Source organism: Pseudoroseomonas sp. WGS1072 (assembly GCF_049340465.1).
GTDB lineage: Bacteria > Pseudomonadota > Alphaproteobacteria > Acetobacterales > Acetobacteraceae > Pseudoroseomonas.
The window spans coordinates 862501-918052 of record NZ_JBMPSU010000001.1 but is presented as its reverse complement, the minus strand read 5'-3'; the positions used below and the strand labels follow the sequence as shown (position 1 = coordinate 918052).

Genomic DNA, 55552 nt, shown 5'->3' with positions numbered 1-55552 from the left:
ATCCGCGCTTCACCCGCACGGCATCGGTCGCGGATTTCTACGCGCCCATCCGGCAGGGCAGCGACATCGCCTTCCTGCTCGGGTTGATCCGCTACTGCATCGAGAACGACAAGGTGCAGTGGGAGTACACCAAGGCCTTCACCAACGCCTCCTTCATCGTCAAGGAAGGCTTCGGCTACGCCGATGGCCTGTTCTCCGGCTATGACGAGGAGAAGCGCGACTACGACCGCACCAGTTGGGACTATGAGATCGGCGAGGACGGCTATGCCAGGGTGGACCCGACCCTGCAGCACCCGCGCTGCGTCTGGAACCTGCTGAGGCAGCACGTCTCGGTCTACACGCCCGAGATGGTGGAGCGGATCTGCGGCACGCCCAAGGCGAAGTTCCTGAAGATCGCGGAGATGGTGGCGGAGTGTTCCTCGCCCACCAGAACCATGACCTCCATGTACGCACTGGGCTGGACGCAGCATTCGCACGGCGCGCAGAACATCCGCGGCATGGCCATGCTCCAGCTCATCCTGGGCAATATCGGCGTCCGGGGCGGCGGCATGAACGCGCTGCGCGGGCATTCCAACATCCAGGGCCTGACCGATCTGGGCCTGATGTCGCATCTCCTCACCGGCTATCTGAACATGCCGACGGAGAAGGAGCCGGATCTGGCTACCTACATGGCCTCGCGGCAGTTCAAGCCGCTGCGGCCCGGGCAGACCAGCTACTGGCAGAACTACAGCAAGTTCTTCGTCAGCTTCATGAAGGCCATGTGGGGCGATGCCGCGCGGGCCGAGAACGGCTGGGCCTACGACTACCTGCCCAAGCTCGACGTGCCCTCCTACGACGTGCTGCGCATGTTCGAGCTGATGAACCACGGCAAGGTCAACGGCTATCTCTGCCAGGGCTTCAACCCGGTGCTGGCCTTCCCCAACCGGGGCAAGGTGGTGGCCGGGCTGTCGAAGCTGAAGTTCCTGGTCACCATGGACCCGCTGGAGACGGAGACCGCGCGCTTCTGGGAGAACCACGGCGCGTTCAACGACGTGAACACCGCCAGCATCCAGACCGAGGTCTTCCAGCTTCCCACGCGGTGCTTCGCGGAGGACCAGGGCTCGCTGACCAATTCCGGGCGCTGGCTGCAGTGGTTCTGGCCGGGCGGCACCGCGCCCGGTGAGGCCAGGCCGGACACCTGGATCATGGCGCAGATCTTCCTCCGCATGCGCGAGCTGTACCGCAAGGAGGGGGGCGCCTTCCCGGATCCGATCCTCAACCTGTCCTGGGAGTACCACGACCCGAACGAGCCGGAGCCGGAGGAGCTGGCGAAGGAGATCAACGGCCGGGCCCTGACCGACCTGACCGATCCGAACGATCCGTCGAAGGTGATCGTGGCGGCCGGCAAGCAGGTGCTGAACTTCACGCAGCTGCGCGATGACGGCTCGACCATGTGTGGCTGCTGGATCTATTCGGGCTGCTTCAACGAGGCCGGCAACAACATGGCCCGGCGCGACAACAGCGATCCGGACCAGACCGGCACGCATCCCAACTGGACCTGGGCCTGGCCGCTGAACCGGCGGACGCTCTACAACCGCGCCTCCGCCGACCTGAACGGCAAGCCCTGGGACCCCAGCCGCAAGATCATCGAATGGGATGGCACGCGCTGGACCGGCTATGACGTCCCCGATATCGGTGTCACCGCCAAGCCGGGCGAGGTCATGCCCTTCATCATGAACCAGGAGGGGGTGTCGCGCCTCTTCACGCGGGGCATGATGCGGGACGGGCCTTTCCCGGCGCATATGGAGCCCTTCGAGAGCCCCATCGCCAACGTGATGAACCCGCGCATGCGGGGCAATCCGGTGGCGCGGCTTTTCGAGAGCGACCTGGCGCAGTTCGGCACCTCGGAGGAGTTCCCCTTCGCGGCGACCTCCTACCGGCTCACCGAGCACTTCCACTACTGGACGAAGCACAACCGGGTGAATGCCGCTCTGCAGCCCGAGTTCTTCGTCGAGATCTCGGAGGAGCTGGCGGCGCTGCGGCAGATCACCCCGGGCGGCTGGGTGCGCGTCTGGTCGAAGCGCGGCTCGGTCAAGGCGAAGGCGGTGGTGACCAAGCGCATCCGGCCGCTGATCTGCGACGGCAAGACCGTCCATGTGGTCGGCATCCCGCTGCACTGGGGCTTCACAGGCTCGGCGAAGAAGGGCTTCGGCCCGAACTCGCTGACGCCCTTCGTGGGCGACGCCAACATCGAGACGCCGGAGTACAAGGCCTTTCTGGTGAACATCGAGCCGTCCTCGGCGCCCGGGGTGACGTCATGAGGCGGTCCGTGAAGGGGATAGCGGCATGAGCGACAGTCCGCGCACCGCGGTCAGCAACCCGCCGACCCAGCCTATGGCCAGCAACTTCGGCGAGCGGGATCTGGTCCGCCGCTCGGCGACGGAGGACCTGCCGCCGCCCGAGCGGCAGCTCACCCCGGTCGCCAAGCTGATCGACGTCTCCAAGTGCATCGGCTGCAAGGCCTGCCAGTCGGCCTGCGTGGAGTGGAACGACACCACGCCGGCGATCGGCGAGAACACGGGCGTCTACGAGAACCCGCACGATCTCACCGAGAACATGTTCACCCTGATGCGGTTCACGGAATGGGTGAACCCGGAGACCGACAATCTGGAGTGGCTCATCCGCAAGGATGGCTGCATGCACTGCGCCGATCCGGGCTGCCTCAAGGCCTGCCCGGCCCCCGGCGCCATCGTGCAGTACACCAACGGCATCGTGGACTTCATCCACGAGAACTGCATCGGCTGCGGCTATTGCATCAAGGGATGTCCCTTCAACATCCCCCGCATCTCCAAGGCCGATCACCGCTCCTACAAGTGCACCCTCTGCTCCGACCGTGTCGCGGTGGGCCAGGGGCCGGCCTGCGCCAAGGCCTGCCCGACCCAGGCCATCGTCTTCGGCACCAAGGAGGACATGAAGCAGCATGCCGCCGGGCGCATCGCCGACCTGAAGTCGCGCGGCTTCGCCAATGCCGGGCTCTACGATCCGCCGGGCGTCGGCGGCACGCATGTCATGTATGTGCTGCACCACGCCGACAAGCCGCAGATCTATGCCAACCTGCCGGAGAATCCGCGCATCTCGCCTCTGGTGCAGAGCTGGAAGGGCGTGACCAAGTATGTCGGCCTCGCCGCGATGGGCATGATGGCGGTCGGCAGCATCGTCCATGGCGTCTTCGCGCGGCCCAACCGCGTTTCGCGGGAGGATGAGGAGAACGCCGAGAAGCTGGTGGAGGGCAAGCCCGTGCCGCCGCCAGGGGAGCATGCGTGATGGTGGAGCGCGTCCAGCCCGGCGATGCGGTGCATCCCGGCAAGCCGGTCACGGTCAACCGCTACGGCGCCGGCGCCCGGCTCAACCACTGGATCACGGCGACCAGCCTGATCCTGCTGGCCCTCTCCGGCCTGGCGCTGTTCACGCCCTCGCTCTACTTCCTGACCGCGCTCTTCGGCGGCGGACAGAACACCCGTGCCTTTCACCCCTGGATCGGCGTGGTGCTCTTCCTCAGCTTCTTCATCTTCTTCTTCCAGCTCTGGAAGGCGAACCTGCCGGAGAAGGTGGATATCGTCTGGCTCAGCCGCATCCGCGACGTGATCGGCGGGCGCGAGGAGCGGCTCCCCGAGCTCGGCAAGTACAATGCCGGCCAGAAGTTCATCTTCTGGGCGATGACCGGGCTGATCCTGCTGCTGATCGTCAGCGGGGTGGCGATCTGGGAGGCCTATTTCGCCGCCTATGTCTCGATCCCGATGCGGCGGGTCGCGGTGCTGGCGCATTCGGTGGCGGCGGTGCTGATCATCTGCGTCTTCATCCTGCACGTCTATGCGGCCTTCTGGACGCGTGGCACGCTGCGCGCCATGACGCGGGGCACCGTCACCGGCGGCTGGGCCTGGCGGCATCACCGCAAGTGGCTGCGCGATCTGGCGGGGCAGCGCAAGACCGGCCCCGCCGAGTAATCCCGAGGCGCATGTGGCCGGTCCGGCCCGCGAGGTGAGATGTCCGCTTTCCATGGGCTGCAGCCCGACCCCTCCGCCATCGGGCGGCTGAGCAAGCCGCCCTTCGCCCTGCTGCCCGATCCCGCGGCGCTGTTCCGGCAGCGCGCCGAGCGGCTGGAGGTCCTGGCGGCGGAGAACCCGCTCGGCCCCTATCTGCGCTTCCTGGCCGGGATCTGCGCGGCCCAGGCGGAGGTCGCCGCCGGCCTGCCGCCGCCCGACCCGCTTCCGGCCGGGCAGGTGGAGCGGGCGCGGGACGGCCGCATGCCGCCGCTCGACCGCCACGCGCTGGCGCGCGACGCCGCCCTGCCGGGCCTGGTCACCCGCTTCCTCGACAGGCTGGCGCCATCGACCATGCCGGAGCCCGCCGCCGCCGCCATCGCCGCCCTGCGCGAGGCCGGGCCGGAGGCGCTGGGCGCGATGCTGGAGGCCGTCGCGGAGGATTCGCTCCCGGTGGAGCAGCTGCCGGAGCATATCCTCCTCGCCGCCGCCCTGCAGGTCGCCATGGCGCGGCGCGCCGCCATCCTGCCGGCGGAGCGGCTGGTGCCGATCGAGACCGGCGTCTGCCCGGCCTGCGGCGGCCCGCCCGCCGCCTCCCTGGTGACCGGGCGGCCGGGCGCCGAGGGCGCGCGCTACGCCGCCTGCGCCGCCTGCGGCACGCAATGGAACGAGGTGCGGATCAAATGCCTGGCCTGCGGCTCGACCCAGGGCGTGGGCTACAAGGAGGTGGAGCCGGCGGCCGGATCGGACGAGGCCGCGACGGTGAAGGCCGAGACCTGCGACGCCTGCCGCTCCTGGGTGAAGATCTTCTACCAGAACCTCAACCCCGCCCTGGAGCCCATCGCCGACGACGTGGCCAGCCTCGGCCTCGACCTGATGATGCGCGAGACCGCGTATCGCCGCGCCGGCTTCGACCCCTTCCTGATCGGGTACTGAGCCATGGCCGCGCCGGACGCGCTGCGCGCGCTGCCCTCGGTGGATCATGTCCTGCTCCTGGCCGGCGGCGCGATCGAGCGCTTCGGCCGCGCGGAGGTGACGGCCGCGGTGCGGGAGGAACTGGCCCGGCTGCGCGCCGCCGGTGGCGCCGGCCTGGAGCGGGAGGCCGCCGCCGCCGCCGTGGCCGTCGCCGCCCTGGACCGTCTGGCGGCCCGGGAGCGCTCGGGCCTGCGTCCGCTCTTCAACCTGACCGGCACGGTGCTGCACACCAATCTCGGCCGCGCGCAACTGGCCGAGGCCGCCATCGAGGCCGCGACGGCGGCGATGCGCGAGGCGGTGGCGCTGGAGTTCGACCTGGAGAGCGGCGGGCGCGGCGAGCGGGACGACCACCTGCGCGACCTGTTGCGCGAGCTGACCGGGGCCGAGGACGCCACGGTGGTGAACAACAACGCCGCCGCCGTGCTGATCGCGCTGAACACGCTGGGCGAGGGGCGGGAGGCCATCGTTTCGCGGGGCGAGCTGATCGAGATCGGCGGCGCCTTCCGCATGCCCGACATCATGGCGCGCGCCGGGGTGCGGCTGGTCGAGGTCGGCACGACCAACCGCACCCATGCGCGCGACTACCGCGCGGCGCTGCGGCCGGAGACCGGGCTGCTGCTGAAGGTGCATCCCTCCAACTACCGGATCGAGGGCTTCACGGCCGAGGTGCCGGGCGCGGAACTCGCCGCCATCGCCCATGAGGCCGGCGTGCCGCTGCTGAACGACCTCGGCTCCGGCACCCTGGTCGATCTGTCCGCCCATGGGATGGCGCGCGAGCCGACGGTGAGCGAGGCGGTGGCGGAGGGGGCGGATCTCGTCACCTTCTCGGGCGACAAGCTGCTCGGCGGGCCGCAGGCCGGCTTCATCCTGGGGCGGCGGGACCTGATCGCCGCCATCAACCGCAACCCGATGAAGCGGGCGCTGCGTGTCGACAAGATCCGCCTCGCCGCGCTGGAGGCGACGCTGAAGCTCTACCGCGACCCGGCGCGGCTGGTGGACCGGCTGCCGACCCTGCGCCTGCTGGCCCGGCCGGAGCCGGCGATCGCCGCCCAGGCGCGGCGCCTGCTGCCCGAGGTGGCGCGGCGCCTGCCCGGCGGCATCGCCGTGGCGGCGGCGCCCTGCCGCAGCCAGATCGGCTCCGGCGCCCTGCCGCTCGACACCCTGCCGAGCCATGGCCTGCGCCTGACCGCGCCGGCCGGCCGCATGCTGGAGGCCCTGGCCACCGCGCTGCGCGCCCTGCCGCGCCCGGTGATCGGCCGGCTGCGCGACGGGGCGCTGCTGCTCGACCTGCGCTGCCTGGAGGACGAGGCGGGCTTTCTCGCCAGCCTGGACGGATTGCCGCATGGGCTGGCTTAGCCGGCTGCTCGGGCGTGCCGCGCCCAGGGATGGCATGGGAGATGGCATGGGGGAAGGCATGGAGGCCGCCATGGCCGCCTTCCAGGCCGGCGACCCGGCCCGCGCGCTCGCTCTCTGGGAGCCGCTGGCGCGCGCCGGCGATGCCCGCGCCGCCGCCAATATCGGCGCCTGCTTCGCCGAGGGGATGGGCGTGCCGGTCAATGCGCCGCTGGCCCGGCAGTGGCTGAGCCTGGCCGCCGGGGCCGGCCACGCGCCCGGTCAGCGCAACCTGGCCACGCTCTATCTGCGCGGCGGCGAGGGGGTGGAGGCCGATCCGGCCCGGGCCGCCGAACTCTACCGGGCCGCCGCCGCGCAGGGCGATGCCCAGGCGCAGGACATGCTGAGCTGGATGCTGCTGGAGGGCGAGCTGATCCCGCCCGATCCGGCCGAGGCGCGGCGCTGGGCGCGGGCGGCGGCGGAGGGCGGCATCGCCTCGGCCATGACGCGGATGGGCATGCTGTATCACCATGCGCTCGGCGTGGAGCGCGACGTGGCGCTGGCGGCGCGCTGGTGGGCGCTGGCCGCCGCGCGCGGCGATGCCGATGGGCAGGCCATGTTGGGCGCGGCCTTGCATCTCGGCGCCGGGGTCGCGCCCGATCCGGTGCAGGCCCTTGCCTGGCTGCTGCGCGCCGAGCGGAGCGGCAGCGCCCTGGCCACGCCCTTCCTCGGGCCGGTGCGCGCCGGGCTGGACGCGGCGGCCCGGGCGCGCGCCGCCGCCCTGGCCGGGACGCCGCTGCCCGCACCACCGGCGGCGGAGGCGCTGCCGCCATGATCGTCGGCACCGCCGGCCATATCGACCATGGCAAGACCGCCCTGGTGAAGGCGCTGACCGGCATCGACACCGACCGGCTGAAGGAGGAGAAGGCGCGCGGCATCACCGTCGATCTCGGCTTCGCCTATCTCGGCGCCGAGGGCGGGCCGGCCCCGCTCGGCTTCGTCGATGTGCCGGGGCATGAGCGCTTCGTCCACACCATGCTGGCCGGCGCCACCGGCATCGACTTCGCCCTGCTGGTGGTCGCCGCCGACGACGGCATCATGCCGCAGACCCGCGAGCATCTCGCCATCCTCGACCTGCTCGGCCTGCGGCGCGGCGTGGTGGCGCTCAGCAAGGCCGATCTCGCCGATGCGCCGCGCCGCGCCGCGCTCGCCGGCGAGATCGCGGCGCTGCTGGCGGGCACCGGCCTGGCCGGCGCGCCGGTGCTGCCGGTCTCGGCGCGCAGCGGGGAGGGGATCGCGGCGCTGCGCGCGGCACTGGAGCAGGCCGCCGCCGAGACCCCGCCGCCGGGCGGGACGGGCGCCTTCCGCCTGTCGGTGGACCGCAGCTTCACCCTGACCGGGGCTGGCACGGTGGTCACCGGCACGGTGCTCTCCGGCCGCGTCGCCCAGGGGGAGGCGGTGCTCGTCAGCCCCGCCGGGCTCGCCGCGCGCATCCGCTCGATCCATGCGCAGAACCGGCCGGCGCCGGAGGGGGTGGCCGGGCAGCGCTGCGCCCTCAACCTCGCGGGGGAGGGCATCACCCGGGAGGCCATCGCCCGGGGGGACATGGTGCTGGCGCCGGCGCTGCACGCGCCGACCGACCGCATCGATGCCGAATGCCGCATCCTGCCCGGCGAGCCGAAGCCGCTCGGCACCTGGTTCCCGGCCCGGCTGCACCATGCCAGCGCCGAGGTCGGCGCGCGGCTAGTGCCGCTGGGCGATGCTCTGGCGCCGGGCGGCGGCGGCCTCGCGCAGCTGGTGCTGGACCGGCCGATCGCCGCCGCCGCCGGGGACCGCTTCGTGCTGCGCGATGTCTCGGCGCAACGCACCATCGGCGGCGGCCGCTTTCTCGACCTGCGGCCGCCCGCCCGCAAGCGCCGCACGCCCGAGCGCCTGGCGCAGCTCGATGCCCTGGCCGGGCGTGACCCGGCCACGCGGCTGCGCCGCCTGCTGGAGACGCCGCCGCGCCACGTCGAGCTGGTCGCCTTCGCGCGGGACAACGCCCTGCGGCAGCAGGAGGTCGAGGCGCTGGCCGCCGATGTCGGGGCCGAGATCCTGGAGGCGGGCGGCCAGCGGCTGGCGCTCGCGCCCGAGGGCTGGCGGGATTTCCGGGACGGGCTGCTGGAGCAGCTCGCCCGCCACCACGAGGAGAACCCGGATCAGCAGGGGCTGGGGCGGGAGCGGCTGCGGCTCATGCTCAGCCCCCGCCTGCCGGCCCCGGCCTTCCGCGCCGCGCTGGAGCGCCTGGCGGAGGAGGCGGCGCTGGTGCTGGAGGGCGCCTTCCTGCGCCTGCCGGGGCACGCGGTGCGGCTCGGCGAGGCGGATGAGGCGCTCTATGCCCGCATCGCCCCCCTGCTCGGTGCCGAGGCGCGCTTCCGCCCGCCCCGCGTGCGCGATATCGCCGGTCTCCTGGAGGCACCGGAAGGCGAGGTGCGGCGGGTGCTGAAGGCCTGTGCCCGGCTCGGCCGGGTCGATCAGGTGGCGCATGACCATTTCTTCCTGCGCGCCACCACGGCGGAGATGGTGGGCCTCGCCCGGGACGTCGCCGCGCGGGCGGAGGAGGGCTGGTTCGGCGCCGCCGCCTTCCGCGACCGCATGGACAATGGCCGCAAGGTCGCCATCCAGATCCTGGATTTCCTCGACCGGCTCGGCGTGACCTTGCGCCGCGGCGATCTGCGGCGCATCAATCCTCATCGGGTGGACCTGTTCGGACCGCCCGGGACGGAGGGAAGAGAGGCGTCCCCGGTGGGGCGTCCGGACTTCAAATCCGGGTGGGGCAGCGAGACTGTCCCGGGTGGGTTCGACTCCCATTCTCTTCCGCCACCTCTCCCCGGGAAGGGCCGGGAATGACCGCCCCGATCGACACCGACTTCGACGAATGGCTGGCCGCCACGCATGGCGAGCTGGGCGACTTCACCATGCTCTTCGTGCTGATGCGGATTACCGAGACCACGGTGGAGCCGCTGCGCGGCGCCTGGCTGCATGTGGTGGGGGACGAGACCCGCTGGCCGGAGATGACCGCCCTCTTCGCCGGCGCCGGGGTGTCGTGGTCCGCCGCCGTCTTCTACCGTGCCGGGCGCGAGGGGCTGGTGCCGGACGCCGAGGCCCGCGCCCGGCTGAACGCGCTGACCCGCAAGCTGCACGAGGACCGCACGCTGATCCGCGACGGCGAGTTCTTCAATGCCGAGGGGTTGCGGCTGCGGCTGGAGGACCAGCCGGCGCATTGAGGCGGCGCTAGAGCAGCTGGGGCGCCAGGGCGTCGCCGCAGGAGGGAAGCCCCTCCAGGGGGCGGACCCCGCAGGCCTGCAGATAGGCGGCGATGGCATTGGCCTCCTGAGGGGGGCGGGTGGCATCCTCGGCATGGCCAGGGGGGATGAGAATCACCGTGTCGTACCGCGCCCGCGTCAGCAGCACCCGGTAGGTATTGCGGATATAGCGCCGCATCTCCGGGTGGCTGACCCGGTTCCATCGCGTGCCGGAAAAGCGACGCGCCTGCCAGTGGCCGGCCTCGCGGATGAAGTCGCCACCCCAGGCCATCCCCACCATGTCCAGCTCGAGGCCCTGACAGGAGTACTCGGTGGCGCAGACCTCGAGCGCGTCCGAGGCCCGGATATCCGGCCAGCGGCGGAGGAACCAGTTGACCACCTCGTCGTCGGCGCCGTGCAACTGCACGCCGAGCCCCTCCGCGCGCAGCCGCCGGGCCTTGGACGAACAGACCAGCCCGGCCCGGCGCAGCCCGCGAACGCGCGAACGGAGGGCGGTACGCAGCGCATGGAGGTCGCGGGTCATGAAGAAGGGCAGTCTCCCCGCGGCGGCAATCTCGGCGGCGTCCTGCGGGCGGTCATTCAGCACCGCATCAACCCAGAGCGTGGCGCGATCGTGCAGGACCGATCGTATGGGGATGGCGAGGTTCAGGTCCGGATCAAGCGTGAGCCAGCCTGGCTGTTCCTCCGCCAGACGCTGGGCCGGCTCCGCCGCCTGCAGCGTGGCTGGCGCCGCCACGGCGCGCCAACTGCCGCCGCTCCGAGCTACCACCCGGCCCCATTCCGCCAGGCCAGCCTCGCCGGTGTTGATCTCCTGGCCATTGCCGATCAGGGCGATAATGACGGACCACCCTGGTACCCGATGCATGATCTCCAGCATATGCGCTGGTTCGGACGTGGTCAGGATGGAGCGCCGCCGCTGCGTGTCGCGGCCGGCCTGATCCGCATCCCAGGCGCGCTGCGCCTCGTCGAAGACCACGACGTGTTCGGACGGCGCGGTTTCCGCCTCGCGTACGTAATGCTCCAGAAAGCGATGGACATTCTGCAGCAGCGTGCGTGTCTCGCGCCCTGGCTGGCGGCGGGATCGGCCCTGTTTCGTTGCGTCCAGAAGCAGGGCGCCACGCAGCACCGCCACCAGAGGCGCGTTGCCGGTCAGGAAAGCGGCTCCCTCCGTCGCATGGGTGCCGAAGACGAGGTTGAGGCCGCAGAGTGTCTTGCCGGCCCCGGGGATGCCGGTGACGAAGATGACGCAGCGGGCACCGTCGGCGCGGGCCTGGTCAATCGCCCGACGGATCGCGGCGGTGGTGAGACCAAGGTTGATGGCATCCGTCCTGGAGGCGGCGATCTCCTCGACGCCGTGACGGGCGAAAAGGCGCTGCGCCGCCTCCACGATGGTGGGGACAGGATGATAGGGCGCCGCCATCCAGGCCAGAGCATCAAGCGGCCGGTCCGGTGCGGGGATGCTGGACTGGATCCTTGCCAGCAGCGCGGGGAGGCTCTCGGCGGAGGCGCGCAGCACGGAGGTCACGCCATGCCAGAGCAGCGGCCAGTCATTGCGCGGTGAGGGTGCCGCGCTGGCCAACAGAATGGGAACAACCGGATGCTGACGGCAGGCGGCGTGGAAGTCCCGCAGGTCGAGGGCATAATCCTCGGCCTGCGCGGCATCCTGCGGCGAGAATCCGGCGGCGTTGTTCTTGAACTCGATGACGAGAATGGCGCGATCCGTCAGCACCACCGCGTCGATACGCTTCTCCAGCCGCAGCAGGTCGCATTCCAGCAGGATGACCCAGTCATCGCTACGCGGATCAGGAAAAGCGCTTTGCAGCACATGGATGAGCGCGCGCCAGGATTCCAGCTGCGCCGGCTGCACCTCCCTCAACTGCCGCGCCTGGGCGGCGGCGAGGCGTGCGGCCCAGTCCGTCGCCGGTTCCCGACGCAGGGCGGCGACGGTGGTGGTGACCCAGCCCCTCATGGCGTGACCCTTCTCGGCCAGGTGGCGAGGCCGATGCTGGCCAGCATCAGCAGGAAGCCGAGCGCGTGCAGCGGCTGGAAGGCCTCGCCCAGCAGGGCGACGGCCACCACCGCGGCCGTCGCCGGCAGGAAGACCGTGAAGATGCCCGCGACGCCGGCCGGCGCCCGGCGCAGCCCGGCATACCAGAGCAGCAGGCAGAGCACCGAGGCCGTCAGGCTGTGGAAGACCAGCAGGCCCGCCGTCTCCGGCACCGCCAGCGCCGCCACGCTGCCCAGCACCGGCAGGCAGAAGGGCAGCAGCATCAGCGCGCTGAAGGCCTGCATCCAGAAACTGGCGGTCAGGACCGGCACCCGCCCGGCGATGCGCTTGGCCAGCAGCACATAGGCGGCCTCACCGCAGACGGCGAGAAAGACCAGGGCATTGCCGAGCAGGCTGCCGTCTCCGCCGTCCCCCTCCGCCATCCGCGTCAGGGTGATCGCCGCCATGCCGGAGGCGGCCAGGAGCGCGGCCGCCCATTGCCGGGGCGCGAGCCGCTCGCGCAGCCAGAGGGCGGAGCCCAGCGCGATCACCGCCGGCAGGGTGGCCAGCACCAGCCCGGCCTCCAGTGCCGAGGTATGGCGCAGGCCGGAGAGCAGCGCGGCGTTGTAGAGCAGGGTGCCCAGCAGGGCCTGCGCCGCCAGGTTGCGCAGCACCGGGCCGGAGGGCCGCGCGCCGCCTTCCCGGAGCCGGGCCAGCGGCCAGAGCAGGAGGCAGGCCAGCAGGCAGCGCAGCCCGGCGATCATGGCGATGGGCAGGGCCGCCGCCAGCAGCTTCGCCACCGCCACATTGGCGCCGACCAGCGCCATGGCGGTGGCGAGCTGGGTATAGGCGATCAGCAAGCGGGACTCCGTGGCGGCCGGGGCGCCAGGGTCGCAGAGGCGGAGCGGGGCGCCAAGCCCGGCGCCCGCCCCGTTCTCCCCGGGCTCAGCTCTTGGCCAGCCCCGCCGCGCGCATCGCCTCGCCCATGGCCTTGTCCGTCTCGGCCATGACCTTGCCGAAGCCGGCGCCATCGGCCCAGTCCATGCCGAAGCCGCGCGACTTCATGAACTCGGCGTACTGCTCCGACTTCGCCACCTTCTCCAGCGCGGCGGTCAGCTTCGCGGCGATCTCGGCCGGCAGCTTGGGTGGGCCGCCGATGCCGCGCCAGACGGCGGTCTGGTACTCGACGCCGAGGCTCTCCTTGAGGGTCGGGATGTCAGGGAAGAGCGGGTCGCGCTGCGGCGCCATGATGGCGAGGCTGCGGGCGCGGCCGGCATCGAGCATGGCCCGCGCTTCGGGAATCGAGCAGGGCACGATGTCGATGCCGCCCGCCACCAGGTCCTGCATGCCCGGCGCCGCGCCGTTCGAGGGCACCCAGCGGACATGGTCGGGCTTCAGCCCCATGGCCTGCAGCCAGCCGACCAGGGCGAGGTGCCAGATGCCGCCCTGTCCGGTGCCGGAGGCCTTGAGCTTGCCGGGGGGCGCCGCCTTGATCGCCTCGGCGAGCGCCTTGATGTCCTTGTAGGGCGCGCTGGCGCTGACCTGCACGCCGGGCGCGTCGCGGTTCACCAGGCCGAGCGGCGTGTAGTCCGCATAGGTCAGCGGCGTCAGCCCCTGCCAGTGCATCATCGTGATCTCCACGGTGATGATGCCGATGGTGTAGCCATCGGGATTGCTGGCGTTGATCGCGGCATGGCCGACCACGCCGGAGCCGCCCGTGCGGTTCACGACATTCACCGGCTGCCCCAGCTCCCTCTCCAGCAGCGAGGCGACGATGCGCGCCGTGGCGTCGGTGCCGCCGCCGGCGCCCCAGGGGCAGATCAGCTGCAGGGGCCGCACCGGATAGCGCGTTTGCGCCAGGGCCGGGCGCGCCAAAGCCGTGCCGGCGAGGGGAAGGGCGGCGGCGCCCAGCAGCACGCCGCGGCGGGAGATCGGTGTCATGGACGTGTCTTTCCTGTCGTCAGGCTTGCTCCGGCATGACTGCCGGTTCATGGCGATCATAGGCGTGAAACGCCGCGCCAGCCAGGATGAAGCCTGGCCCGCGCGGCGGTGGATCGGCCGGTTCAGCCGCCCTGCGGAGCGGGGCGCCGCGGGGCGCGGCGCCGGCGGCGGATCAGCCAGGCGGCCACCGGCCAGAGCAGGGCGGCGAGGGTGATGGTGGCCAGCACGGCCGAGATCGGCCGCTCGAAGAAGGGCAGCAGGCTGTTGTCCGACTTGATCAGCGAGGTGACGAAGCTCTGCTCCACCATGGAGCCCATGACGATGCCGAGGACCAGCGCCGCCACCGGGTAGCCGTTGCGCTCCATGATGTAGCCCAGCACGCCGAAGAAGCCGACCAGCAGGATGGCGAAGAGGTTGTTGCCGGTGGCGAAGGCGCCCATGGCGCAGAGCATCAGGATGACCGGCATGATCGAGGCGCGGGGCGCGCGCAGCACCCGCGTCGCCAGGTGGATCATCAGGATGCCGAGCGGGATCATGATGATATTGGCCAGGATGAAGATGATGTAGAGCGCGTACATGCTCGACGCCCGCTCGGTGAACAGCGTCGGGCCGGGGTTCAGTCCCTTCATGTAGAGCACGCCGATGGCGATGGCGGTGATGGTGTCGCCCGGGATGCCGAAGAGCAGCGCCGGCACCCAGCCGCTGGCGAGCGAGGCATTGTTGCTGGCGCCGGCCTCGACCAGCCCTTCCGGATGGCCGGTGCCGAATTTCTCCGGCGTTTTCGAGAAGCGCTTGGAGAGGGCGTAGCTGACCCAGGCGGCCATGTCGGCGCCCGCCCCCGGCAGCACGCCGATGATGATGCCGACGACATTGCCGCGCCACATCGGCCACTGGAACCTCCTGGTCAGGCTCCACTGCCCGGCCAGGATGCTGCCGAACTTGCGGCGCGGCAGCGGCGGCGGCTCGGCGGTGGCGAGCGCGCGCATCACCTCCGACAGCGCGAAGACGCCCACCAGCGCCGGCAGCGGCTCGATGCCGCCGAGCAGGTCGGTCATGCCGAAGGTGAAGCGCGGCGCGCCGGCCGGATTCTCCATGCCGATGCAGGAGAAGAGCAGGCCGAGCAGCATCGAGGCGATGGCCTTCACCGGCGAGGAGCGCGCGACCAGTGTCGCGCACATCAGGCCGAGGACGGCGAGCCAGAAATACTCGAAGGAGGAGAAGTTCAGCGCCACCTCGGCCAGCGCCGGCGCCATCACCATCAGCGACAGCGTGCCGACGATGCCGCCGATGGCGCTGAACCACAGGCCGATGCCGAGCGCCATCTCCGCCTGGCCCTTGCGGGTCATGGCATAGGCCTCGTCGGTATAGGCGGCCGAGGCCGGCGTGCCGGGGATGCGCAGCAGGCAGCCCGGGATGTCGCCGGAGAAGATCGCCATGGCCGAGGCGGAGATGATGGTCGCCACCGCCGCGATCGGTGAGAGATAGAAGGTGACCGGCACCAGCAGCGCCGTCGCCATGGTGGCGGAAAGGCCCGGCAGCGAGCCCACCACCAGGCCGTAGATGGCGGACAGAAGGATGGCGACCAGCACATCCATCTGTCCGACCATGATGAAGCCGTCGATCAGGTCGCTCATGGCGTCACCAGGGCAGCGCCAGCAGGCCGTCGGGCAGCGGCACGCGCAGCAGCTCGTAGAAGGCCAGATGCAGGCCCACGGGGCCGAGCAGGGCCAGCGCCACGGCGAGCCGCCAGCTTCCGCCGAGGGCGCGGGTCATCACCAGGATGCAGATCGCCGCGGTGATCAGGAAGCCGAGGGTCTCCGAGACCAGCACGTAGAAGACCAGCAGCAGCGGCGCTAGAAAGGCCCGCCATTCGGCGAAGCGCGGCGGCCGCGGCACCGTCTCGCCCGGTTCGGCCGGAATGGTGTCGTCCGGCGCCTCGAAGCTGTGGCCGACGCCGAAGGCGATCATGGCGCCGCATCCCATCAGCCCGAGGCCGATGACGGCCGGAAAGACGCTCGGCCCCACATCCTGGCCCGGCACGCCAGGTTGCAGGGACGCGCCATAGGCCGTGACGCCGCCCAGCGCGATCAGCAGGGCGCCGGTCACCTTGTCGGAAAGCTGCAATGGATCGTCCCCTTCCTTCCCACAACGGCGGGCCGGGCTTGCGCGCCAGGTTCCAGCATCCGTCGGCGGTACGGATTGTGTCGGCGCTTCAACGAGGCGGTCAAGCGCGCCGATGTCAGCGGGCGGAGTCAGCCGGGCGGGTCGGGGCGATAGAGCCGGATCACAGAGGCGGTGTCGCTCATGCCCTCGCCGCGCGCCACGTGTTCCGCGAAGCGCGCCGTCGCGGCCTCGACCAGCGGCAGCGCCACGCCGTGCTCGCGCGCGAAGGCCAGCACCGCGTCGAGGTCCTTCAGCATCTGCCGCGCGCGGCCGGCCGGCGGTTCGAAGGCGCGTTGTCGCATCTGCGGGAAGATGCGCTGCAGCATGCTTCCATCGGCATGGCCGCCGGCCAGGGCGGCGGGCAGGGCGTCGGCGTCCAGGCCGGCGGCCTCCGCCAGGGCCAGGGCCTCCGCCATCGCGACATAGCCGGCGCCCACGATGGCCTGGTTCAGCACCTTGGCCGTCTGCCCGGCGCCGCTGGGGCCCAGATGCGTCACCCGCGCGCCGAGCGCCGCCAGCACGGGCGCGGCGCGCGCGACATCCGTCTCCGCGCCGCCGGCCATGATGGTGAGCCGCCCCTCGCGCGCCGCCTGCGGCCCGCCGGAGACCGGCGCGTCCACCCAGCCCCAGCCGGCCTCGCGCGCCAGCCGCTCCGCCATCCCGCGCGTCGCCGCGGGCTCGATGGTGGAATGGTCGATCAGCACGCCGCCCGCCGGCGCCCTGGCGGTGGCGATGCCGCCCGGCCCGAAGACCACCTCGCGCACGGCATCGGTGTGCAGCACGCAAAGCAGCAGGATGTCGCTCGCCGCCGCCACGGCCGCGGGCGACTCCGCCGCCACGGCGCCTTGCGGCAGGACGGCCTCCAGCCGCTCCGGCTCGCGGTTCCAGGCGGTGACCGGGAAGCCGCTTTCCAGCAGCCGCAGCACCATGGCCTCGCCCATGATGCCGATGCCGATGAAGCCCAGGCGCGGCGCGCTCATGGCGCCGTTCCGCCGGTGCGGTAGACGGCGCGCGCGGTGTCGCGGAACAGCAGGGCCTGGGCGGCGCGCGGCAGGCAGGCCGTGATCGACTTGAAGCCGGAGAGGATGCTGTCGAGGCTGCCGCAGAGGCTGTCGACCGGGAAGTTGCTGGCGAACATCGCCCGCTCCGGGCCGAAGAGATACACTGTCTCCAGCACGATCCAGCGGTTCTCGACGGCACGCCAGGGGCGGCCCGGCAGGCCGAGGCCGGAGATCTTCACCCGCGCGTTCGGGCATTCGGCGAAGCCGGCCATCGCCTCGCGCCAGCGGCGCAGCGAATCCGCGTCGCGCGCGGCGGGCAGGCCGGCATGGTTCAGGATGATCAGCGTCTCCGGGAAGTCGCGCGCCAGGGCCACCGCCTCGGGCAGGTTCCACCAGGGTGTCTGCAGGTCGAAATGCAGCCCGTGCCGCGCCAGCCGCTCATAGCCGCGCCGCCATGCGGGGTCCGACATCAGCGTGCGCCGCGCGCCCCGCTCGGCCGGGCTGGCCGGGCCGCCGGGCTTGTGGCGCACGCCGCGCACCAGCGGGCACTCCGCCTGCCGGGCCAGCAGCGCCGCGGCATCCGGCCGGTCCAGCCAGGCCTGGGCGACGATGGCGTTGGGCAGGCCGTGGCGTTCCGCCAGCGCCGCGGCGTAGCGCGTCTCGCCCGGACCGTCCGCCGGATCCCACTCGGTCTCGACATAGACGGTCTCGACGATCTCATGCCCGGCGGCGTCGCGGCGGTAGTCCTCCGGCAGGTAGCGGCGCTTGAGGGCGCTGTAGTCGCCGTAGCGGAAGGGGATCGCGGCCTCCGGCGCCAGCCAGGGATTGCGGCCGTGCTCCGGCTCCCAGAAGTGCTGATGCGCATCGACGATCGCGCCGTCCCAGGGATTCTCCCCGCCCATGATCCGGCTTCAGCCCCTGGCCAGACCGAGCGCGCCGAGCAGGTCGGCGGCGGTGCGCGCATAGTCGCGGGCGAAGCCGTCCGCCGCCTCGGCGGATTCCCAGACCGGCACGATGCCGCGCTGGCGGAGCGCCTCCCGCACCTCGGGCCGGGCATGGGCGCGGCCCAGCGCCTCGCGCATCGGCCGATGCACGTCCTCCGGCAGGCCGCGCGGCGCCACCAGGGCGAACCAGTTCTCGAAGGTCCAGTCGAGGCCGGATTCCCGCAGGCTGGGCACGGCCGGCAGCATGGCCAGGCGCTCGCCGCCCATCACCGCGAGGCAGCGTGCCTGGCCGCCATCGATCAGCCCCTTGCCCTCGATCGGCGAGCATGTGGCCATGCCGATGCCGCCGGCCACCACGTCCTGCATGGCCGGCGCGCCGCCCTGGGAGGGCACCCAGCGCACCGCGTTCACCTCCATGCCGGCGGCGCGCAGCATGCCGGCGAGCGCGATGTGCCAGGCGCCGCCGACGCCCGCGCCCGAGGCGGTGTACTGCCCGCGCCGGCCGTCGCGGATGGCGGCCAGGACATCCTGCACGCTGCGCCAGGGTCCGTCGCCCTTCACCGTGACACCGGCCGGCAGGGTGGCGACGCGGGAGAGGATGTCGAAGCTGTCGGGCGAGATCTCGGCCATGCCGAGGGTGCGGAAGTAGGAGATCTCGGAGGTGGCGAGGCCGATCGTGTAGCCGTCCGGCCGCGCCGTGAGGATGGCGGTGTGGCCGACCACGCCATTGCCGCCGGTGCGGTTGACCACATTGACCGGCGTGCGCACCTCCTGCTCCAGCCCGGCGGCGAGGACGCGCGTCACGGTGTCGGCGCCGCCGCCCGCCGCCCAGGGCACGACGATGGTCAGGGGGCGGGCGGGCCAGGACTGCGCCCGCGCGACGGTCGGCGCGGCCAGGAGGCCGGCCAGCGCCGCGGGAAGCGCCCGGCGCGGCAGGAGGGGCATCGACATGGTGCGGCTTTCTCCCTGGACGCCCGCGTCCGGCGCGGGTCTTGCCTTGCGCGAAGGGTCGTTGACGCCCCATGTCTGTGTCAATTCGAAACCGTTGCGGCGGCCGGCCCGACCTTCCCCGCCGGCCTTTGCCCTGACGCCGCGTCGTGGCAGGCTTCGCGGCCGTGAACAGGATGTCGGCGGGCACCCGCCCGCCGCGCCGGCCCTGGGCCCCGCCGTGCTCGGGGCCCCGCGCCCGGACCGCAGAGGTGACCAGATCCGATGACCCGAACCGCTCCCCCGCCACGCTGGCGCTCCCTGCTCTTCGTGCCGGCGCATGTCGGGCGATTCGTCGCCCGCGCCCATGAGCGCGGCGCGGACGGCGTGATCCTGGATCTGGAGGATGCCGTGCCGGCGGCGGAGAAGCCGGCGGCGCGTGGCAGCCTGGCGGCCTCCATCGCCGGCATCGCCCGCAACGGCACGGCGGCCATGGTGCGGGTCAACCACAGCCTGCGCCAGATCGGCGCCGATCTGGAGGCGGCCGTGCAGCCGGGCCTCGCCGCGCTGGTCCTGCCCAAGGTGGAGGAGCCGGGCTTCGTGCGCGAGGTGGCGGAGGCCGTCACCGAGCTGGAGGCGGAGCGCGGCCTGCCGCCGGGCGGCATCCGCCTGGTGCTGCAGATCGAGACACCGGGCGCGATCTTCGGCCTGCCCGCCATCGCCGCCGCGCATCCGCGCGTGGCCGCCATGACGCTGGGGCCGGAGGACTATTCCGCCGCGATCGGCGGCGTGCCCGGGCCGGACGCGCTGTTCACGCCGAACTACGCCGTGCTCTGCGCGGCGCGCGCCGCCGGCATCCTGCCGCTCGGCTTCGTCGGCAGCATCGGCGCCTATGACGATCTCGACGCCTTCGCGGAGATGGCGCGCCAGGCCCGGCGCATGGGCTTCCGCGGCGCGCTGATCGTGCATCCCTCGCAGGTGGCGCCGCTGAACGAGGCCTTCGCGCCGACGCCGCAGGAGATCGACTGGGCGCGGCGGGTGGTGGAGGGCGACCGCGCCGCGCGGGCCGAGGGCCGGGGCGCCTTCCAGCTCGATGGACGCATGGTGGATCTGCCGGTGGTGCGGCGGGCGGAGGAGATCCTGTCGCTCGCCGGCTGAGGCGGGCGCGGGCGGCCCTTCGATCGCCCTGCGACGGGGAGGCGGAGGCCCGCCTCGCCCGGCCCACTTTCCAGCCGGGCCGGGATCACCCATCTTCCAGGGGAACGAGGGTGGAGGAGCGAGGCGAGATGCAGGATCAGGCACCGCGGCTGACGGAACTGGCGCATGGCGGCGGCTGCGGCTGCAAGCTGGCGCCCGCGGTGCTGCGGGAGCTGCTGGCGGAGATGCCGGCGGCCGGCACATTCAGCCAGCTCCTGGTCGGCGCCGAGACGGCCGATGATGCCGCCGTCTGGCAGGTGGATGACCATCTCGCCGTGATGGCCACCACCGACTTCTTCATGCCGATGGTGGATGATCCCTTCGACTTCGGCCGCATCGCCGCCACCAACGCCATCTCCGACATCTATGCCATGGGGGGGCGGCCCATCATGGCGCTGGCGATCCTGGGCATGCCGGTGGGCAAGCTGAGCCCGGAGACGGTGCGGCGCATCCTCGCGGGGGGCGCCGCCATCTGCGCGGAGGCCGGCATTCCGGTGGCGGGTGGCCATTCCATCGACGCGCCGGAGCCGATCTACGGCCTGGCGGTGATCGGCCTCGGGCGGCCGGATCAGGTGCGGCGCAACACCGGGGCGAGGGCGGGGGACGCCCTGATCCTGACCAAGGGGATCGGGGTCGGCATCTATTCGGCGGCGATCAAGCGCGGCGCCCTGCCCGAGGCCGCCTATGCCGAGATGATCGCCTCCACCACCCTGCTCAACCGGGTCGGCGCCAGCCTGGCCACGGAGCCGTCTGTGCATGGCGTTACCGACGTGACCGGCTTCGGCCTGCTCGGCCACGCGCTGGAGATGGCGCGGGGCTCGGGCCTGACGCTGACGATCGCGCGCGATGCCGTGCCCCTGCTGGCCGAGGCCGCCGCTCTGGCGCGGCAGGGCTTCGTCACGGGTGCCTCGCAGCGCAACTGGCAGAGCTATGGCGCCGAGGTGGTTCTGCCGCCCGAATGCCCGGACTGGCAGCGCCTGCTGCTGACCGATCCGCAGACCTCCGGCGGCCTGCTCATCGCCTGCGCCGAGGAGGCCGCCGAGTCCGTGCTGGCCCGAATCCGCGGCGAAGGCTATCCCCTGGCCCGGCGGATCGGCACGGCCGCCGAGGGCCCGCCGCAGGTGGTGGTGGCGTGACGTCGCCGCGCCCGGCCCGGTCGAGGCGCGAAACCCCGGCCCCGGCGCCCCTGGCCCGGCCGGCCGAACAAGAGGAGGCTCCGATGCGAAGCGGATGGATGCGGCGGCTGGCGCTGGCCTTCCCGGTGGCCCTCGCCCTGGCGACTCCCGTGCTGGCCCAGGGACAGGGCGCAGGACAGGGCGCAGGGCAGGGCGCGGGACAGGATGGGGGGCAGGCGGGCGGCGCCAGCCAGGAGGTCAGCCCCGCCACGCCGCCGGCGCAGGGGCGCGGCGACGCCACGGCGCCGGGCAATTCGGGATCGACCGGCTGGAGCGGCGGCACCGGCGGCTCCTTCATCGGCACCACCCAGAGCGGCCGCACGCCGGATTCGCGCACCTGGCAGCCCCCGGTGGCGCGGGGCCTCGACCCTTTCAGCAAGCCGCCGCGCGGGTCCTAGGGCCAGCGCGGGCCGGGTAAGGCTTACCCGGCCGGACGCTCCTTCCCTCCAGGCGCGCGAACCGTCAGACGGGGGCGGGGATGCCGAGGGAGGCGGCCGTCTGCAGGATGCCGGTCCAGGTGTCCGGCTGGAGCGGCACGCCCTTGTCCAGCCGTTCGGCGCGGCTGCGAGCCTCCGGCTCACCCGGCAGCAGCACCTGCCCCCCCGGCGTGGCGGGGCGGCTTTCCGCCACCCACGCCACATACTCCTTCGCCATGCGCTGGAACTCCGCCTCGGTGCCGAAATGCGCCGGGGAGAGGTAGATGGACAGCATGCCGTTGGTGATGCGGCCGCGATGGCCGGGCGGCAGCGGGCCGGCGCAGCCGCCGGCGGTGAAGGCGCCCGCCAGCAACTCGCACATCAGCGCCAGGCCCGAGCCCTTGTGGTCGCCGAAGGCGCGGATGGCGCCCGCGCCGCCGGCGGGATTGCGCGGCCCGACCGGCGGATAGTCGCCATAGAGGGTATGCGGATCGCCGGTGAGGCGGCCGTCCGGCTCGATCAGCGCGTCCGGCGGCAGCTCCTTGCCGCCATTGGAGGCGACCAGCACCTTGCCTTCGGCGACGCGCGAGGTGGCGAAGTCGAGCACCACGGGCCGCCCCTCGACCGGCGCGCCGATGGCGATGGGGGCGGTGGAGAAGCGCCGGTCCACGCCGCCGAAGGGCGCGACCAGGGTGGAGCCGGCGACATTGACGAGGTGCACCGACACCAGCCCCGCCCCGAGCGCCATCTCGGCATAATGACCGATGCGGCCGACATGCCCGGCGTTGCGGAGCGCGATGACGGCGGCGCCGTGCTGCCGGGCGCGGGCGATGCCCAGCTCGGTGGCCTGCCGCGCCACCGTCTGGCCGAAGCCGTAATCGGCGTCCAGCAGGGCGAAGGCGCCGCCATCCGTGACCACCTTCACCGTGCGGCCGAAATACATGTCGCCACTGCGCAGCCAGTCGATATAGCGCGGCACGCGGGCGACGCCGTGGCTGTCATGCCCGGCAAGGTTGGCGCCCAGAAGATGCTGCGCGATGTTCGCCGACTCCTCGGCCGAACCGCCGGCGGCGACGAAGATGTCCGTCACCAGCTTCTCCAGCGTCTCGGCGGCGATCAGGACGGGGGGCTGGGCATCCATGGGCAAGCGTTCCTCGGAGCGTTTCTGTTGCGCCCCAGCATGCCCCAGCTGGCCAGGATGACAAGCGGCACCGGAGGGGAAAGCGGGGCCCCGCGCCCTTCCTTCCCCCTGGGCGTTCCCCTTGGGCCTCTCAGGGCATCGCCGCGACCTTCTGCGCCTCGGCCGCCTGGAACCGGTTCCAGGTCGGTGTCACGAGCATCTCGTTGATGCAGACGCGTTCGGGCAGGTTGGCGACGAAGAGTACCGCCGCCGCCAGATCCTCCGGCTGCAGCATGCGCGCCCGCTCCTCGTCGGAGACGGGGACGGGGCGCTTGTCCAGGATCGGCGTCACCACCTCGCCCGGGCAGATGCAGGTGGAACGGATGTTGTGGATGCCGTTCTCCGCGTTCAGCGAGGCGGAGAGCGCGACGAAGCCCGTCTTCGCCGCGATGTAGCCCGGGCCGGAGACGGCGGAGGTGCCCTTGCCGGCCATCGAGGCGATCTGCACGATCAGCCCGCCGCCGCGCGCCTTCATCGCCGGCAGCACGGCGATGCTGGTGAGGAAGGGCGCGGTGAGATTGGCGTTCACCAGCAGGGCGGCATCGGCGGCGCCGAGCTGGTGCCAGTGCCGGCGCGGCACGTTGCTGCCGGCGTTGTTCACCAGGAGGTCGGGGCCACCGAGCGCCTCGGCGACGCGCCGCGCCGCGGCATCGACCGCCGCCGCGTCGGTCAGGTCGGCGGGCAGGATCAGCGCCTCCTGCCCGGCGAGCCCGGCGGTCTCGCGCAGCGGCGCCTCGCGCCGGCCGGTGAGGGCGAGGCGGTAGCCTGCCTGGCCCAGCGCGATGGCGACGGCGCGGCCGATCCCGGAGCCGGCGCCGGTGACCCAGGCGGTGCGGCTCACAGGACGCGCCCCGTCTGCGGGTCGAGAATGTGCATGTTGCTCATGTCCACGGCCATCGGCAGCGGCTGTCCCGGCGCCGCCGGGGCATTGGGATCGACGCGGCCGCAGATCTCGGCCCCCTGCATCTTGAAGTGCACCAGGGTCTCCATGCCCATGGGTTCGGTCACTTCCGGCGTCGCCGTCATGGGCGCGACATGCGGCCGGTCGAGGTTCTTCGCCTCGGTCAGGTGCTCCGGGCGGATGCCGAAGATGATCTCGCGCCCGGCCAGGTTGCTGTAGCGCGCCGTGCGCTCGGCCGGCACCGGCAGCACGATGTCGCCCGGCAGATGGACGCGCAGCGCGCCGGACCCGTTCTCCAGCCGGCCGGGGATGAAGTTCATCGCCGGGCTGCCAATGAAGCCCGCGACGAAGCGCGTGGCCGGGTTGTGGTAGAGCTCCTGCGGCGGGCCGACCTGCTCGATGATGCCGCCGTTCATCACCACCACGCGGTCGGCCAGCGTCATCGCCTCCACCTGGTCGTGCGTGACGTAGATGGTCGTGGTCTTGACCGTCTGGTGCACCTTCTTGATCTCGGTGCGCATCTGCACGCGCAGCTTGGCGTCGAGGTTGGACAGCGGCTCATCGAAGAGGAACACCTTGGGATCGCGCACGATGGCGCGGCCCATGGCCACGCGCTGCCGCTGCCCGCCCGAGAGCGCCTTGGGCTTGCGCAGCAGCAGCGGCGTGATGTCGAGGATGCGCGCGGCGTTGTCGACGCGGCGCTTGATCTCCTCCTTCGGGAACTTCCGCAGCATGAGCCCGAAGGCCATGTTGTCGAACACCGTCATGTGCGGATAGAGGGCGTAGTTCTGGAACACCATGGCGATGTCCCGGTCGCGCGGCGGCACGTCGTTGATGACCTTGCCGCCGATGGCGATCTCGCCGTCCGAGATCTCCTCCAGCCCGGCGATCATCCGCAGCGTGGTGGATTTGCCGCAGCCGGAAGGGCCGACGAGGACGACGAACTCGTGGTCCGCGATGTCGAGGTCGATGCCCTTCACGGCCTGCACGCCGCCCTCATAGGCCTTGACCACCTTGCGGAGTGTTACCTGCGCCATTCTTCGTTCTCTCCCCTCAGCCCTTGGTCGCGCCGGCCGTCAGGCCCGCGATGTAGTAGTCCATGAGGAAGGCATAGACGAGCAGGGGCGGCAAGGCGGCCATCAGGGCGCCCGCCATGATCTTGCCCCACTGGAAGGTGTCCGCCCGGATCAGGTCGGAGACGATGCCCACCGTCAGCACCATCTGGTCGGAGCTGACCAGGAAGGCGATCGGATAGATGAAAGCCGCCCAGGACACCGTGAAGGCGAAGATCATCGCCGCCAGGATGCCCGGCAGGGCGACGGGGATGAAGATCTTCCACAGCATCTGCAGGTGGCCGGCACCGTCGATCAGCGCCGCCTCGTCCAGCTCCTTCGGGATCGAGGCGAAGTAGCCGATCATGATCCAGGTGCAGAACGGCACCGTCAGCGTCGGGAAGATCAGCACCATGGCCCAGAGGTTGTTGTAGAGGCCAAGGCCACCGATGATCTGGAACATCGGGATGAAGAGCAGCGTCTCCGGCACCAGGTAGGTGAGGAAGACGCCCGTGGCGAGCGTCGCGCTGCCCCAGAACTTCATCCGCGCCAGGGCGAAGGCCGCCAGCGTCGAGATCACCATGCTGATCAGCACGGTGCTGACCGTGACGATGATCGAGTTCTTGAAATGGATCAGATAGTTCCCCTGGGTCAGCAGTTCCCAGTAGTTCTGCAGCGTCGGCGCGCTGACGATCCAGGGATTGCCCGACAGGTCGGCGATCTCGCCCGAGCTCTTCAGGCTGGTCATCAGCATGTGGAAGGGCGGCGTCATGAAGAAGATGACGAAGACCGCCAGCGCGACATAGGCGCCGATCATCGCCCAGCGGCGCTCACGCTTCAGGCTGCCATGCCTCGTCTCGGCGGGGGTGAAGGAGGCGGCGGTGGTACTGCTCATCTCAGGTCATTTCCTTCGTCCGCTTGTTCACGCCGCGCAGGGTGAGGATGGCGAAGACCGCCAGCAGGGGAAACATGAACAGGCTGACCGTGGCGCCGAGCGGGATGTCGCCCGACTGGATGCCGACCTGGAAGGCATAGGTCGCGAAGACATGCGTGCTGTCCTGCGGCCCGCCATTGGTCAGGATGCGGACGATGTCGAAATTGGCGAAGGTGACGATCAGGCTGAACAGCACGGTGATCGAGATGATGTTGCGCATCATCGGGAAGGTCACGAAGCGCAGCTTCTGCCATCCGGTGGCGCCATCGATCGCCGCCGCCTCGTAGAGCTGATCGGGCACGGACTTCAGCGCCGCCAGATACATGATCATGAAGAAGGGCGAACCGTACCAGACATTGACCAGGATCACCGAGAAGCGCGCCCATCCTGTGGCGCCGAGCCAGGGCACGGGATCGACGCCGATTCCCGCCAGCGCCCAGTTGAAGGCGGAGTAGGAGGGATCGAACAGCCACCACCAGGCCAGCGTCGAGATGGCGGGCGGGATGACCCAGGGCACCAGCAGCATGCCGCGCCACTTGCGCTGGCCCTTGGAGGGCAGGGCGTGCAGCACATGCGCCAGGATGAAGCCGATCAGCGCCTTGAGCAGCACGGCGGAGACGGCGAAGAGCACCGACTGGAACACGACGTTCCAGAAGGTCTCCCGCCCGAACAGGAAGGTGAAGTTCTCCCAGCCGACGAAGCGCGTCATGCGCTTGTTCAGCATGGAGAGATAGATGGCGTAGAGGAAGGGATAGACGACGAGGCCGAGGATCAGCAGGATCAGCGGCAGGGTGAGCAGGAAGGCGACGGTGGAATTGCGCCGCGACAGGCGGCGCATCGCGCTGTTGCGGGGCGGCGCGGTGCTGCCCGGCGCGATGGAGGCGGAAAGCGTGCCCTGGGACATGCCGGATTCCCTCGGTGTCAGGACGATGAGATGCGAGGCGCGCGGGAGGGCCCGCGCGCCCGCCATGGTTCAGGCGGCGGCCCTCAGCCCCGCTTGAAGCCCTCCAGCTCGCGTTCGGCCCAGGCGATGGCGCGGTCCGGCGCCTCGTTGTTCTGCACCACGCGGGCGATCATCTTGGCCTGGATGCCCTGGTTGTACATCTGCACCGCGATCTCCGGCGGCGCCGGGTAGCAGGCGATGAACTGCTGCGCGTTGTGCTGTGGCTTGACCGGGTAGTTGAACACCACGCCGGCCGGCGGCCCTTCCGTCTCCCAGGTCCTGAAGTCGGTCATGCTGGTGAAGGGCGGGATGTCGTAGCCGTTGCTGGCGGCCACCATGGTCTCGGCCTGTTCGCGCTGGCTCAGATACTCGATCAGCGCCTTGCCCGCGCCCTTGTTGCGGCTGAAGCTCCAGACCCCCCAGAAATAGGGCAGGTAGGGGGTGTAGCGCCCCTGCGATCCGGCCGGTGCCGGGAAGGTCCAGCAATGCTCGGCCACCTGCGGCGCGTCGCGCTTGGCCACCGACCAGGCGGAGGGCGGGTTGAAGATCAGCGCCGACTTGCCGGAGATCAGCGCCCGGTTGTTGGAGGCATCGTCCCAGGAGAAGACATCGCCCGGCAGGAAGGCGCAGAGCTGCTTGGCGTATTCCAGAACCTTTCGGACATTGTCCGACTTGGCGGTGATGTCGCCCTTGCTGTTCACCAGCTCGGCGCCGAAGGAGCGGAACATGCTGCCGATCCAGTCGGTGGCATCGGTGAACTGCCCGACCGCCAGGCCGAAGGGAACCCCCGCCTTGTGCGTGCCCTCGGCGGCCTTCAGGAACGTGTCCCAGTTCCAGTTGGCGGCCTCGGGGCTTGCCGTCGCGCTGGCCGGATACATGGCCTGGATGTCGATGCCGGCATGCTGCTTCAGCAGGTCGATGCGGCCGAGGGCCGGCTTGTTCTGCGAGCCGGAGATGGCGGGGACGGCGCGCCACTTGCCCTCGACCTTGGCCAGATACTCGGTGATCGGGTTCAGCGCGCCGTACTTCTCGGACAGGCGGCCCATGATGTCGTCCATGGGCTCGAGCAGGTCGGCCTTGGAGTGCACCTCCCAGGTCGGGAAGGAGAGCACGTCATGGCCCTGCTTCGCCTGGGATTCGGCGGCGATGGTCAGCAGGTTCTTGTTGCCGACCGAGGTGATGAAGTCGAGCTGGATCTCGACCCTGTTCTTCTGCCCCCAGTCCATGACGAGCTTGCGCATGGCGTCGTTGCCAGCGGGCACCCAATGGTCCCAGAGGCCCAGGGCGAGTTTGCCGCCGGAACTCTGTCCATGCACATTGACCAGGGGGAGGGTGCTCGCCGCCGCGCCGAGCGCACTGGCGCGCAGCACCGTGCGGCGGGAAATCCCGTTGCCTTCCATTCGGTAACCTCCTTGAACGGGCGGTGATGTCCGCCACGGGCCTTATGGCCACTCGTTGCAGGCGAGAGGTTACGCATCCCCGCGCACGCATGGCAACGGTTCCCTGGTTGTGGACGCGCCGGGGGCCCACCTCCCGCCCGGCCCCCGCCGGCAGGGGGCGCCCGAGGGGCGTCGGCCGCCGGGGCGTGTCCCCGCGCCATCTGGCGGGCTTGCCGGCGCGGGTGCGGAAGGCGAGGCTACGTTCCTACGCCCCGCACCGAGGTCCTGAGATGAACGCCCTGACGCCGCCCGCCCATGCCGATGTCCTCGCCGCCGCCGCGCGGCTGCGGGGCCGCCTTCTTCGCACGCCGATGCTGCGGCACCCGCTGCTGGACGAGCTGGCCGGCGGGACTGTCCTGGTGAAGCCGGAGCCGCTGCAGCGCACCGGCAGCTTCAAGCTCCGCGGCGCCACGAACGCCATCCTGCGCCTGTCGCCCGAGCAGCGCGCCGCGGGGGTGGTCACGCATTCCTCCGGCAATCACGGCCAGGCGGTGGCCTGCGCGGCGGCGGCCGAGGGTCTCTCGGCCCTGATCGCGATGCCGCGGGACGCGCCCACCATCAAGGTGGAGAGCACGCGCCGCTGGGGCGCCGAGATCACCTTCTTCGACCGCGCCGGCACCGACCGCAACGCCCTGGCGCTGGAGCTGGCGCGGCGGACCGGCCGCACCCTGGTCCCCCCCTTCGACCACCCCGATGTCATCGCCGGCCAGGGCAGCGTGGCGCTGGAGCTGATCGAGGATGCCCGCGCCGCCGGGCTGACGCTGGATGCGCTGGCCGTCTGCACCGGCGGCGGCGGACTGGTGGCCGGCTGCGCCCTGGCGGCCGAGGGCGCCTCGCCCGGCACGCAGGTCTGGGCGGTGGAGCCGGAGGGCTGGGACGACACCCGGCGCTCCCTGGCCGCCGGCGAACGCCTTTCGGCGGACGGCCAGGGCTCCCTGCTCTGCGATTCGCTGTTGTCCCTGGCGCCGGGCGAGCTGACCTTCGCGGTCAACCGGGCGCGCCTGACGGGCGGCGTGGCGGTGTCGGAGGCGGAGGTGTTCCGCGCCATGCGCTTCGCCTTCGAGGCGCTCAAGGTCGTGGTGGAGCCGGGCGGCGCCGTGGCGCTGGCCGCCGTGCTGGCCGGGCGGATCCCGGCGCGTGGCCGCACGGTCGGCGTGGTGCTGAGCGGGGGCAATGTCGATCCGGCGGTCTTCGCGCGCGCCCTGACGGCGTGAGGCGCGCCGCGTGACCGGTTGGCCGGGCCGGCAGAGGATCAGCACGCTGTCGCTGCTGGCCGGCCTTCTGGGCGGGGGGCTGGCCTATGCCTATGGCCTGCGCTGGCTGCATGCGGCGCTGGCCGGCTGGTGCGTGCTGGTGGCCGTGCATCTGGCCCTGCTGTTCCGCCGCCTCTGGTCGGCCGGGCCCGAGGCGATGCGCCGCCATGCCGAGGTGACGGACGAGCGGCGCACCATGGTGCTGACGCTCTCCCTGTTCGCCGCCGCCACCTCGGTGGCGGGCGTCGGGCTCGACGCGGCGACAAGCGCCGGCGGCGTGCCGGCCTTCGGCATGGTGACGGTGGCGCTCTCCTGGTTCTACGTCCACACTCTCTTCGCGCAGGACTACGCGCGGGAATTCTGGCTCAGCGGCGGCGGCATCCGCTTCCATGGCGGTGAGGACGACCCACCCTTCTCCGAGTTCCTCTACATGTCCTTCAGCATCGGCACGACGAACGGCGTGACGGATGTGGACACGCATTCCGCGGCGATCCGCCGCATCGCCACGCTGCACAGCATCATCGCCTATGTCTTCAACGCCGTGATCGTCGCCGGCACGGTGGGCGTCGTCACCGGCCTGCTCGGCGGGGAATAGCAACGGGCGCCCGGGGGCGCCCGCCATGCCGTGGCCGGAAGGAGGGGAAGGCGCGATCCCGCGCCCGCCCCGTCGCGGTCAGCCCTCCAGCTTGTCGTCGTGATAGGCGGTGCTCGGCGTCGGGATCGAGCTGGCCTGGGGCGGCGCCTTCAGCCCGTGCAGCGAGGGCGGGATGGCCGGCTCGGTCGCCCAGCCATGGCTGTGCACCAGGCCGTCGTCGAAATCGTCACTGTGCGTCATGGTCGTGCGTCCCTGTCTGGCGTTGTCGGTTACTTGGCCATCGCCGGGGTGGCGTGGCTCGTCTCGTCATGGAACTGCGCCGTCTCGGTGCTGTGCGCCATGGCGGTCGTGCTGGAGGCACCGCCCGAGGCGGCGGTGGCGACGGCGTCGAAGTAGCTGACGCCGACCTCGCGCTGGTGGCGCGTCGCGGTGTAGCCATCGGCCTCGGCAGCGAACTCGGCCTGCTGCAGCTCGGAATAGGCGCCCATGCCGCGCTCCTTGTAGCCCTTGGCGAGCTGGAACATCGAATAGTTCAGGCTGTGGAAGCCGGCGAGGGTGATGAACTGGAACTTGTAGCCCATGGCGCCGATCTCGCGCTGGAACTGCGCCGCGGCGGCATCGCCCATCTTGCGCTTCCAGTTGAAGCTCGGCGAGCAGTTGTAGGCCAGGAGCTTGCCGGGGAACTCCTTGTGAATGGCCTCGGCGAAGGCTCGGGCGTCGTCGAGATCCGGGTCCGATGTCTCCCACCACAGCAGGTCGGCATAGGGGGCGTAGGCCAGGCTGCGGGCGATGGCGTACTCCTTGCCGACGCCCGGCTTGATGCGGAAGAAGCCCTCGGCGGTGCGCTCGCCGCTGATGAAGGGGCGGTCACGCTCGTCGATATCGGCGGTCAGGAGCTGCGCGCTCTCGGCATCGGTGCGGCAGAGCAGGACGGTTGGCACGCCCTCCACATCGGCCGCCAGGCGCGCGGCGTTCAGCGTGCGGATATGCTGGCTGATCGGCACCAGGACCTTGCCGCCAAGATGTCCGCACTTCTTCTCGCTGGCCAGCTGGTCCTCGAAATGCACGCCGGCGGCACCCGCCTCGATCATCGCGCGCATCAGCTCATAGGCATTCAGCGCGCCGCCGAAGCCGGCCTCGGCATCGGCGATGACCGGCGCCATCCAGGTCGTGTCGTCCTCGGCCTTGCCCTGCAGCCGCTCCATGTGCGCGATCTGGTCGGCGCGGCGCAGCGCGTTGTTGATGCGCGTCACCACCTGCGGCACCGAGTTCACCGGATAGAGCGACTGGTCGGGATACATGGTGGAGGCGGTGTTGGCGTCCGCCGCCACCTGCCAGCCGGAGAGGTAGATCGCCTTCAGTCCCGCCTTCACCTGCTGCAGCGCCTGGTTGCCGGTCAGCGCGCCCAGCGTGTTCACATAGGGCTCGCTGTGCAGAAGCTGCCACAGCCGCTTCGCCCCCATCTCGGCCAGCGTGTGCCGGACGCGGAAGGAGCCCGCCAGCCGCTCGACATCGGCCGGGCTGTAGTCGCGGCGGATTCCGGCGAAGCGGTCGCCGCCCGCGGGGCTGCCGGCGGCACTGCCATCCGGTGCGAAAAGGGGGCTCGGGGTCGGACGCATGCTGTCTCTCCTGATCGTCTTTCGGCCGATCGGCCATGCGTCAATAATTCACATTGCGGCCGCGAAGTTCACCCTCCAATCTGCCATATCCCTGGCAACACAGTGGCTGCCTTCACTGTTAAGCCGGTAAATTTGTAAAGGCTGTAAAGATGGCCCGTCCCCTGATCGGGCGCACGCTCCGCCGGCTGCGGCAGGAGCAGAACCTGACCCAGCAGGCGCTGGCGGCACGGCTCGGCATCTCCGCCAGCTACCTGAACCTGATCGAGCACGATCAGCGCGGCGTCACCGCCGCCCTGCTGATCAAGCTGGGGCACACGCTGCAGATCGACCTGGCCGCCCTGTCCGGTGCCGAGGAGCGGCAGCTGGAGGGCGGGCTGCGCGAGGTGCTGGCCGACCCGCTGCTCGGGCTGGAGGAACTGCCGGAGGAGGAGATGCGCATTCTCTCGGGCAGCGCGCCCAATGCCGCCCGCGCCATGCTCGCCCTCTACCGCGCGCTGCGTGTGGCGCGGGAGGACAGCAGCGGCATCGCCCTGCCGAGCGGCCGCCGCATCCTGCTGCCGACCGAGGAGGCGCGCGATTTCTTCAGCGACCATGCCAATTGCTTTCCCGCCCTGGAGGAGATGGCGGAGGCGATCGGCGGCGAGCTCGCCGCCTCGCCCTCCGAGCTGAACCACGCCATCGCCGAGCGGCTGCGGCAGCGGCATGGCGTGCGGGTGCGCGTCGGCCCGCTGGAGGGCAGCCTGCGCCGCTACGATCCCGCCGCGCGGCTGCTCGACCTCTCGGAATCCCTCCCCCGCGAGAGCCGCGGCTTCCAGATGGCCTTCCAGCTCATGCTGCTGGAGGCGCGCGAGGCGGTGGAGGGCATCCTGGGCCCCGCCGCGCCGAGCACGCCGGAGGCGACGGCGCTGATCCGCATCGGCCTGCTGAACTACGCCGCCGGCGCCCTCATCATGCCCTACGCGCCCTTCCTGGAGGCGGCACGGGCGCTGCGCCACGACCTCGACCTGCTCGCCGCCCGCTTCGGCGTCAGCTACGAGCAGGTGGCGCACCGTCTCTCCACCCTGCAGCGCGAGGGCGCGCGGGGCCTGCCCTTCTTCTTCCTGCGCGTCGATCCCGCCGGGAATGTGGACAAGCGCTTCTCGGCGGCGGGCTATCCCTTCGCGCGGTTCGGAGGCTCCTGCCCGCGCTGGGTGGTGCACACCGCCTTCGCCACGCCGGGGAGCCTGCGCGTGCAGATCGCCGAGCTGCCGGACGGCGCCGCCTTCCTCTGCTTCGCCCGGACCGTCACCGGCCCGGCCCTGCGCTGGGGCGAGCCCGCGCCGGTGCAGGTGGTGGCGATGGGCTGCGACCTCGGCCGCGCCGCCGAGGTGGCCTATGCCGACGGGCTGGACCTGGAGAGGGCGCGCACCGGCATCGGCCTGTCCTGCCGCCTCTGCGACCGCGCCGACTGCCGCAGCCGGGCCTTCCCGCCGCTGGAGCACCGGCTGACGCTGGACCCGAACGAGGAGAGCGCGACGCCCTGGCGCTTCGAGAAGTAGCCCGCCGCCGCCACGGCCGGGGCGCAATCCGGCCATGATCCTGTGGTCTGGGCAGGGGGTGATCGAGACCCATCGCCCCGCCGAGCGCCCCGTCGCCGAACGCCCCGTCGCCGAACGCCCCGCCGCCGAACGCTCCGGCCCGCGCCGGATCGCCTTCCTCATCCTGTGCCTGGCGCCCGGCGCCGGCCTCCTTTTCCTCATGCTGCGCGGCCTCGGCGCCGGCGGCTGGAGCGGCTGGGAGCTGCTGATCCTGCTGCTCTGGCTGGGCACGCTGCCCTGGACCTGCCTCTGCGCCGGCAATGCCGTGCTCGGCCTGCTGCTGCGCCTGCGCCATGCCGATCCGGCGGCGATCCTGGTGCCGCAATACCGGCGCGACCCGCCGCCGCCGCGCAGCCGGACCGCCATCGCCCTTTGCCTGCGGGACGAGGACACCGCGCAGGTGCTGGCCGGGCTGGTGCCCTTGCTGGAGGGGCTGGAGGCAGCCGGGGCGGGCGGGCATTTCACCCTCTGGCTGCTCTCCGACACGCAGGATGCGGACCGGGTGGTGGCGGAGGAGGCGGCGGTCGCCGCCTTCGCCCGGCTGCGCGAGGGGCGCGCGCCGGCGCTGCGCTACCGCCGGCGCACCGAGAACCGCGGCTTCAAGGCCGGCAATGTCATGGACTTCCTCGACCATCACGGCCAGGGCTTCGACTTCTTCCTGTGCCTGGACGCGGATTCGGAGATGTCGGCGGAGGCCGTGCTGCGCCTCGTGGCCGCCATGGAGGCCGATCCGAAGCTTGCCATCCTGCAGCAGCTCATCGTCGGTCGGCCGGCCGACAGCGCCTTCGCGCGCCTGTTCCAGTTCGGCATGCGCGCCGGCATGCGAAGCTGGGCCACCGGCCAGGCCTGGTGGCAGCTCGACGAGGGGCCCTATTGGGGCCACAACGCCATCCTGCGCGTCGTGCCGTTCCGGGACCATGCGCGGCTGCAGCCTTTGCCGGACGGCAGCCCGATCCTCAGCCACGACCAGATCGAGGCGGTGCGCCTGCAGGCCGCCGGCTGGAAGGTGCGCTGCCTGCCGGAGGAGGCGGGCAGCCAGGAGGGCAACCCGCCCAGCCTGATCGACTTCCTGCTGCGCGACCGGCGCTGGGGCGCGGGCAACATGCAGTACCGGCGGTTGCTCGGCCTGCCGGAGCTGACGCCGATGGGCCGCTGGCAGCTGCTGCAGGCCATCATGCTCTTCCTCGGCGCGCCGATCTGGCTGCTGTTGCTTTTCGCGGCGGTGATGAACGCGGCGACGGGCGGCGCCGAGGGCACTCCGCCCGCATGGCTGGCCGCCATGCTGCTCGGCAACTGGCTGGCGCTGCATGCGCCGAAGCTGACCGGCTATCTGGAGCTGATGCTGCGGCCCGCCCGCGCGGCGCCCTATGGCGGCCGCCGCGCCGTGCTGCGCGGCGCGGCGGCGGAGATCGCCTTCACCACCGTCCTCGACCCGATCAGCCTGGTGGACAAGGCGCTCAGCCTCGCGCGGATGGCGCTGGGCGCGCAGGGCGGCTGGCTGCCGCAGAACCGCCGGGCCCAGGGGCTGCCCTGGCGCGCGACGGCCCGGATGCTCTGGCCGCATACGCTCGTCGGCCTCGGCACCGCGGCGGGGCTGGTCTTGGCGGGGGGCACCGCCTGGCTGTGGGGCGTGCCGGCCTGGCTGCCGCTGCTGCTCTGCATCCCCTTCGCCGTGCTGACGGCCGATCCAGCGCTGTCGGCGCGGCTGCGGCGGCGTGGGCTCTGCGCCACGCCGGAGGAGGCGGTTCCGGAGCCGGGCGCGCCGGCCGTGCCCGCCATGCCCTGAGCGGCGGCGCCCTCCGGTCTGCGTCCCGCGGCCTGTGCGTCAGGAGGATCAACGCACCGTGAAGCGGCTGATCTCGCAGACGTTCACGTCCCGCTTCTCGATCCTGCTGCCATTGGTCATCACCGCCAGGAAGTCGAAGCAGCAGGCGCCGGAGCCGTCGTCGATATCGATCATGATGCTCTCGCCGAGGGACAGCGTGTCACGGCCCAGGATGTCCTCCTCCCAGCTCGAGCACCTGATGTTCGAGGCTGGAACTCGCGCAGCTCGACGCGGCGATCGGCCGCCTGCGCGGCGCCGGACAGGGCCGGGGCGGGCGCGTCTCAGTCGTCGCTCCGGCGGGCCAGCACCTCGCGCTTGCCGACATGGTTGGCGGGGCCGACGATGCCTTCCTTCTCCATCTGCTCGATCAGCTTGGCGGCGCGGTTGTAGCCGATCGAGAGATGCCGCTGGATGAAGGAGGTCGAGGCCTTGCCCTCGCGGGTGACCAGCGCCACCGCCTGGTCGAACAGGCCCTTCTCGCCATCCGAGGCGCCGGCGATGCCGGAGAGGCCGCCCTCGCCGTCCTCCTCCTCCGATTCGGTGACTTCCTCGATATAGGCCGGCTCGCCCTGCTCGCGCAGCCAGTCGACCACGCGCTCCACCTCCTGGTCGGAGACGAAGGGGCCATGGACGCGGCTGACGCGGCCACCGCCGGCCATGTGCAGCATGTCGCCCTGGCCGAGCAGCTGCTCGGCGCCCATCTCGCCCAGGATGGTGCGGCTGTCGATCTTGCTGGTCACCTGGAAGGAGATGCGGGTCGGGAAGTTGGCCTTGATGGTGCCGGTGATGACATCGACCGAGGGGCGCTGCGTCGCCATGATGACATGGATGCCGGCGGCGCGCGCCATCTGCGCCAGGCGCTGCACCGCCGCCTCGATCTCCTTGCCGGCGACCAGCATCAGGTCGGCCATCTCGTCGATGACGACGACGATCATCGGCAGGGCCGCGAGCGCCAGCGGCTGGTCCTCGAAGACCGGGCGGCCGGTCTCGGGGTCGAAGCCCACCTGCACGCGGCGCGTCAGCACCTCGCCGCGCGCCAGCGCCGCCTGGACCTTCTCGTTGTAGCCGCCGATGTTGCGCACGCCGAGTTGCGACATGGCGCGGTAGCGGCGTTCCATCTCGCGCACCGTCCACTTCAGCGCACCGATCGCCTTGGGCGGCTCGGTGACGACGGGGGCGAGAAGATGCGGGATGCGGTCATAGACCGACAGTTCCAGCATCTTCGGGTCGATCATGATGAAGCGGCACTCATCCGGCGTGAAGCGGTAGAGCAGCGACAGGATCATGGTGTTGATGCCGACCGACTTGCCCGAGCCGGTGGTGCCTGCGATCAGCAGGTGCGGCATGCGGGCGAGGTCGGCGATGACCGGCGCGCCGCCGATATCCTTGCCGAGCGCCAGCGGCAGCTTGCCGCCGTTGCGGCCCCAGTCCTCGGCGATGATCATCTCGCTGAAGAACACCGTCTCGCGCTTGGCGTTGGGCAGTTCGATGCCGATGACGTTGCGCCCCGGCACGGTGGCGATGCGCACCGCCATGACGCTCATGCTGCGCGCGATGTCATCCGCCAGGCCGATGACGCGAGCCGATTTGGTGCCCGGCGCCGGCTCCAGCTCATAGAGGGTGACGACCGGGCCGGGGCGGATCTCGACGATACGGCCGCGCACGCCGTAATCCTCCAGCACGCTCTCCAGCAGGCGGGCGTTGTTCTGCAGCGCCTCCTCGGTCGGGCCGGCGGCGCGGCGGGCGGGCGGCGGGGCCAGCAGTTCGAGCGGCGGCAGCTGGAAGGCCGGCGCCTCGCGCGGCGGAGGCGGCGGCGCGCGGCGCGGCTCGGCGCTTTCCGGCGGGCGGGCGGGCGGCGGGGGCTTGCGCACCGGCGGGGGCGGGGCCTGGATCCGGTCGTCATCCTCGTCATCGGCCTCCGCGACGGGGGCGGGGGCGCGATGGACCGGAGCGGGGCGCGGCGGCATCGCCGGCTCGGCCCGCGGGCGGCCGGGGACGCCCCGGGGAGCGCCGGCGGGGGGCGCGAAGGGCTGCGCCGTGCCTTCCGCCGCGGCGATATCGGCGGCCCTGAGCATGGCGGCGAGTTGCGGTGAGGGCGCCTCGCTGCGCTGGGTCAGGCGGCTGACCGCGCTGCCCATGGCGCCGCTGACGGCGCGAAAGGGTGCGGCCAGGCGGCTGCCCAGGCTCGGTTCGCCGGCGGCCGGCGCCTCTTCCTGCCAGGCCCGGGCATAGGGCGGCGGCTCCTCCGGTACGACGATGCTGCGCTTCAGCGCCCGCGCGGTGACGCTGGCGCCGCCGCGCGCCGCGGAGCCCGCCATCCGTCCCGCCTGGCGCCAGGCGAGCAGGGGCACGCCCAGCGCCGCGAAGGACAGCGAGCCGGCCAGGGCGACGATGCCGACCTGCCCGATCACGTGGCCGAAGGGGCCCAGCAGGTCGCCGGCCCATTGCGTGATGCTGCCGGCGAGCAGCGCGCCCACGGCGCCGCCCGGCCCTGGCATGGCCGGGCTGCCGGCGGGCAGTGGCGCCAGGCTGAAGGCGGCGGCCAGCAGGGGCAGCGCCGCCAGCACCGCGGCGACCCGCCCGGCGAAGGGCGACAGGCCGCGATGCGTCGCCAGCCGCCAGGCCCAGCCCAGGCTGACCGCGACCGGCAGCATCCCGGCCCAGCCGAAGCCCTGCAGCAGCAGGTCGGCGGTGACGGCGCCGCCGGTGCCGGCGAGGTTGGTGGGTTCCAGGGTGGTCGCGGTGGAGAGCGAGGGATCGCGCGGATTGTAGCTGACCAGGGCCAGCAGCAGGCCGACGCCGCCCAGGGCCAGCACCAGCCCGGCGAGTTCCGCGCCGCGCCGGCGCAGCGCCGCCATGACCGCGGGCGAGGCGAAGCGGCCCGACTCCTGGCCCAGCCGGCCGGCGGCGGGGCTGGGGGAGGGGTCGCTGTGGCGGTCGGCAAAAGCGCGCGGCATGGGCCTCGGTCGTCTGCTGCTGAGTGAGGAATGCAACCTAGCATGGCAAGAGTTTGGTTTGAAAGGAAAGCGCGGCCGCCGGGAGTGACGGATGCCGCGACTCGCGGGCTGCCCCGCGCGGCGTGGCGCCGCTATCCTGCGCCGGTTCTCCGGGAAGGTCCGAAGCCTGTGCGAATCCTGCTTCTGAACGGCAATACCGACGCCGCCATGACCGGCCGCATGCTGCGCCTCGCCGAGGCGGCGCTGCCGGGCCTCGGCCTCGCTCACCTCCGGCTGATTCCGGCGACGGCCCGGTTCGGCGCCCGCTACATCGCCAGCCGCACCGCCGCCGCCATTGCCGGCCATGCGGTGCTGGAGCGGGTCGCCGAACACGCGGGCTTGGTGGAGGCCATTGCCATCGCCTGCTTCGGCGATCCCGGGCTGGACGCGGCGCGCGAGCTGGCCGGCATCCCGGTGACCGGCATGGCCGATGCGAGCCTGCGAGTGGCGCTGGAGATGGCGCCCCGCGTGGCCCTGCTGACCGGCGGCGCGGCCTGGGTGCCGATGCTGGAGGAATTCGCCGCCAGCCGGGGATGCGCGCCCGGCTCGGTCCTGGTGCGCGCGGTGGCGCCGACCGGGGACATGATCGCCCGCGAGCCCGAGCGGGCGCTGGATCTGCTGGCGGCAGAGGCGGCGGAAGCGGTCGCGGCGGGGGCCGGCGTCGTGGTGCTGGGCGGCGCGGGGCTGGCCGGGCTCGCGCCGCGCCTGGCGCCGCGCCTGCCGGTTCCGGTGCTGGACAGTCTGGACTGCCTGCTGCGCGTCGCGGCGCGTCCGCTGCCGGTGCCCGCGGGTCCGGGCGCCACGCCGACCACCGGCCTCGCCCCGGCCCTGGCGGCGCGGCTGGAGCCTTGACGCGGCGCAACATGCCGGCGCACGAAAGCGCCATGTCCAGGACCGATCTTTCCGACCCGCCCCCGCCCTATCACGAGTTGCTCGGCATCCGCCTGATCGAATGGCGGGACGGCTTCGCCCGTGTCGTCTGCGACGCCGGGCCGCAGCACATGAACCGCAGCGGCATCGTCCATGGCGGGGTGATGCTGTCGCTGATCGACCAGGCGGCCGCCTTCGCCGGCCTGTGGTGCAGCGTTCCGGGCAACCTCCGCAAGGCGGTGACCATCGATCTCGACTGCCGCTTCACCGGGCAGGTCAGCGGGGGCGAGATCGTGGCGGAGGGCAAGGTGGTCTCGCGCGGCCGCAACATCTTCTTCGCCCGCACGGAGGTCTTCGACGCCGCGGGCCGGATGGTGGCCTTCGGCGCCTCCACCCACCGCTGGCGCAAGGGCAGCGAGAGCGTCGAGGGCAGCCCGGCCGAAGGCGCCTGACCGTCCCGCCGCCCGCGCCCGCCGAAGCTGGGCCCGATGAAGGAAAAGGGGCGCCAGGGGGCGAAGGCCTTCCGGGCCTTCCGGCCTCCTGGTGGGCCCCTCGCGGACGCTCCGCCCGGCCTAGGACGCCGCCTCGATCCGCCGCCAGCCCTGCCGCAGCGCGCGGTCCTGGCGGCCGAAGGTGAAGACATTCCCGCCACCCTCGCCCGGTTGGTCCGCCGCCCGGCTGATCGGCTGTCCCGCCAGGTGGCAGAGCAGCAGCGCTCCCACCGCGCCATGCGCGACGATGGCGATATCGCCCGGCGTTTCGGCCAGGCCCAGCACCCGCCCGACCGCCGCCACCATGCGGGCCTGGGCATCGACGGCGCGCTCCCAACCCCGGATGCTCGCCTCGGGATGGGCAAAGAACAGGTCCGCCGTGGCCTCGAACTCCGGGCCGGGCAGGAAGCCGGTGGCGCTGCGGTCATTCTCGCCGAGTCCGGCATCGACCACGACCTCGAGCCCGAGCGGCGCGGCCAGGATCGCCGCCGTCTCGCGCGCCTTGCGCTCCGCGCTGCTGGCGACGAGCCGCAGCCTTCGGGCCCAGCTCTGGCGCGGCATGGCCAGGGCCCGCACCCGGCCGCGCTCCGACAGGCCCCAGTCCGGCACCGGGATGGCGGGGTCGATGGCGACCTCGGGATGGGTGATCAGATGGACGAGGCTCATGCGCGCCGCGGCTCCCGCACCGTCAGCAGGATGATGGCGCCGAGCGCCAGGAAGACCAGCACCGTGGCCATGCCGGCGCGCTGGCTCTGCGTCGCCGTGGTCACCGCCGCCAGGGCGGCCGGGCCGAGGAAGCCGGTGATGCGGCCCGAGAGCGCGAAGAGGCCGAAATGCGCCGCCACCTCGCCGGGCGGGGCGAGCTGCGCCATGTAGCTGCGCGAGGCCGACTGCGCCGGGCCGAGGAACAGGCCGAGCAGCAGCGCCAGCCCCCAGAAGAGCGTCTTGTCCGTGGTCAGCACCAGGCCGAGGCCGAGGATCAGCAGGGCGGCCAGCGCGGCCAGGATGGTCCGCCGCGAGCCCAGCCGGTCCTCGATCAGGCCGAAGCCGGCGGCGCCGAGGCCGGCGGTGATGTTGAGCGCGATGCCGAAGAGCAGGATCTCCTCGAAGCCCATGCCGAAGACACCGGCGGCGTAGACGGCGCCGAAGGCGAAGAGGGTGTTGAGCCCGTCGGTGTAGAACAGCCGCGCCAGCAGGAAGCGGCCGACGGCCGGGTTGCGCGGCAGGCCGCGCAGCACGCCGGCGATCTCGTCCAGCCCGCGCCGCGCCGCCTCCGCCCAGCCCGGGCGCGGCGGTGGCGGATCGGGGAGCAGGGCCAGCACCGGCCAGCCGAAGAGCAGCATCCAGGCCGCGACCAGCAGGGCGGTGGCGCGCAGATGCTCGGCCGCGTCGCGGTCCAGGCCGAAGAGCGCGGGATCGGGCCGGACCAGCAGCAGCAGGCAGAGCACCAGGCAGGCCAGCCCCCCGGCATAGCCCAGCCCCCAGGCCAGGCCGGAGATGCGCCCGAGCCGCGCCGGGGGTGCCACGCCGGGCAGCATGGCGTTGTAGAAGACCGTGCCCAGCTCGAACCCCACCGTGGCGAGGCCGACGCAGACCAGCGCCTGGACGGCGAAGGCGGGATCGGGCTCGGCGAACCAGAGAAGGCCGGTGCAGAGGGCCGTGAGCAGCGTGCAGAGCAGCAGCATGGCGCGCCGCCGCCCGCCGGCATCGGCCACCGCGCCCAGCACGGGGGAGAGGAGGGCGATGGCGAGGCCCGCCGCCGTCTGCATCCAGCCCCACATCGCCTGCCCCTCGGCGGGCGTGGCGGCGATGCCCTGGGTGAAGTAGGCGGCGATGACGAAGGTGGAGACAACGGTGGGAAAGGCGCTGTTGGCCCAGTCGTAGAGCGCCCAGGCCCAGATCTTCAGGGTCGGATATGCCGGCATGGGCGTGACCATGCCCGGTGGGGGCGGCCATGGCCAGGGGCGCCCGGCCATGGCCCAGGGAAAGCGCACGGCCCCTGGCCGGGTTCAGGCCACCTTGGCCAGCTCCCGCACCGCCACGGTGACGCCGGCGAGGTCGGGCCGCGCCGCCGCTTCCTGGGCGATGCGGATGGCCGCCTCCGCCCGGGGCAGGGCGCCGCGCAGCGCGGCCCCGGCCAGCCGGGCCTGCAGCCCCGCGAGGTCGTCCAGCAGCGCCGCCTTGGCGCGGGTGCCGAAGGGGCCGGTGGCGGCGGCGCGGTTCGCCGCCTGCCGCAGCGCCGTCAGATGGAAGCCGTCCCCCGCCTCCCTCCAGGCCGCCGCCGCCTGGGCCGGCGGCACCCCGGCCTCGGTGGCGAGCCGGATGATGGCCGGCGCCGCCGCCAGGGCGGGCGCCGCGGCGGCCAGCCGCGCCACATGCTCCGGCAGGCCCGGGGCGGCCGGCTCGGCGGTGGCGGTCTCGGTGGAGACCAGGCTGGCGACGCCGGGCCGCAGCCGGTCCAGCGCGTCGCGCAGGGGCAGCTCCGTCTCCGGCATGGCCAGCAGGTCGCGCGCCGTCGCCGCCTGCAGCTGCCGCAGCGCCAGCAGGGCGCCGTAGCGCTCCGCCGCCGGCGCCGGGGCGGCATCGGCGGCCCGCGCCGCCTCCTCCAGCCCGAACAGCCGGTCGGCCAGGATGGCGGCGCGGGCGACGCTGCCGGGCTCGCTGCCCGCGGCGAGGCGGGCCAGCTCGGCCGGGCCCAGGCGGTTGGCCACGGCATTGGCCAGGATGGTCGCCAGCAATTCGCGCCGCAGCCGGTGGCGGGCGATGAAGGGGGCGAAGTCGCGCCGCAGCTCGGTGGGGAAATACTCCTCCAGCAGCGGCAGCAGGGCCGGATCGTCCGGCAGGTCGCCGGCCTCGATCGCCTCGGCCAGCCACAGCTTGGCGAAGGGGAGCAGCGCGGACAGTTCCGGCCGGGTGAGCGGCTGGCCGGCGGCGATGCGATCGGCCAGGGCCGCGGCGTCCGGCAGGCCGGCCACGGCGCGGTCCAGCAGGCCGATGCCCTCCAGCCGCGCCATCAGCGCCGCATGCGCCGGCAGCGCCTCCGCCCCCGCCGCCGCCTCCAGCGAGATGGCGAGCGACTGCTCGGTGTTGTCGCGCAGCACCAGGGCGCCGACCTCGTCGGTCATGCGGCGCAGCAACTCGTCGCGCTGGCGCAGCGTCAGCGCCCCGGCGGCGATGGCGTCCGACAGCAGGATCTTGATGTTCACCTCGTGATCCGAGGTCGAGACGCCGGCGGAATTGTCGAGCGCGTCGGTGTTGAGGCGCACGCCATGGCCCTCCGCCCCGTGCCGCGCCGCCTCGATGCGCCCGGCCTGGGTGACGCCGAGATTGGCGCCCTCGCCGATGACCCGGGCGCGCACCTCGCGCCCGTCGACGCGGATGGCGTCGTTGGCGCGGTCGCCGGCCTCGGCCTGGCTCTCGGAGGCGGCCTTGATGTAGGTGCCGATGCCGCCGAAGTAGAGCAGGTCCACCTTCGCCCGCAGGATCGCCTTCATCACCGTCGCCGGATCGGGCTTCTCCTGCGCGATGCCGAGCAGGGCGCGCGCCTGCGCGGAGAGGGAGATGGAGCGGGCGTTGCGCGGATAGACGCCGCCCCCTTCGCTGACCAGCCGGACATCGTAATCCGCCCAGGAGGAGCGCGGCAGGGCGAAGAGCCGGGCGCGCTCGGCATAGGAGCGTTCCGGGTCCGGGTCGGGGTCGATGAAGATGTGGCGGTGGTCGAAGGCCGCCAGCAGCCGGGTCTTGCGGGACACCAGCAGCCCGTTGCCGAAGACGTCGCCCGACATGTCGCCGACGCCCACCATGCTGAAGGGCTCGGCCTGGATGTCGTGGCCCATCTCGGCGAAGTGCCGCCCGATCATCACCCAGGCGCCCTTGGCGGTGATGCCCATGGCCTTGTGGTCGTAGCCCTGGCTGCCGCCGGAGGCGAAGGCGTCGTCCAGCCAGAAGCCGTATTCCTGCGCCAGCCCGTTGGCGATGTCGCTGAAGGTCGCCGTGCCCTTGTCGGCGGCGGCGACAATATAGGGGTCGTCGCCATCGCGGCGGACCACCAGGGGCGGCGGCACCACGGCCTCGCCCTTCAGGTTGTCGGTCACGTCCAGCATGGCGCGGATCAGCGTCCGGTAGGCGGCGATGCCGGTGGCCATGAAGGCCTCGCGGTCGCTGGCCGGCGGCACGGTGCCCTTCAGCACGAAGCCGCCCTTGGCGCCGGTCGGCACGATGACGACGTTCTTGAGCCGCTGCGCCTTCATCAGCCCCAGGATCTCGGTGCGGAAATCCTCGCGGCGGTCGGACCAGCGGATGCCGCCGCGCGCCACCGGACCGGCGCGCAGATGGCAGCCCTCCATGTGCGGGGCGTGCACGAAGATCTCGCGCCAGGGGCGCGGCGCCGGCATCTCGCCGCCCTTCGCGCTGTCGATCTTCAGCGCCAGATAGGGCTTGTCCTGATAGAAGTTGGTCCGCAGCACGGCCTCGAGGGCGGTGCGCAGGCGCGAGAGGATGCGGTCGGCATCCGGGTCCTCGATCGTCTCCATCAGCGCCGCCCAGGCGGCCTCGGCGCGGTCCTCGGCCGCCGCGCGGTCGCCCTCCGGGGCAGGGTCGAAGCGGGCGTGGAACAGGTCGATCAGCAGCCGCGCGGCCTGCGGCGTGGCGGCCAGCGCCGCCTCGACCGAGCCTTGCGCGAAGGTGAAGCCGAGCTGCTTCAGCCAGCGGAACAGGGCGCGCAGCAGCCAGGCCTCGCGCCAGGCCAGGCCGGCCCGCGGCACCAGCCGGTTGAAGCCGTCCACTTCCGCCCGGCCGGACTGCAGCGCCTCCAGCGCCTCCAGCAGGAGCGGGAAGCGCTCCTCGTCGAGCTCGCCGCCGGTCTCCAGGTTGAAGACATGCAGCACGGCGCGGGTCGTCTCGCCCTCGCGCAGGTGGAAGGGCCATTCCTCGATGGCGCGCAGGTCCAGGCTCTCGAAGACCGGCAGCACATCGGCCAGCGGAACCGGCCCGCCGGGATGGGCCAGGCGGAGCACCAGGCTGCGCCGGCCGGTGCCGGGGCGCCGCTCGATCCGCGCCGCCGGGCGGCCGGTCGCCGTGGCCGCCTCCACCAGCCGCAGGTCGGCCAGCGCGGTTTCGGCGCTGTGGAGGTCGGCATAGGCATCGGGGAAGGCCTCGCCCCAGCGGGCCACGGCCTCGGCGGCGGCGGCCTCGCCGCGCTCGGCGGTCAGCGCCTCGCCCAGCCGGTCGGCGAAGGAGCGGGCGGCCTGGGCGACGGCCGCCTCCAGCGCCGTGTCCTCCACCTCGGCCACGGCGCCCGGCACCGTGCCGATGATGTAGTGCACCCGTGCCAGCGGCGTGTCGCCGAGCGCGATGTGGAAGGCGGAGAGGCGGCCGCCGAAGGCGCGGGCGATGATGCCGCCGACCTTCTCGCGCAGGCGGGTGTCGAAGGTGTCGCGCGGCAGCCAGGCGATGGCCGAGATGAAGCGCTCGAAGGGGTCGCGGCGGATCGACAGCGCCGGGCGCGGGCGGATGAACAGGTCGAGCGCCCGGTGGGCGCCGGCCAGGACCGAGGCGTCGTCGGCCTGGAACAGCTCGTCGCGCGGCCAGGTGTCGAGGATGTTGCGCAGCGCGCGGCCGTCATGACTGTCGGGCTGCACCCCCGCCATGGCCAGGATGCGCTCCACCTTGGAGGCGAGCCAGGGAATGCTGCGCGGGTTGCGATTATACGCCGAGGCGGCGAAGAGGCCGAGGAAGAGCCGCACCCCGGCGACCTCGCCGCCGGGGCCGAAGACCTTGGTGGCGATCACGTCGGCATGCTGCGGGCGATGCACGCGGGCGCGCATATTGGCCTTGGCGATGGCCAGCGGCGCGCCTTCCCGCAGCGAGGCGCGCACGGCGGGCGGCACGGCGGCGAGGTCGCGCAGCGCATCGAAGACCGGCAGGCTCTCGTCGCGCAGCAGGCCCAGGTGATCCTCCGCCATGTCCGGCGCGCCGTCACGGCCGAAGCGGATCAGCCGGTGGCCGAGAAAGACGAAGTTGTCCTCCGCGAGCCAGGCGAGGAAGGCGCGGCCGGCCTCGATATCAGCGCCCGCATCGCCGCCGGCGCCGATCTCCCCGCCGGCCTGGCGGAGCCGCTCCAGCACGGCGGGGAAGTCCCGCACCGCCAGCCGGACCTCGGTCAGGGCGCGGTTCAGCGCCGCCTCGGTGGCCGCCCAGCCCTCCCGCGGCGGCTCGCCGCCGCCGATCTGGCGCGCCTGGCCGGGGGCGATCTCGATATGCATCAGGCTTTCGGCGGTGCCCTCGGGGGCGAATTCGAGCAGCCGCCCGGCCGCGTCGCGCCGGACGCGCAGCACCGGATGCAGGAGCCGGTGCGGCGTGCGGCCGGAGAGCGCCAGGGCCGCCAGGACGCTGTCGACCAGGAAGGGCATGTCCTCGGTGGCGATCTCGGCCACCGCCACGGCGCCCCGCCCGGGCCCCGGCGGCAGGAGCCGCACCTTGGCGCTGCCGGGCTGCCGCTCGGCGGCATGGGCGAAAAGGCTGGCGGCGGCCCGGGCCAGCCGTTCCGGCGGCTCGGCCGCCAGCTCCGCGGTGGGCAGGGCCTCGCTCAGCCGGTGCAGCAGTTCGGTGGCCGCCGGGGGGAGGTCGGGCGCGTGTCGGTGCAGGGCCTCGACAGCCGCGCGCAGCAGCTCGACGCGTACCCCGCCACCGTGGATATCGCCTTCCGGCATGCCCTTCGCCTCCTTCGCTCGGTTTCAGCCCTTCTGGCAGGATCGGCCGCCGGGCTATCCGGTTCAAGGCATGGCGTGCCGCTTTTCTTGGCAGGCTGCATGATTCTTTGGCGTCGATGGGCGGTCGGAGAGGAGATGTCAGGGGGAGCCGGACCCCTCCTCGACCCCCCTGGCCGCCGCCGCCCTTCCAGGGTTAACCTGCGGCCATGACCCTGACGCTCGCCGATCTCCTCGCCCCGATCACGCCGGAGCAGTTCTTCGCCGAGTATTATGACAAGCAGCCGCTGCACGTTCAGGGGGGTGCCGCCAAGTTCGCCGCGGTGTTGTCCTGGCGGCAGATCAACCGCCTGCTGGACCAGACGCACATCTGGTCCAGCCAGTCGCTCAAGCTGGTGCTGGACGGCACGCCGGTGCCGCCCGAGCAGTACTGCGTCCGCGCCACCGGGCGGGACAACACCCCGGTGCAGCAGCCGGATGCGCGGATGGTGGCGCAATGGGTCGGGCGCGGCGCCTCGATCGTGATGAACGACGTGGACAGCCTGACGCCGGGCCTCGCCGCCGTCTCGGACGCACTGGAGGAGGCCGGGCTCGGCAAGGCCCAGGCCAATGTCTACATCTCCTGGCAGAGCCATAAGGCCTTCCCCTCCCATTTCGACACGCATGACGTCTGGGCCGTCCAGGTCGAGGGCGAGAAGAGTTGGAACATCTGGGAGGGGCGGGCCGAATGGCCGATCGCCCATCCCGCCTTCCGCAGCCTGGGCCAGGCGCATCACGACCAGGCCAAGGGGAAGCTGCGCGGCAAGGTGACGGTGAAGGCCGGCGACCTGCTCTACCTGCCGCGCGGCTGGTACCATGACGCCCTGGCCGAGGCGCCGAGCTCGGTCCACATCGCCTATGGCGTCAGCGCGCCGCTGGGGATGGACCTGATGAACATGCTGCTGGAGCGGGTGCTGTACGAGCCCGCCTTCCGCCAGCCCCTGCCGCGGCAGGACGGCAGCGCGGCGGCGAGGTTCGCCCTCACCAGCCGCGCCGCGCAGCTGGGCCAGCGCCTGTCGGAGCTGACGCGCGACCCGAAGGTGATGGAGGTGCTGGCGAAGTTCGTCGCCGACTACCGCCATCGCCGGGGCGGCAACGACCTGCTGGCGGCGCGCGGCATCGCCCCGGCGGCGGCCGGTGCCGGCCTCGCCGGAGGGGGTGCCGAGGCCGAGGGCGCGGCCTTCCGCGTGCTGGTGCCGGGGGCCAAGGCGGTGCGGCGCGGCGCCGAATGGGTGCTGAAGGCGCCGGGCGGGGCGGTGACGCTCGCCCCCGCCGAGGCCGAGGCGGCGAACTGGCTGCTGAGCCGCCCGGACAGTACCGAGACCGAGTTGCGTTCGGCCCATCCCGCCGTGGAGGCCGCCGCGCTGCTGCGGCGCCTGGCCCAGTCCGGAGTCCTGGCCCCGACATGATGCCTCTTCTGTTGCCGGCCCTGCTGCTGGCCCTGGCCGCCAGTTCCGCCGCGCTGGCGCAGCCGCGCGAGTTCAACTGCGTCGGCGCCGAGAAGCTGGAGGACGATGTCTTCGAGGTGCCCTTCGCGCCCCGCAGCGCCCGGCCGGGCGAGGCCGCCCGCACCCCGGTGGCGGCCGCCGCCGCCCTGGCCCGGGAGAATCCGGCCCGCAACCTCTGCGTCCTCGGACATGCGGTGCGGGAAGGGGGGCAGGCCACCAGCACCCAACTCGCGGCACAGCGGGCGCGAGAGATCTCGGAGATGCTTTCCGTCGAGCATGGCATCGAACGGGACCGCATCCGCGCCGAGGCGCGCAACCCGGGCTTCGCCACCCGCACGCCCAACCGCGAGGCGCGCAGCGTCACCATCGTCGTGCTTCCCTGAACCGCCCCCCCGGGGCGCGGCGGCAACCCGGCGGGGGATCGTCGCGCTAGCCTTCCGGCGGCGACCCCGCGCGCGGAGGCGGCGGGAGGGCGCGCGCCGTGCAGAAGAAGGACGCCCCATGCCCCGCGACATCGCCCAACGCCTTACCGCCGCCTGCCGCGTCGAGCACGGCAAGGACTTCCGGCTGGCCGACCACCCGACCCGACACAAGACCGACGACCTGAATCGCGGCGATGCCAAGAAGCTGCTGCAGGAAGGCGTGGCCCGCCTCTCGGAGCTGCAGGATCGGCTCTACGCCCAGGACCGCCACGCGGTCTTCGTCATGTTCCAGGCGATGGACGCCGCGGGCAAGGACGGGGCCATCAAGCACGTGTTCACCGGCCTCAATCCGCAGGGCTGTCAGGTCCATGCCTTCAAGGCGCCGGGGCCGGTCGAACTCGACATGGACTTCATGCGCCGTCATGTGCTGCGCCTGCCGAGTCGCGGGATGATCGGCATCCACAACCGCTCCTGGTATGAGGAGGTGCTGGTGGTGCGGTTGCATCCCTCCATCCTGGAGCGGCAGAAGCTGCCGCCCGAGGTGGTCTCGCCGGAGATCTGGGACCAGCGGCTGGAGGATATCGCCGCCTATGAGCGCTATCTCGCGCGGCAGGGCATGGTGGTTCTGAAGTTCTTCCTGCACCTGAGCCCGGAGGAGCAGCGCAGTCGCTTCCTCGACCGCATCCGCGAGCCCGAGAAGAACTGGAAGCTGGAGCCTTCAGACATCGCCGAGCGGCGGCACTGGACGGCCTATCAGGAGGCTTATGAAGCGGCGATCCGCGCCACCGCCGCGCCGCACGCGCCCTGGTATGTGGTGCCGGCGGACCAGAAGTGGATGACCCGGCTGATCGTCGTCGAGGCCATGATCGAGGCGCTCGAGGGCATCGATCCGCATTACCCGAAGATGACCGAGGCGGGCCTGAAGGCCATGGCGGAGGCCAGGCAGGCGCTGGAGGCGGAGACCGGCCCGGTCCCGGAACGCGGGTCCCCTGAGACGCGGGTCCCCTGAAACGCGACGGGCGCGGAACCGGCCTTGCGGTTCCGCGCCCTGACCGGGTGCAATCCGGTCCGGCGGTTGGTTCAGTCCCAGCGGCGGGACGTCAACAGGCCCAGCACGTAGCCGATGGCGCCGACGATCAGCAGCGAGGTCACCGGCTGCTGCTCCACCACGCGGACCACCCGCTCCCCGGCATGCTGGGCATAGTCCTTGGCCTCGCCATAGGCTTCCTGGGCGCGGCCGGCGACCTGCTTGGCCAGCCCCTCGGCTTGGTGCTGCTCGTCGCCGGTCAGCTTGCCGAAGCCTTCCTGCACACGGCCGGTGACGTCGCGGGTGGTGCCTTCGATACGGTCGCTGTTCATGATGATGTTGTTCCTCTCAGGTTCGATCAACGATAGGCGCTGCGGGCCAAAGGGCGGTCGGCATAGGTGGCGCGGGTTCCGGCGCGTGCGCCCAGGATGGCGACGATGGCGCCCAGCAGCAGGGTGCCGAAGGCGAAGTAGGCGGCGAGGGAGGCCGCGCGGGCCGCGGCATCGGCCGCCTCGCGGGCCTGCCGCTCCGCCTGCTCCAGAGTCTGCTGCGCCTGCTGCTCGGCCTGCTGGATGCGAGCCCGCGCCTCGTCGGGGCTGACGCCCGCCTCGGCGGCCACCAGGTTCACCAGGCGGTCGCGGTCCTGCTGGGGCAGCTGGCCATCCGTCAGGCGCTGGCCCACCAGTCGGCCGATCTCGGCCTTGCGCTGGTCACTGTTCATCTGTGCCGGGTCGCCGCCGGTGGCGGTGAGGGCGTTGCGCGCGCGGTCGATCACCTGCTGCGCGGCGGATTGCAGCGTGTCATTGCCGGTGCGCTCGGAAACCTCGCTGCCGGCGGCGGAGGCCAGGTTGCCCGCCCCGCGCGCCGCGCCGCCGACGATGCTGCTGACGCCGCTGCCCACGGTGGAGATGGCGCTGCCCGCGACGCTGCCCAGCACGAGGGCGGTGAGCAGGGTGGTGGTTCCCCAGGTGGCCAGGCCGTGCAGCGTGCCGTCCGTGCCGTCGGCGGTGCCGGAAAGGCGCGCCGCCGCATAGGCGCCGAGGCCGAGGCCGATCAGGTTGGAGAGCAGCAGCCAGATGCCACCGCCGATGCCGAAGCTGCTGGCTTCGGGCGTCGTCTGCTGGGTGGTGTCCACCAGGTTGGCGCCAATGGCGGCGCCCAGGATATTGAGGGTCGCGCCCACCGAGATGGCGATCACGGTGCCGGCGAAAACGGCTCCCCAGGAGATGCGGGTGTGCAGGCTGGGTGCGCCCTGGACGCTGGCCCCATAGGAATCTGCGGTCGTGCTGCTTGGCATCGGTTCCATCTCCGGCCGGTCAGGGCCAGTCTGAAGGCTTTCCTGGTCGCGCGCCGGGGTGCCGGCGCGGCGGAGCGGCGGCACGGAGCGAGCGTCCGGGGGCGCGCGATGGCGACGTCCCCGGCCGGTCGTCTTCTGGCCGCCTCAGCAGGCTGCAGCGATCAGCGGCTGACGGTATCCCGCGCCGCGTCCTTGACCTTGCCGGCGGCGCTCTGCGCCTTGCCCTCGGCCTTGTCGGCCTTGCCTTCGATCTCGGTCGAGGTGCTGCCGGTCACCTTGCCGGCGGCTTCCTTGATGGCGCCCTTGGCCTGCTTGGCGGCGCCCTCGATGCGATCCTTGTCGACCATGGCTTTCCTGCTTTCATTGTCGGCGCGGCAGAATTGCCGCCCGGCCACTCATCATGGTGGCTCTGACAGGGAAACGGCCGGGGCCTTGCATTGGTTGCGACAGCGCTTCCCGCAACACGGGAGGCCCGGGGGAGCGGCAGGCAGGAAGCGCCGGTGCCGCGACGAGGGTCGGTCAGCCGCCGCTGGGCAGCCGGCCCCGCAGGATGGCGCGGGCGCGCTCCAGGTCCTCGGGCGTATCGACGCCAAGCGGCACCTCGGCCACCTCCATCGCGTCGATCCGCATCCCCGCCTCCAGGGCGCGGAGCTGCTCCAGCTTCTCGCGCTGCTCCAGGGTGGACGGCGGCAGCCGGACGAAGCGCGCCAGCGCCTCGCGCCGCCAGGCATAGAGGCCGATATGGTGGTAGAGCGGCCCCTCGCCCCAGGGTGCCTGGGCGCGGGTGAAATAGAGCGCGCGGAAGCGTCCCGCCCCGAGCGGCGTGCCCACCATCTTGACCACGCTGGACGCCTCGCGCTCCTCCTGGCGCAGGATCGGCGCGACAGCGGTGCCGATAGCCACCTCCGGGTCCGAGAGCGGCTGCGCGGCGGCGCGGATGGTGGCGGGGGCCACGGTCGGCAGGTCACCCTGCACGTTGATCACGGCATCGAAGCGATGCTCGGCGTCGATCCGGTTCAGCGCCTCGAAGACCCGGTCGGAGCCGGAGGGATGGTCCGGCGCGGTGAGCACCGCCTGCCCACCGGCGGCCCGCACGGCCTCGGCGATGGCCGGCGTGTCGGTGGCGATCCAGACCGGGGCGACGTCGGCCTCGACGGCGCGGCGCCAGACGGCGACGATCATCGGCTCGCCATGCAGATCGGCCAGCGGCTTGTTGGGCAGGCGCGTCGCCGCCAGCCGCGAGGGGATCAGGACGACGGGGTTCACGCCGACGCCTCCGCCTGCTGCGCCTTGCTCAGCCGGTCGAGCGCGATCAGCTGGGCCAGCAGCGGTTCGAACGCGGCGAGCGGCACCATGTTGGGGCCGTCCGAGGGCGCCCGGTCCGGGTCCTGGTGGGTCTCGATGAACAGCCCGGCGACGCCCACCGCCACGGCGGCGCGCGCGAGGACGGGGACGAACTCCCGCTGCCCGCCGGAGGAACCGCCCTGGCCGCCCGGCTGCTGCACCGAATGGGTGGCGTCGAAGATCACCGGCGCGCCGGTGCGGGCCATGACCGGCAGGCCACGGAAGTCGGAGACCAGCGTGTTGTAGCCGAAGCTGGTGCCGCGGTCGGTCAGCAGGACATTCGGATTGCCCGCGCCGGTCAGCTTCTCGACCACATGGGCCATGTCCCAGGGCGCCAGGAACTGCCCCTTCTTGACATTGACGGCCCGGCCGGTGGCGGCGGCGGCCAGCAGCAGGTCGGTCTGGCGGCAGAGGAAGGCCGGGATCTGCAGGATGTCCACCACCTCGGCCACCGGCGCGCAGTGCTCGCGCTCGTGCACGTCGGTCAGCACGGGCAGGCCGAGGCTCTCGCGGATCTCGGCGAACACCGGCAGGGCGGCCGCCATCCCCATGCCGCGCGCGGCGCTGGCGCTGGTGCGGTTCGCCTTGTCGAAGGAGGTCTTGTAGACGAGGCCGATGCCGAGCCGGGCCGCGATCTCCCTCAGCGCCTGCGCCGTCTCGAGCGCGTGCTGGCGGCTCTCCATCTGGCAGGGGCCGGCGATGACGGCCACGGGCAGGTGGTTGCCGAAGCGGACGGCGCCGATCTCGACGATGGGATTGGGGGGGAGCATGACGCGGCCTCCGGAAACACGGCGAGGCCGGGCGCGCGCCCACCCTCGCCCGATAGATCAGCGCTTACTTAACCGCCGGGGCCGGCGCGGGCCAGCCGCCGCCGCCCGGGGCCGTTCGTTCAGTGCCGCTCGTAGAGCAGCCGGGCGCGCAGCGTGCCGGGGATCTCGCGCAGCGCCGCCAGCACCGCCTCGGGCTCCAGCACCTGCTCCGCATCGACCACGACATAGCCGATCTCGGGATCGGTCTGCAGATACTGGGCGCTGATGTTCAGGCTGAAGCGGCTGAACACCTCGTTCATCGCCGCCAGCACGCCGGGGGCGTTGCGGTGGACATGCATGAAGCGGGTGCCGGAGGGCCGCGCCGGCAGCGTCACCTCGGGGAAGTTGACCGCGCCCAGCGTGGCGCCGGTGTCCGAATAGTCGGAGAGCTTGCGCGCCGTCTCCTCGCCGATGCGATCCTGCGCCTCCTCGGTGCTGCCGCCGATATGCGGCGTCAGGATGACGTTGGGCAGGCCCTGCAGCGGGGAGGAGAAGCGCTCGCCATTGCGCTTCGGCTCCTCGGGGAAGACATCGGCGGCGGCGCCGAGCAGATGGCCGGTGCGCAGCGCATCGGCCACCGCCTGCAGATCCACCACCTTGCCGCGGGCATTGTTGATCAGGATGGCGCCGGGCCGCATGGCGGCGACCTCGGCGGCGCCGATCATCCCCTCGGTGGCGGGGGTCTCGGGGACATGGAGGCTGACCACATCGGCGGCGCCGAGCAGGTCGGTCAGGCTGGCGGCGGCGACGGCATTGCCGTGCGGCAGCTTGGGCACGGTGTCGAAATAGACCACGCGCATGCCCAGCGCCTCGGCCATGACCGAGAGCTGGCTGCCGATATTGCCGTAGCCGACGATGCCGAGCGTCTTGCCGCGCACCTCGCGGCTGTTCGCCGCCGACTTGTCCCAGCCGCCCTCATGCGCGCTGCGGGAGCGGTCGGGGATGCGTCGCAGCAGCATGATGATCTCGCCCATCACCAGCTCCGCCACGCTGCGGGTGTTGGAGAAGGGGGCGTTGAAGACCGGGATGCCGAGGTTCTTGGCGGCGCCGAGATCGACCTGGTTGGTGCCGATGCAGAAGCAGCCGACGGCGATCAGCCGGTCCGCCGCCTCCAGCACCTCGCGCGTGAGCTGGGTGCGGGAGCGGATGCCGAGGAGATGGACGCCCTGCAGCGCCTGCTTTAGCGCCTCGCCTTCCAGGGCCTTCGACTCGCGCTGGACATTGGTGTAGCCGGCGGCGGCCAGCAGCGAGAGGGCGGTATCCGCCACCCCTTCCAGCAACAGGATCCGGATGCGGTCCTTCGGCAGCGAGATCCGCTGGTTCGAGAGTTGCGGCGGCAGGGAGTTCGGCATGGCGCGCTGGATCTTCGACATGGGCGGGTTCAATGCCCCGGCGACGGGCTTTCGAGAAGTGCGAAACGCTCGGACGAGGCCCGCGTCGGCGGTTAGGCCCGTGAGGAGGCGCTTCGCCCTGTCCAGAAACATGGGGGGCGGGGAGCCATGCGGAAGACGGGCGGCTCGGGGCCGGATGCGCCTTGTGGCGCCGGCCGCCCCGGCCCATGTCCCGGTCTCATGCTCCGCCATCCGAAGAAGCGGGGAACGAATGGAGATTCCGACATGGCTGTCGAAATGATGGAACTGCCGCCGGCCGGGCGCCGGCGGGTGATGATGGATGCGCTGGGCGAGATCGCCCGGGGCGAGCTGATCGAGCGCCTGCGGCTGGACGCGGCGGCGCGCATCCTGGACACCGCCCGCCGGGCGCGGGCCCTGGGCGGGCAGAACATGCCGCTGCCGGAGGCCCTGGCCGGCTGGGATGCGGAGGCCGTGACCGCGCGCGAGCACGCCGAGTCCCTCTCGCCCGTCAGGCTGGACGGCCTGCTGCGGGAGGCCCCGCGCTGGGCCGCAGCCCTGCTGCGCGGGACGGCGGCCCGGCCCCTGGCCGCCTGAGCGGCTCCCGCGGCCGGGATCAGGGCCGCCGCCGGCCGAGATCCCAGGGGGCGCGATGGGCCTCCTCCAGGGCCTCGGCCCGGCTGAGCCCGATGTCCTTGAGCATCCGCGCGTCCATCTCGGCCAGTTGCTGGCGGGTTTCGATGGCGTGCAGGGCGCGGCGGAGGAAGGCTCCCCATCCGCCGGCGGTCGGCCTGGGGGAAACCCGCGGGGTCAGGGCGCGCGGGGTGGCGCAGTTCGAGGAGGGGGGAGGGCTGAGATAGGCGGACATGGCCTGTGGCCTTTCCTCTCAGGGTGGCGGATGCCATCAGGATGGATGCGCCATCGACATAAGAAAAACGAATTGTTTTGACGATGGGCATCAGCATCGTTGATGCTGATCCCATGCTTGCCCTCCCGCCAGGCCTGGACCCCGACCTGCTGCGCTCCTTCGTGCTGATCGCCGAGGGCGCGAGCGTGACGCGCGCCGCGCAGCGCGTGGGGCGAACCCAGTCCGCCGTCTCGATGCAGATGCGCCGGCTCGAGGAGATGCTCGGCCAGCCGCTGCTGGTGCGGGGCGCGCGCGGCTTCTCCCTGACGCCGCACGGCGCCTGGCTGCTGGACCGCGCCCGCCCCTGGCTCAGCATGCATGACGAGATGCTGGCCAATTTCCGCACGCCCGAGATCGCCGGGCTGATCCGCCTGGGCACGCCGGACGACTATGTCCTGCTGTGGCTGCCCGAGATTCTGGCCCGCTTCGCCGAGGCGCATCCGGCGGTGGAGCTGGAGGTGATCTGCGCGCCCTCCAACGAGCTTCTGGAGCGGATGGAGCGTGGCGAGCTCGACCTCAGCCTCTACTCGGCCGGCAATGAGCGCGAGCCGCGCGCCGGCCTCACGCTCTGGCGCGGTCCGCTGCAATGGGTGGGTTCGGTGGCGCATGCGGTGCACCGCCAGCGGCCGCTGAAGCTGTCGCTGGCGCAGCCCAGCTGCGTCTGGCGCACCGCGGCGACGACGGCGCTCGACGCCGCCGGGGTGCCCTGGCGCCTCACCTACAGTTCCAGCGCGCAGATGGGCACCCATGCCGTGGTCCTGGCGGGGCTCGCCATCACGGTCGGGCTGGCGGCCCCCCTGCCGCCGGGGCTGAGGATGCTCGATGCCGCGGACGGGCTGCCGGCGCTGCCGGAGTTCGAGATCGCCCTGGCCCGGGCCTCGGAGAGTTCCTCGGCGCGGGCCCTGGAGCGCCACATCGTGGAGGGCTTCCGCCACGAGCCCGGTGGGCTGCCAAACGGCGCTTGATGACAGCGGCGGGGCAGTGCTCTCCTTCACTTGAAGGGGAGAGGGAGCCTGCATCGGGTGTCCGGCCGCGACGAGGGTCCAGCGGACCTGATCGCGGGCCGCGGCCGGTACGGAGCCGTTCTCTCCTTTCGTCCAAGAAAGAAGACCGCCGACGGGCCTGCCCCGGCGGCGAATGAGAGAG

General features: G+C 72.2%; 49 protein-coding genes, 1 tRNA gene and 1 pseudogene (1 of these 51 cut by a window edge). 23 read left to right on the top strand and 28 right to left on the bottom strand.

Annotation, left to right across the window (positions count from 1 at the left end; translation table 11 throughout):
• From fdnG to ACF3NH_RS04370, 9 genes and pseudogenes are all read left to right on the top strand, one after another.
• A protein-coding gene (gene fdnG / locus ACF3NH_RS04410; protein WP_255528799.1) for a formate dehydrogenase-N subunit alpha crosses the window boundary here: on the top strand, positions 1-2300 show its 3' portion. Its footprint begins 787 nt before the window's first position; 2300 of the gene's 3087 nt are visible here — the last part of the coding sequence; the start codon falls outside the window, past its left edge; the stop codon is at positions 2298-2300.
• A gap of 25 nt (positions 2301-2325) precedes the next feature.
• Complete coding sequence (fdxH, locus tag ACF3NH_RS04405; RefSeq protein ID WP_422921981.1) at positions 2326-3303, top strand: formate dehydrogenase subunit beta; 978 nt, start codon at positions 2326-2328, stop codon at positions 3301-3303.
• The gene (locus ACF3NH_RS04400; RefSeq protein ID WP_198368056.1) at positions 3303-3983 is read left to right on the top strand and encodes a formate dehydrogenase subunit gamma; all 681 of its coding nucleotides are present in this window, start codon (positions 3303-3305) and stop codon (positions 3981-3983) included. Before fdxH ends, ACF3NH_RS04400 begins: the two co-directional genes overlap by 1 nt.
• 39 nt (positions 3984-4022) lie before the next feature.
• A complete protein-coding gene (fdhE, locus tag ACF3NH_RS04395; RefSeq protein ID WP_422921980.1) occupies positions 4023-4955 on the top strand; it encodes a formate dehydrogenase accessory protein FdhE in 933 nt (310 codons plus the stop codon).
• A 3-nt stretch (positions 4956-4958) separates the two neighbouring features.
• Positions 4959-6350, top strand: a complete 1392-nt coding sequence (selA, locus tag ACF3NH_RS04390) for an L-seryl-tRNA(Sec) selenium transferase (protein WP_422921978.1) — start codon at positions 4959-4961, stop codon at positions 6348-6350.
• Entirely contained in the window at positions 6337-7161 is an 825-nt protein-coding gene (locus ACF3NH_RS04385; protein ID WP_422921977.1) for a tetratricopeptide repeat protein, read from the top strand. The genes selA and ACF3NH_RS04385 overlap by 14 nt, the downstream gene beginning before the upstream one ends.
• A pseudogene (gene selB / locus ACF3NH_RS04380) lies at positions 7158-8987 on the top strand (selenocysteine-specific translation elongation factor); the annotation flags it as partial. The gene ACF3NH_RS04385 and the pseudogene selB, both read left to right, overlap by 4 nt.
• A gap of 105 nt (positions 8988-9092) precedes the next feature.
• Positions 9093-9188: transfer RNA gene (locus ACF3NH_RS04375), tRNA-Sec, on the top strand.
• Positions 9189-9211: 23 nt separating this feature from the next.
• Positions 9212-9592: a hypothetical protein gene (locus ACF3NH_RS04370; protein WP_198368053.1), complete on the top strand. Its 381-nt coding sequence runs from the start codon at positions 9212-9214 to the stop codon at positions 9590-9592.
• A 7-nt stretch (positions 9593-9599) separates the two neighbouring features.
• Here ACF3NH_RS04370 and ACF3NH_RS04365 read toward each other — a convergent pair whose 3' ends face one another.
• The 8 genes from ACF3NH_RS04365 to ACF3NH_RS04330 form a co-directional block, all read right to left on the bottom strand.
• Positions 9600-11600, bottom strand: a complete 2001-nt coding sequence (locus ACF3NH_RS04365; protein WP_422921976.1) for a DUF2075 domain-containing protein — start codon at positions 11598-11600, stop codon at positions 9600-9602.
• A complete protein-coding gene (locus ACF3NH_RS04360; protein ID WP_422921975.1) occupies positions 11597-12478 on the bottom strand; it encodes a DMT family transporter in 882 nt (293 codons plus the stop codon). Before ACF3NH_RS04360 ends, ACF3NH_RS04365 begins: the two co-directional genes overlap by 4 nt.
• An 85-nt stretch (positions 12479-12563) precedes the next feature.
• Positions 12564-13559: a tripartite tricarboxylate transporter substrate binding protein gene (locus ACF3NH_RS04355; RefSeq protein WP_198368051.1), complete on the bottom strand. Its 996-nt coding sequence runs from the start codon at positions 13557-13559 to the stop codon at positions 12564-12566.
• 122 nt (positions 13560-13681) lie between these two features.
• Complete coding sequence (locus ACF3NH_RS04350; protein WP_422921974.1) at positions 13682-15193, bottom strand: tripartite tricarboxylate transporter permease; 1512 nt, start codon at positions 15191-15193, stop codon at positions 13682-13684.
• A 4-nt stretch (positions 15194-15197) separates the two neighbouring features.
• Complete coding sequence (locus ACF3NH_RS04345; protein ID WP_422921973.1) at positions 15198-15683, bottom strand: tripartite tricarboxylate transporter TctB family protein; 486 nt, start codon at positions 15681-15683, stop codon at positions 15198-15200.
• A 128-nt stretch (positions 15684-15811) separates the two neighbouring features.
• Complete coding sequence (locus ACF3NH_RS04340) at positions 15812-16702, bottom strand: NAD(P)-dependent oxidoreductase (protein ID WP_422921972.1); 891 nt, start codon at positions 16700-16702, stop codon at positions 15812-15814.
• Entirely contained in the window at positions 16699-17625 is a 927-nt protein-coding gene (locus ACF3NH_RS04335; protein WP_422921971.1) for an amidohydrolase family protein, read from the bottom strand. Before ACF3NH_RS04335 ends, ACF3NH_RS04340 begins: the two co-directional genes overlap by 4 nt.
• Before the next feature lie 9 nt (positions 17626-17634).
• Positions 17635-18618: a tripartite tricarboxylate transporter substrate binding protein gene (locus ACF3NH_RS04330; RefSeq protein ID WP_422921970.1), complete on the bottom strand. Its 984-nt coding sequence runs from the start codon at positions 18616-18618 to the stop codon at positions 17635-17637.
• Positions 18619-18879: 261 nt separating this feature from the next.
• Here ACF3NH_RS04330 and ACF3NH_RS04325 point away from each other — a divergent pair, with 261 nt between their 5' ends.
• The 3 genes from ACF3NH_RS04325 (at position 18880) to ACF3NH_RS04315 (ending at position 21364) form a co-directional block, all read left to right on the top strand.
• Complete coding sequence (locus ACF3NH_RS04325; protein WP_198368045.1) at positions 18880-19752, top strand: HpcH/HpaI aldolase/citrate lyase family protein; 873 nt, start codon at positions 18880-18882, stop codon at positions 19750-19752.
• A 128-nt stretch (positions 19753-19880) separates the two neighbouring features.
• Positions 19881-20927 (top strand): selenide, water dikinase SelD, encoded by a 1047-nt coding sequence (selD, locus tag ACF3NH_RS04320; protein WP_422921969.1) that lies wholly within the window; start codon positions 19881-19883, stop codon positions 20925-20927.
• Between the two features lie 83 nt (positions 20928-21010).
• Positions 21011-21364 carry a hypothetical protein gene (locus ACF3NH_RS04315; RefSeq protein WP_422921968.1) on the top strand — a complete coding sequence of 118 codons (354 nt, stop codon included), beginning with the start codon at positions 21011-21013 and terminating at the stop codon, positions 21362-21364.
• A 64-nt stretch (positions 21365-21428) separates the two neighbouring features.
• On the opposite strand, the gene ACF3NH_RS04310 is transcribed toward ACF3NH_RS04315, so the two are convergent.
• The 6 genes from ACF3NH_RS04310 to ACF3NH_RS04285 all read right to left on the bottom strand — a co-directional run bounded on the left by ACF3NH_RS04310 (position 21429) and on the right by ACF3NH_RS04285 (position 27792).
• Positions 21429-22523, bottom strand: a complete 1095-nt coding sequence (locus ACF3NH_RS04310) for a malate/lactate/ureidoglycolate dehydrogenase (protein WP_198368042.1) — start codon at positions 22521-22523, stop codon at positions 21429-21431.
• Positions 22524-22653: 130 nt separating this feature from the next.
• The gene (locus ACF3NH_RS04305) at positions 22654-23403 is read right to left on the bottom strand and encodes an SDR family oxidoreductase (protein ID WP_198368041.1); all 750 of its coding nucleotides are present in this window, start codon (positions 23401-23403) and stop codon (positions 22654-22656) included.
• Positions 23400-24500 (bottom strand): ABC transporter ATP-binding protein, encoded by a 1101-nt coding sequence (locus tag ACF3NH_RS04300; RefSeq protein ID WP_198368040.1) that lies wholly within the window; start codon positions 24498-24500, stop codon positions 23400-23402. Before ACF3NH_RS04300 ends, ACF3NH_RS04305 begins: the two co-directional genes overlap by 4 nt.
• Before the next feature lie 16 nt (positions 24501-24516).
• A complete protein-coding gene (locus tag ACF3NH_RS04295; RefSeq protein WP_198368039.1) occupies positions 24517-25410 on the bottom strand; it encodes a carbohydrate ABC transporter permease in 894 nt (297 codons plus the stop codon).
• Position 25411: 1 nt separating this feature from the next.
• Positions 25412-26353, bottom strand: coding sequence for a carbohydrate ABC transporter permease (locus ACF3NH_RS04290; protein ID WP_198368038.1), 942 nt, complete (start codon positions 26351-26353; stop codon positions 25412-25414).
• A gap of 83 nt (positions 26354-26436) precedes the next feature.
• On the bottom strand, positions 26437-27792 hold the full coding sequence (locus ACF3NH_RS04285) for an ABC transporter substrate-binding protein (protein ID WP_422921967.1): 1356 nt from the start codon (positions 27790-27792) through the stop codon (positions 26437-26439).
• 269 nt (positions 27793-28061) lie between these two features.
• Between ACF3NH_RS04285 and ACF3NH_RS04280 the strand changes: the two genes are divergently transcribed.
• Both ACF3NH_RS04280 and ACF3NH_RS04275 read left to right on the top strand, forming a co-directional pair.
• Positions 28062-29045 (top strand): threonine ammonia-lyase, encoded by a 984-nt coding sequence (locus ACF3NH_RS04280; protein WP_422921966.1) that lies wholly within the window; start codon positions 28062-28064, stop codon positions 29043-29045.
• A gap of 10 nt (positions 29046-29055) precedes the next feature.
• The gene (locus ACF3NH_RS04275; RefSeq protein ID WP_198368035.1) at positions 29056-29679 is read left to right on the top strand and encodes a DUF1345 domain-containing protein; all 624 of its coding nucleotides are present in this window, start codon (positions 29056-29058) and stop codon (positions 29677-29679) included.
• Between the two features lie 78 nt (positions 29680-29757).
• On the opposite strand, the gene ACF3NH_RS04270 is transcribed toward ACF3NH_RS04275, so the two are convergent.
• Positions 29758-29919 (bottom strand): hypothetical protein, encoded by a 162-nt coding sequence (locus ACF3NH_RS04270; RefSeq protein ID WP_198368034.1) that lies wholly within the window; start codon positions 29917-29919, stop codon positions 29758-29760.
• 29 nt (positions 29920-29948) lie between these two features.
• Positions 29949-31298, bottom strand: a complete 1350-nt coding sequence (aceA, locus tag ACF3NH_RS04265; RefSeq protein ID WP_422921965.1) for an isocitrate lyase — start codon at positions 31296-31298, stop codon at positions 29949-29951.
• Positions 31299-31447: 149 nt separating this feature from the next.
• On the opposite strand from aceA, the gene ACF3NH_RS04260 reads away from it, so the two are divergent.
• Together ACF3NH_RS04260 and mdoH are read left to right on the top strand one after the other, a co-directional pair.
• On the top strand, positions 31448-32836 hold the full coding sequence (locus tag ACF3NH_RS04260; RefSeq protein ID WP_198368032.1) for a helix-turn-helix domain-containing protein: 1389 nt from the start codon (positions 31448-31450) through the stop codon (positions 32834-32836).
• A 34-nt stretch (positions 32837-32870) separates the two neighbouring features.
• On the top strand, positions 32871-34661 hold the full coding sequence (gene mdoH / locus ACF3NH_RS04255) for a glucans biosynthesis glucosyltransferase MdoH (protein WP_422921964.1): 1791 nt from the start codon (positions 32871-32873) through the stop codon (positions 34659-34661).
• Between the two features lie 48 nt (positions 34662-34709).
• Here the strand turns inward: mdoH and ACF3NH_RS04250 are convergent, their stop codons facing one another.
• Together ACF3NH_RS04250 and ACF3NH_RS04245 are read right to left on the bottom strand one after the other, a co-directional pair.
• Positions 34710-34835, bottom strand: a complete 126-nt coding sequence (locus ACF3NH_RS04250; RefSeq protein ID WP_422921963.1) for a hypothetical protein — start codon at positions 34833-34835, stop codon at positions 34710-34712.
• Between the two features lie 146 nt (positions 34836-34981).
• Complete coding sequence (locus ACF3NH_RS04245) at positions 34982-37657, bottom strand: DNA translocase FtsK 4TM domain-containing protein (protein ID WP_422921962.1); 2676 nt, start codon at positions 37655-37657, stop codon at positions 34982-34984.
• Positions 37658-37825: 168 nt separating this feature from the next.
• On the opposite strand from ACF3NH_RS04245, the gene ACF3NH_RS04240 reads away from it, so the two are divergent.
• Entirely contained in the window at positions 37826-38548 is a 723-nt protein-coding gene (locus ACF3NH_RS04240; RefSeq protein ID WP_422921961.1) for an aspartate/glutamate racemase family protein, read from the top strand.
• 32 nt (positions 38549-38580) lie between these two features.
• Positions 38581-39018 (top strand): PaaI family thioesterase, encoded by a 438-nt coding sequence (locus tag ACF3NH_RS04235; protein ID WP_198368028.1) that lies wholly within the window; start codon positions 38581-38583, stop codon positions 39016-39018.
• 120 nt (positions 39019-39138) lie between these two features.
• Here ACF3NH_RS04235 and ACF3NH_RS04230 read toward each other — a convergent pair whose 3' ends face one another.
• The 3 genes from ACF3NH_RS04230 to ACF3NH_RS04220 all read right to left on the bottom strand — a co-directional run bounded on the left by ACF3NH_RS04230 (position 39139) and on the right by ACF3NH_RS04220 (position 45767).
• Positions 39139-39723 (bottom strand): histidine phosphatase family protein, encoded by a 585-nt coding sequence (locus ACF3NH_RS04230; RefSeq protein WP_422921960.1) that lies wholly within the window; start codon positions 39721-39723, stop codon positions 39139-39141.
• Entirely contained in the window at positions 39720-40982 is a 1263-nt protein-coding gene (locus tag ACF3NH_RS04225) for an MFS transporter (protein ID WP_422921959.1), read from the bottom strand. The genes ACF3NH_RS04230 and ACF3NH_RS04225 overlap by 4 nt, the downstream gene beginning before the upstream one ends.
• 84 nt (positions 40983-41066) lie before the next feature.
• Positions 41067-45767, bottom strand: coding sequence for an NAD-glutamate dehydrogenase (locus ACF3NH_RS04220; protein WP_422921958.1), 4701 nt, complete (start codon positions 45765-45767; stop codon positions 41067-41069).
• A gap of 206 nt (positions 45768-45973) precedes the next feature.
• On the opposite strand from ACF3NH_RS04220, the gene ACF3NH_RS04215 reads away from it, so the two are divergent.
• From ACF3NH_RS04215 to ACF3NH_RS04205, 3 genes are all read left to right on the top strand, one after another.
• On the top strand, positions 45974-47212 hold the full coding sequence (locus ACF3NH_RS04215; protein ID WP_422921957.1) for a cupin domain-containing protein: 1239 nt from the start codon (positions 45974-45976) through the stop codon (positions 47210-47212).
• The gene (locus ACF3NH_RS04210) at positions 47209-47634 is read left to right on the top strand and encodes an OmpA family protein (protein ID WP_198368023.1); all 426 of its coding nucleotides are present in this window, start codon (positions 47209-47211) and stop codon (positions 47632-47634) included. The genes ACF3NH_RS04215 and ACF3NH_RS04210 overlap by 4 nt, the downstream gene beginning before the upstream one ends.
• A gap of 118 nt (positions 47635-47752) precedes the next feature.
• Positions 47753-48682 carry a PPK2 family polyphosphate kinase gene (locus ACF3NH_RS04205; RefSeq protein WP_422921956.1) on the top strand — a complete coding sequence of 310 codons (930 nt, stop codon included), beginning with the start codon at positions 47753-47755 and terminating at the stop codon, positions 48680-48682.
• 71 nt (positions 48683-48753) lie between these two features.
• Here ACF3NH_RS04205 and ACF3NH_RS04200 read toward each other — a convergent pair whose 3' ends face one another.
• The 6 genes from ACF3NH_RS04200 to serA form a co-directional block, all read right to left on the bottom strand.
• Positions 48754-49032, bottom strand: a complete 279-nt coding sequence (locus tag ACF3NH_RS04200; RefSeq protein WP_198368021.1) for a CsbD family protein — start codon at positions 49030-49032, stop codon at positions 48754-48756.
• A 26-nt stretch (positions 49033-49058) separates the two neighbouring features.
• On the bottom strand, positions 49059-49997 hold the full coding sequence (locus ACF3NH_RS04195) for a hypothetical protein (protein ID WP_232477430.1): 939 nt from the start codon (positions 49995-49997) through the stop codon (positions 49059-49061).
• Positions 49998-50158: 161 nt separating this feature from the next.
• Entirely contained in the window at positions 50159-50344 is a 186-nt protein-coding gene (locus ACF3NH_RS04190) for a CsbD family protein (protein WP_198368020.1), read from the bottom strand.
• 172 nt (positions 50345-50516) lie between these two features.
• The gene (locus ACF3NH_RS04185) at positions 50517-51263 is read right to left on the bottom strand and encodes a 3-deoxy-manno-octulosonate cytidylyltransferase (protein WP_198368019.1); all 747 of its coding nucleotides are present in this window, start codon (positions 51261-51263) and stop codon (positions 50517-50519) included.
• The gene (kdsA, locus tag ACF3NH_RS04180; RefSeq protein WP_422921955.1) at positions 51260-52111 is read right to left on the bottom strand and encodes a 3-deoxy-8-phosphooctulonate synthase; all 852 of its coding nucleotides are present in this window, start codon (positions 52109-52111) and stop codon (positions 51260-51262) included. Before kdsA ends, ACF3NH_RS04185 begins: the two co-directional genes overlap by 4 nt.
• Positions 52112-52230: 119 nt before the next feature.
• On the bottom strand, positions 52231-53523 hold the full coding sequence (serA, locus tag ACF3NH_RS04175) for a phosphoglycerate dehydrogenase (RefSeq protein WP_422921954.1): 1293 nt from the start codon (positions 53521-53523) through the stop codon (positions 52231-52233).
• Between the two features lie 243 nt (positions 53524-53766).
• Here serA and ACF3NH_RS04170 point away from each other — a divergent pair, with 243 nt between their 5' ends.
• A complete protein-coding gene (locus ACF3NH_RS04170) occupies positions 53767-54096 on the top strand; it encodes a hypothetical protein (protein WP_422921953.1) in 330 nt (109 codons plus the stop codon).
• Positions 54097-54115: 19 nt separating this feature from the next.
• Here the strand turns inward: ACF3NH_RS04170 and ACF3NH_RS04165 are convergent, their stop codons facing one another.
• Entirely contained in the window at positions 54116-54367 is a 252-nt protein-coding gene (locus ACF3NH_RS04165) for a DUF1127 domain-containing protein (protein ID WP_422921952.1), read from the bottom strand.
• Positions 54368-54480: 113 nt separating this feature from the next.
• Between ACF3NH_RS04165 and ACF3NH_RS04160 the strand changes: the two genes are divergently transcribed.
• Positions 54481-55371: a LysR substrate-binding domain-containing protein gene (locus ACF3NH_RS04160; protein WP_198368015.1), complete on the top strand. Its 891-nt coding sequence runs from the start codon at positions 54481-54483 to the stop codon at positions 55369-55371.
• Positions 55372-55552: the final 181 nt, after the last annotated feature.

What these genes read in the sequence shown, in the direction of transcription:
- mdoH (WP_422921964.1), top strand. Translation starts at nt 32,871, where the DNA reads ATGATCCTGTGGTCTGGGCAGGGGGTGATCGAGACCCATCGCCCCGCC.
- selA (WP_422921978.1), top strand. Translation starts at nt 4,959, where the DNA reads ATGGCCGCGCCGGACGCGCTGCGCGCGCTGCCCTCGGTGGATCATGTC.
- ACF3NH_RS04370 (WP_198368053.1), top strand. Translation starts at nt 9,212, where the DNA reads ATGACCGCCCCGATCGACACCGACTTCGACGAATGGCTGGCCGCCACG.
- ACF3NH_RS04165 (WP_422921952.1), bottom strand. Translation starts at nt 54,367, where the DNA reads ATGTCCGCCTATCTCAGCCCTCCCCCCTCCTCGAACTGCGCCACCCCG.
- ACF3NH_RS04280 (WP_422921966.1), top strand. Translation starts at nt 28,062, where the DNA reads ATGAACGCCCTGACGCCGCCCGCCCATGCCGATGTCCTCGCCGCCGCC.
- ACF3NH_RS04190 (WP_198368020.1), bottom strand. Translation starts at nt 50,344, where the DNA reads ATGGTCGACAAGGATCGCATCGAGGGCGCCGCCAAGCAGGCCAAGGGC.
- aceA (WP_422921965.1), bottom strand. Translation starts at nt 31,298, where the DNA reads ATGCGTCCGACCCCGAGCCCCCTTTTCGCACCGGATGGCAGTGCCGCC.
- ACF3NH_RS04385 (WP_422921977.1), top strand. Translation starts at nt 6,337, where the DNA reads ATGGGCTGGCTTAGCCGGCTGCTCGGGCGTGCCGCGCCCAGGGATGGC.
- ACF3NH_RS04225 (WP_422921959.1), bottom strand. Translation starts at nt 40,982, where the DNA reads ATGCCGGCATATCCGACCCTGAAGATCTGGGCCTGGGCGCTCTACGAC.
- ACF3NH_RS04365 (WP_422921976.1), bottom strand. Translation starts at nt 11,600, where the DNA reads ATGAGGGGCTGGGTCACCACCACCGTCGCCGCCCTGCGTCGGGAACCG.
- ACF3NH_RS04330 (WP_422921970.1), bottom strand. Translation starts at nt 18,618, where the DNA reads ATGTCGATGCCCCTCCTGCCGCGCCGGGCGCTTCCCGCGGCGCTGGCC.
- ACF3NH_RS04245 (WP_422921962.1), bottom strand. Translation starts at nt 37,657, where the DNA reads ATGCCGCGCGCTTTTGCCGACCGCCACAGCGACCCCTCCCCCAGCCCC.
- ACF3NH_RS04335 (WP_422921971.1), bottom strand. Translation starts at nt 17,625, where the DNA reads ATGGGCGGGGAGAATCCCTGGGACGGCGCGATCGTCGATGCGCATCAG.
- ACF3NH_RS04290 (WP_198368038.1), bottom strand. Translation starts at nt 26,353, where the DNA reads ATGTCCCAGGGCACGCTTTCCGCCTCCATCGCGCCGGGCAGCACCGCG.
- ACF3NH_RS04220 (WP_422921958.1), bottom strand. Translation starts at nt 45,767, where the DNA reads ATGCCGGAAGGCGATATCCACGGTGGCGGGGTACGCGTCGAGCTGCTG.
- ACF3NH_RS04285 (WP_422921967.1), bottom strand. Translation starts at nt 27,792, where the DNA reads ATGGAAGGCAACGGGATTTCCCGCCGCACGGTGCTGCGCGCCAGTGCG.
- ACF3NH_RS04270 (WP_198368034.1), bottom strand. Translation starts at nt 29,919, where the DNA reads ATGACGCACAGTGACGATTTCGACGACGGCCTGGTGCACAGCCATGGC.
- ACF3NH_RS04355 (WP_198368051.1), bottom strand. Translation starts at nt 13,559, where the DNA reads ATGACACCGATCTCCCGCCGCGGCGTGCTGCTGGGCGCCGCCGCCCTT.
- kdsA (WP_422921955.1), bottom strand. Translation starts at nt 52,111, where the DNA reads ATGCTCCCCCCCAATCCCATCGTCGAGATCGGCGCCGTCCGCTTCGGC.
- serA (WP_422921954.1), bottom strand. Translation starts at nt 53,523, where the DNA reads ATGTCGAAGATCCAGCGCGCCATGCCGAACTCCCTGCCGCCGCAACTC.
- fdhE (WP_422921980.1), top strand. Translation starts at nt 4,023, where the DNA reads ATGTCCGCTTTCCATGGGCTGCAGCCCGACCCCTCCGCCATCGGGCGG.
- ACF3NH_RS04325 (WP_198368045.1), top strand. Translation starts at nt 18,880, where the DNA reads ATGACCCGAACCGCTCCCCCGCCACGCTGGCGCTCCCTGCTCTTCGTG.
- fdxH (WP_422921981.1), top strand. Translation starts at nt 2,326, where the DNA reads ATGAGCGACAGTCCGCGCACCGCGGTCAGCAACCCGCCGACCCAGCCT.
- ACF3NH_RS04195 (WP_232477430.1), bottom strand. Translation starts at nt 49,997, where the DNA reads ATGCCAAGCAGCACGACCGCAGATTCCTATGGGGCCAGCGTCCAGGGC.
- ACF3NH_RS04340 (WP_422921972.1), bottom strand. Translation starts at nt 16,702, where the DNA reads ATGAGCGCGCCGCGCCTGGGCTTCATCGGCATCGGCATCATGGGCGAG.
- ACF3NH_RS04160 (WP_198368015.1), top strand. Translation starts at nt 54,481, where the DNA reads ATGCTTGCCCTCCCGCCAGGCCTGGACCCCGACCTGCTGCGCTCCTTC.
- ACF3NH_RS04205 (WP_422921956.1), top strand. Translation starts at nt 47,753, where the DNA reads ATGCCCCGCGACATCGCCCAACGCCTTACCGCCGCCTGCCGCGTCGAG.
- ACF3NH_RS04300 (WP_198368040.1), bottom strand. Translation starts at nt 24,500, where the DNA reads ATGGCGCAGGTAACACTCCGCAAGGTGGTCAAGGCCTATGAGGGCGGC.
- ACF3NH_RS04310 (WP_198368042.1), bottom strand. Translation starts at nt 22,523, where the DNA reads ATGGATGCCCAGCCCCCCGTCCTGATCGCCGCCGAGACGCTGGAGAAG.
- ACF3NH_RS04215 (WP_422921957.1), top strand. Translation starts at nt 45,974, where the DNA reads ATGACCCTGACGCTCGCCGATCTCCTCGCCCCGATCACGCCGGAGCAG.
- ACF3NH_RS04350 (WP_422921974.1), bottom strand. Translation starts at nt 15,193, where the DNA reads ATGAGCGACCTGATCGACGGCTTCATCATGGTCGGACAGATGGATGTG.
- ACF3NH_RS04235 (WP_198368028.1), top strand. Translation starts at nt 38,581, where the DNA reads ATGTCCAGGACCGATCTTTCCGACCCGCCCCCGCCCTATCACGAGTTG.
- ACF3NH_RS04230 (WP_422921960.1), bottom strand. Translation starts at nt 39,723, where the DNA reads ATGAGCCTCGTCCATCTGATCACCCATCCCGAGGTCGCCATCGACCCC.
- ACF3NH_RS04170 (WP_422921953.1), top strand. Translation starts at nt 53,767, where the DNA reads ATGGCTGTCGAAATGATGGAACTGCCGCCGGCCGGGCGCCGGCGGGTG.
- ACF3NH_RS04295 (WP_198368039.1), bottom strand. Translation starts at nt 25,410, where the DNA reads ATGAGCAGTACCACCGCCGCCTCCTTCACCCCCGCCGAGACGAGGCAT.
- selD (WP_422921969.1), top strand. Translation starts at nt 19,881, where the DNA reads ATGCAGGATCAGGCACCGCGGCTGACGGAACTGGCGCATGGCGGCGGC.
- ACF3NH_RS04200 (WP_198368021.1), bottom strand. Translation starts at nt 49,032, where the DNA reads ATGAACAGCGACCGTATCGAAGGCACCACCCGCGACGTCACCGGCCGT.
- ACF3NH_RS04400 (WP_198368056.1), top strand. Translation starts at nt 3,303, where the DNA reads ATGGTGGAGCGCGTCCAGCCCGGCGATGCGGTGCATCCCGGCAAGCCG.
- ACF3NH_RS04210 (WP_198368023.1), top strand. Translation starts at nt 47,209, where the DNA reads ATGATGCCTCTTCTGTTGCCGGCCCTGCTGCTGGCCCTGGCCGCCAGT.
- ACF3NH_RS04250 (WP_422921963.1), bottom strand. Translation starts at nt 34,835, where the DNA reads ATGATCGATATCGACGACGGCTCCGGCGCCTGCTGCTTCGACTTCCTG.
- ACF3NH_RS04260 (WP_198368032.1), top strand. Translation starts at nt 31,448, where the DNA reads ATGGCCCGTCCCCTGATCGGGCGCACGCTCCGCCGGCTGCGGCAGGAG.
- ACF3NH_RS04315 (WP_422921968.1), top strand. Translation starts at nt 21,011, where the DNA reads ATGCGAAGCGGATGGATGCGGCGGCTGGCGCTGGCCTTCCCGGTGGCC.